Origin of the sequence: Methylobacterium currus (assembly GCF_003058325.1) — a bacterium.
In the GTDB taxonomy this organism is placed as follows: Bacteria; Pseudomonadota; Alphaproteobacteria; order Rhizobiales; family Beijerinckiaceae; genus Methylobacterium; species Methylobacterium currus.
The window spans coordinates 6,252,360-6,309,489 of sequence record NZ_CP028843.1 but is presented as its reverse complement, the minus strand read 5'-3'; the positions used below and the strand labels follow the sequence as shown (position 1 = coordinate 6,309,489).

The 57,130-nt window shown below is 70.6% G+C and carries 46 protein-coding genes and 1 other RNA gene (1 of these 47 running past the window's edge); 23 read left to right on the top strand and 24 right to left on the bottom strand.

All coding sequences use genetic code 11. The features are described 5' to 3' along the window. Together DA075_RS28965 and DA075_RS28960 are read right to left on the bottom strand one after the other, a co-directional pair. Positions 1-1,932: the 5' portion of a YgiQ family radical SAM protein gene (locus tag DA075_RS28965; protein ID WP_099956142.1), read on the bottom strand. The gene continues 111 nt to the left of window position 1, outside the view; 1,932 of the gene's 2,043 nt are visible here — the first part of the coding sequence; the start codon lies at positions 1,930-1,932; its stop codon lies off the left edge, out of view. Positions 1,933-2,330: 398 nt separating this feature from the next. Continuing rightward, positions 2,331-3,104: an alpha/beta hydrolase gene (locus DA075_RS28960; RefSeq protein WP_164712508.1), complete on the bottom strand. Its 774-nt coding sequence runs from the start codon at positions 3,102-3,104 to the stop codon at positions 2,331-2,333. 269 nt (positions 3,105-3,373) lie between these two features. Here DA075_RS28960 and DA075_RS28955 point away from each other — a divergent pair, with 269 nt between their 5' ends. Together DA075_RS28955 and infC are read left to right on the top strand one after the other, a co-directional pair. After that, entirely contained in the window at positions 3,374-4,606 is a 1,233-nt protein-coding gene (locus DA075_RS28955; RefSeq protein WP_099956141.1) for a glycosyltransferase family 4 protein, read from the top strand. 238 nt (positions 4,607-4,844) lie between these two features. Further along, a complete protein-coding gene (infC, locus tag DA075_RS28950; protein WP_063928361.1) occupies positions 4,845-5,366 on the top strand; it encodes a translation initiation factor IF-3 in 522 nt (173 codons plus the stop codon). Positions 5,367-5,536: 170 nt separating this feature from the next. Here the strand turns inward: infC and DA075_RS28945 are convergent, their stop codons facing one another. After that, positions 5,537-7,801 carry an amylo-alpha-1,6-glucosidase gene (locus tag DA075_RS28945; RefSeq protein ID WP_099956140.1) on the bottom strand — a complete coding sequence of 755 codons (2,265 nt, stop codon included), beginning with the start codon at positions 7,799-7,801 and terminating at the stop codon, positions 5,537-5,539. A gap of 299 nt (positions 7,802-8,100) precedes the next feature. Continuing rightward, positions 8,101-9,234, bottom strand: a complete 1,134-nt coding sequence (locus DA075_RS28940; RefSeq protein WP_099956139.1) for a glycosyltransferase family 4 protein — start codon at positions 9,232-9,234, stop codon at positions 8,101-8,103. A gap of 350 nt (positions 9,235-9,584) precedes the next feature. Between DA075_RS28940 and rpmI the strand changes: the two genes are divergently transcribed. The 8 genes from rpmI to DA075_RS28900 all read left to right on the top strand — a co-directional run bounded on the left by rpmI (position 9,585) and on the right by DA075_RS28900 (position 18,161). Next, entirely contained in the window at positions 9,585-9,788 is a 204-nt protein-coding gene (rpmI, locus tag DA075_RS28935; RefSeq protein WP_007561407.1) for a 50S ribosomal protein L35, read from the top strand. 66 nt (positions 9,789-9,854) lie between these two features. Then, on the top strand, positions 9,855-10,232 hold the full coding sequence (gene rplT / locus DA075_RS28930) for a 50S ribosomal protein L20 (protein WP_048428158.1): 378 nt from the start codon (positions 9,855-9,857) through the stop codon (positions 10,230-10,232). A gap of 167 nt (positions 10,233-10,399) precedes the next feature. Further along, complete coding sequence (gene pheS / locus DA075_RS28925; protein ID WP_099956138.1) at positions 10,400-11,482, top strand: phenylalanine--tRNA ligase subunit alpha; 1,083 nt, start codon at positions 10,400-10,402, stop codon at positions 11,480-11,482. A gap of 23 nt (positions 11,483-11,505) precedes the next feature. After that, positions 11,506-11,862, top strand: a complete 357-nt coding sequence (locus DA075_RS28920; protein WP_099956137.1) for a hypothetical protein — start codon at positions 11,506-11,508, stop codon at positions 11,860-11,862. Beyond that, positions 11,846-12,331, top strand: coding sequence for a hypothetical protein (locus DA075_RS28915; RefSeq protein ID WP_099956136.1), 486 nt, complete (start codon positions 11,846-11,848; stop codon positions 12,329-12,331). Before DA075_RS28920 ends, DA075_RS28915 begins: the two co-directional genes overlap by 17 nt. Positions 12,332-12,349: 18 nt before the next feature. Then, positions 12,350-14,773 (top strand): phenylalanine--tRNA ligase subunit beta, encoded by a 2,424-nt coding sequence (gene pheT, locus DA075_RS28910; protein WP_099956135.1) that lies wholly within the window; start codon positions 12,350-12,352, stop codon positions 14,771-14,773. A 61-nt stretch (positions 14,774-14,834) separates the two neighbouring features. Then, positions 14,835-15,758, top strand: a complete 924-nt coding sequence (locus tag DA075_RS28905) for a YecA family protein (protein ID WP_099956134.1) — start codon at positions 14,835-14,837, stop codon at positions 15,756-15,758. Between the two features lie 417 nt (positions 15,759-16,175). Then, a complete protein-coding gene (locus DA075_RS28900) occupies positions 16,176-18,161 on the top strand; it encodes a methyl-accepting chemotaxis protein (protein ID WP_232386981.1) in 1,986 nt (661 codons plus the stop codon). Between the two features lie 19 nt (positions 18,162-18,180). Here the strand turns inward: DA075_RS28900 and DA075_RS28895 are convergent, their stop codons facing one another. Continuing rightward, entirely contained in the window at positions 18,181-18,960 is a 780-nt protein-coding gene (locus DA075_RS28895; RefSeq protein WP_099956133.1) for a HesA/MoeB/ThiF family protein, read from the bottom strand. Positions 18,961-19,133: 173 nt separating this feature from the next. On the opposite strand from DA075_RS28895, the gene dapE reads away from it, so the two are divergent. Both dapE and DA075_RS28885 read left to right on the top strand, forming a co-directional pair. Further along, positions 19,134-20,321: a succinyl-diaminopimelate desuccinylase gene (gene dapE, locus DA075_RS28890; RefSeq protein WP_099956132.1), complete on the top strand. Its 1,188-nt coding sequence runs from the start codon at positions 19,134-19,136 to the stop codon at positions 20,319-20,321. Positions 20,322-20,372: 51 nt separating this feature from the next. Next, on the top strand, positions 20,373-20,942 hold the full coding sequence (locus DA075_RS28885) for a hypothetical protein (RefSeq protein ID WP_099956131.1): 570 nt from the start codon (positions 20,373-20,375) through the stop codon (positions 20,940-20,942). Positions 20,943-21,092: 150 nt separating this feature from the next. Here DA075_RS28885 and DA075_RS28880 read toward each other — a convergent pair whose 3' ends face one another. From DA075_RS28880 to DA075_RS28840, 9 genes are all read right to left on the bottom strand, one after another. Further along, complete coding sequence (locus tag DA075_RS28880; RefSeq protein WP_123834478.1) at positions 21,093-21,509, bottom strand: CCDC90 family protein; 417 nt, start codon at positions 21,507-21,509, stop codon at positions 21,093-21,095. 19 nt (positions 21,510-21,528) lie between these two features. Then, positions 21,529-22,281, bottom strand: a complete 753-nt coding sequence (truA, locus tag DA075_RS28875; protein WP_099956129.1) for a tRNA pseudouridine(38-40) synthase TruA — start codon at positions 22,279-22,281, stop codon at positions 21,529-21,531. Then, a complete protein-coding gene (gene fmt, locus DA075_RS28870; protein ID WP_099956128.1) occupies positions 22,281-23,213 on the bottom strand; it encodes a methionyl-tRNA formyltransferase in 933 nt (310 codons plus the stop codon). Before fmt ends, truA begins: the two co-directional genes overlap by 1 nt. A 5-nt stretch (positions 23,214-23,218) precedes the next feature. Beyond that, positions 23,219-23,734 (bottom strand): peptide deformylase, encoded by a 516-nt coding sequence (gene def, locus DA075_RS28865; protein ID WP_099956127.1) that lies wholly within the window; start codon positions 23,732-23,734, stop codon positions 23,219-23,221. Between the two features lie 102 nt (positions 23,735-23,836). Next, positions 23,837-24,442, bottom strand: coding sequence for a recombination mediator RecR (recR, locus tag DA075_RS28860; RefSeq protein WP_099956126.1), 606 nt, complete (start codon positions 24,440-24,442; stop codon positions 23,837-23,839). 115 nt (positions 24,443-24,557) lie between these two features. Further along, on the bottom strand, positions 24,558-24,878 hold the full coding sequence (locus DA075_RS28855) for a YbaB/EbfC family nucleoid-associated protein (protein WP_099956125.1): 321 nt from the start codon (positions 24,876-24,878) through the stop codon (positions 24,558-24,560). 78 nt (positions 24,879-24,956) lie between these two features. After that, a complete protein-coding gene (locus DA075_RS28850) occupies positions 24,957-26,897 on the bottom strand; it encodes a DNA polymerase III subunit gamma/tau (protein ID WP_099956124.1) in 1,941 nt (646 codons plus the stop codon). A 64-nt stretch (positions 26,898-26,961) separates the two neighbouring features. Continuing rightward, positions 26,962-27,058, bottom strand: an RNA gene (gene ffs, locus DA075_RS28845) — signal recognition particle sRNA small type. A 100-nt stretch (positions 27,059-27,158) separates the two neighbouring features. After that, positions 27,159-28,526: an RtcB family protein gene (locus DA075_RS28840; RefSeq protein WP_244936424.1), complete on the bottom strand. Its 1,368-nt coding sequence runs from the start codon at positions 28,524-28,526 to the stop codon at positions 27,159-27,161. Between the two features lie 329 nt (positions 28,527-28,855). On the opposite strand from DA075_RS28840, the gene DA075_RS28835 reads away from it, so the two are divergent. Further along, complete coding sequence (locus DA075_RS28835; protein ID WP_099956867.1) at positions 28,856-29,848, top strand: alpha/beta fold hydrolase; 993 nt, start codon at positions 28,856-28,858, stop codon at positions 29,846-29,848. Between the two features lie 15 nt (positions 29,849-29,863). Here the strand turns inward: DA075_RS28835 and DA075_RS28830 are convergent, their stop codons facing one another. The 3 genes from DA075_RS28830 to zapE all read right to left on the bottom strand — a co-directional run bounded on the left by DA075_RS28830 (position 29,864) and on the right by zapE (position 32,986). Continuing rightward, positions 29,864-30,451 carry an NUDIX domain-containing protein gene (locus tag DA075_RS28830; protein WP_099956123.1) on the bottom strand — a complete coding sequence of 196 codons (588 nt, stop codon included), beginning with the start codon at positions 30,449-30,451 and terminating at the stop codon, positions 29,864-29,866. Positions 30,452-30,567: 116 nt separating this feature from the next. After that, complete coding sequence (locus DA075_RS28825) at positions 30,568-31,704, bottom strand: M20 family metallopeptidase (protein WP_099956122.1); 1,137 nt, start codon at positions 31,702-31,704, stop codon at positions 30,568-30,570. An 82-nt stretch (positions 31,705-31,786) separates the two neighbouring features. Continuing rightward, a complete protein-coding gene (gene zapE / locus DA075_RS28820) occupies positions 31,787-32,986 on the bottom strand; it encodes a cell division protein ZapE (RefSeq protein WP_099956121.1) in 1,200 nt (399 codons plus the stop codon). Between the two features lie 215 nt (positions 32,987-33,201). Here zapE and DA075_RS28815 point away from each other — a divergent pair, with 215 nt between their 5' ends. Both DA075_RS28815 and DA075_RS28810 read left to right on the top strand, forming a co-directional pair. Further along, entirely contained in the window at positions 33,202-33,807 is a 606-nt protein-coding gene (locus DA075_RS28815; RefSeq protein WP_099956120.1) for a GNAT family N-acetyltransferase, read from the top strand. A gap of 140 nt (positions 33,808-33,947) precedes the next feature. Next, positions 33,948-34,169, top strand: coding sequence for a hypothetical protein (locus tag DA075_RS28810; protein ID WP_099956119.1), 222 nt, complete (start codon positions 33,948-33,950; stop codon positions 34,167-34,169). On the opposite strand, the gene DA075_RS28805 is transcribed toward DA075_RS28810, so the two are convergent. Further along, complete coding sequence (locus DA075_RS28805) at positions 34,166-35,218, bottom strand: phosphotransferase (RefSeq protein WP_099956118.1); 1,053 nt, start codon at positions 35,216-35,218, stop codon at positions 34,166-34,168. The two genes, DA075_RS28810 and DA075_RS28805, sit on opposite strands and share 4 nt — an antisense overlap. Before the next feature lie 174 nt (positions 35,219-35,392). Here DA075_RS28805 and DA075_RS28800 point away from each other — a divergent pair, with 174 nt between their 5' ends. The 4 genes from DA075_RS28800 (at position 35,393) to DA075_RS28785 (ending at position 39,697) form a co-directional block, all read left to right on the top strand. Next, positions 35,393-35,995, top strand: a complete 603-nt coding sequence (locus tag DA075_RS28800) for an invasion associated locus B family protein (RefSeq protein ID WP_099956117.1) — start codon at positions 35,393-35,395, stop codon at positions 35,993-35,995. 167 nt (positions 35,996-36,162) lie between these two features. After that, positions 36,163-37,470 (top strand): dual-specificity RNA methyltransferase RlmN, encoded by a 1,308-nt coding sequence (gene rlmN / locus DA075_RS28795; protein WP_099956116.1) that lies wholly within the window; start codon positions 36,163-36,165, stop codon positions 37,468-37,470. Positions 37,471-37,478: 8 nt separating this feature from the next. After that, complete coding sequence (locus DA075_RS28790) at positions 37,479-37,976, top strand: hypothetical protein (RefSeq protein WP_099956115.1); 498 nt, start codon at positions 37,479-37,481, stop codon at positions 37,974-37,976. Positions 37,977-38,164: 188 nt separating this feature from the next. Continuing rightward, positions 38,165-39,697 carry a sensor domain-containing diguanylate cyclase gene (locus DA075_RS28785; protein ID WP_099956114.1) on the top strand — a complete coding sequence of 511 codons (1,533 nt, stop codon included), beginning with the start codon at positions 38,165-38,167 and terminating at the stop codon, positions 39,695-39,697. A gap of 132 nt (positions 39,698-39,829) precedes the next feature. Here the strand turns inward: DA075_RS28785 and DA075_RS28780 are convergent, their stop codons facing one another. Together DA075_RS28780 and DA075_RS28775 are read right to left on the bottom strand one after the other, a co-directional pair. Further along, the gene (locus DA075_RS28780) at positions 39,830-40,465 is read right to left on the bottom strand and encodes a LysE family translocator (RefSeq protein WP_099956113.1); all 636 of its coding nucleotides are present in this window, start codon (positions 40,463-40,465) and stop codon (positions 39,830-39,832) included. A gap of 149 nt (positions 40,466-40,614) precedes the next feature. After that, positions 40,615-41,913, bottom strand: coding sequence for a glycosyltransferase family 4 protein (locus DA075_RS28775; protein ID WP_210207003.1), 1,299 nt, complete (start codon positions 41,911-41,913; stop codon positions 40,615-40,617). Between the two features lie 253 nt (positions 41,914-42,166). Here DA075_RS28775 and DA075_RS28770 point away from each other — a divergent pair, with 253 nt between their 5' ends. The 3 genes from DA075_RS28770 to DA075_RS28760 all read left to right on the top strand — a co-directional run bounded on the left by DA075_RS28770 (position 42,167) and on the right by DA075_RS28760 (position 45,291). Then, on the top strand, positions 42,167-42,829 hold the full coding sequence (locus DA075_RS28770) for a NeuD/PglB/VioB family sugar acetyltransferase (RefSeq protein WP_099956112.1): 663 nt from the start codon (positions 42,167-42,169) through the stop codon (positions 42,827-42,829). A 5-nt stretch (positions 42,830-42,834) separates the two neighbouring features. Beyond that, entirely contained in the window at positions 42,835-43,725 is an 891-nt protein-coding gene (locus tag DA075_RS28765) for a glycosyltransferase family 2 protein (protein WP_099956111.1), read from the top strand. A 96-nt stretch (positions 43,726-43,821) separates the two neighbouring features. Beyond that, a complete protein-coding gene (locus DA075_RS28760) occupies positions 43,822-45,291 on the top strand; it encodes an oligosaccharide flippase family protein (RefSeq protein WP_099956110.1) in 1,470 nt (489 codons plus the stop codon). A gap of 221 nt (positions 45,292-45,512) precedes the next feature. Here DA075_RS28760 and DA075_RS28755 read toward each other — a convergent pair whose 3' ends face one another. Genes DA075_RS28755 through DA075_RS28740 form a run of 4 tightly spaced genes read right to left on the bottom strand, consistent with a single transcriptional unit; the run spans position 45,513 to position 54,717 of the window. Continuing rightward, on the bottom strand, positions 45,513-47,039 hold the full coding sequence (locus tag DA075_RS28755; protein ID WP_099956109.1) for an HlyD family type I secretion periplasmic adaptor subunit: 1,527 nt from the start codon (positions 47,037-47,039) through the stop codon (positions 45,513-45,515). Continuing rightward, positions 47,036-49,186, bottom strand: coding sequence for a peptidase domain-containing ABC transporter (locus tag DA075_RS28750; RefSeq protein ID WP_099956108.1), 2,151 nt, complete (start codon positions 49,184-49,186; stop codon positions 47,036-47,038). Before DA075_RS28750 ends, DA075_RS28755 begins: the two co-directional genes overlap by 4 nt. Positions 49,187-49,201: 15 nt before the next feature. Next, complete coding sequence (locus DA075_RS28745; RefSeq protein WP_099956107.1) at positions 49,202-49,501, bottom strand: hypothetical protein; 300 nt, start codon at positions 49,499-49,501, stop codon at positions 49,202-49,204. A 23-nt stretch (positions 49,502-49,524) separates the two neighbouring features. After that, entirely contained in the window at positions 49,525-54,717 is a 5,193-nt protein-coding gene (locus tag DA075_RS28740; RefSeq protein WP_244936423.1) for a DUF4082 domain-containing protein, read from the bottom strand. Between the two features lie 953 nt (positions 54,718-55,670). On the opposite strand from DA075_RS28740, the gene DA075_RS37220 reads away from it, so the two are divergent. Further along, positions 55,671-56,933 (top strand): carbohydrate-binding domain-containing protein, encoded by a 1,263-nt coding sequence (locus DA075_RS37220; RefSeq protein ID WP_244936421.1) that lies wholly within the window; start codon positions 55,671-55,673, stop codon positions 56,931-56,933. Positions 56,934-57,130: the final 197 nt, after the last annotated feature.

Genomic DNA, 57,130 nt, shown 5'->3' with positions numbered 1-57,130 from the left:
CTGCGAGAACGGCACGAGCTGGTCCGGCCGCGGCCCGATGAGATCGGCACGGCCCATCTCCCGCAGCGCCTCGCGCAGCAGGGGCCAGTTCTCCGGGTCGTGGTAGCGCAGGAATGCCTTGTGCAGCCGCCGCTGCCGCATCCCCTTGATCGCCTCGACCGGCTCGCTCGCCCCGCGCCGCACGCCTCGCAACGGGTTGATCTCGGTATGGTACATCGCCGTGGCGGTCGCCATCGGCGAGGGCAGGAAGGTCTGCACCTGGTCGGCGCGATAGTTGTTCTTCTTGAGCCAGAGCGCGAGGTGCATCATGTCCTCGTCGGTCGTGCCCGGATGCGCCGCGATGAAGTACGGGATCAGGTAGTATTTCTTGCCCGCTTCCTTGGCGGCGGCGTCGAACATCTCCTTGAAGCGGTCGTAGGTGCCGATGCCCGGCTTCATCATCTTGTCGAGGGGGCCGCGCTCGGTGTGCTCGGGCGCGATCTTCAGCCGGCCGCCGACGTGATGGGTCACCAGCTCCTTGACGTATTCGGGGCTCCTGACCGCGAGGTCGTAGCGCACGCCGGAGGCGACCATCACCTTCTTGACGCCCTTCACCTCGCGGACCTTGCGGTAGAGCCGGATCAGGTCGTCGTGCGAGGTGTTCAGGTTCGGGCAGATGTCCGGGAAGACGCAGGACGGCAGCCGGCACGCCGCCTCGATCTTCGGATCCTTGCAGGCCATCCGGTACATGTTCGCGGTCGGCCCGCCGACATCCGAGATCACCCCCGTGAAGCCCGGCGTCTTGTCGCGGATCCGCTCGATCTCGCGCAGGATCGAGCCCTCCGACCGGTTCTGGATGACCCGGCCCTCGTGCTCGGTGATCGAGCAGAAGGTGCAGCCGCCGAAGCAGCCGCGCATGATCGTCACCGAGAACTTGATCATGTCCCAGGCAGGGATCTTCGCGTCGCCGTAGGACGGATGGGGGGCGCGGGCGTAGGGCAGGTCGTAGACCGCGTCCATCTCGTCGCTGGTGAGCGGGATCGGCGGCGGGTTCAGCCACAGGTCGCGGTCGCCGTGGCGCTGGACCAGCGGGCGCGCATTGCCGGGATTGGCCTCCCGGTGCAGCACGCGCGAGGCACGGGCATAGGCCTCCTTGTCGTCCTTGACCTCGTCGTAGGCGGGGAGCCGGATCACGGTCTCGCCGGGCTTGCGCGCGGCGGCCTCGTCGGCGGACTCAAGGTCGTCGGCGGGCAATTCGGTGTAATGCTCGGGCACGCGGCGGAACAGGGCGACGCCCCGGACCGAGTCGATCTCGTGCGGCGCCTCGCCGGACGCGAGGCGGTTCGCCACCTCGACCACGGCGCGCTCGGCATTGCCGTAGATCAGCAGGTCCGCCTTCGCGTCGGCCAGGATCGAGCGGCGCACCTTGTCGGACCAGTAATCGTAATGCGCGATGCGGCGTAAGGAGGCCTCGATGCCGCCGAGAATGACCGGCACGTCCTTGTAGGCCTCGCGGCAGCGCTGCGTGTAGACGATGGTGCAGCGGTCCGGGCGCTTTCCGCCTTCCCCGCCGGCCGTGTAGGCGTCGTCGTGGCGCAGGCGGCGGTCCGCCGTGTAGCGGTTGACCATCGAATCGAGGTTGCCGCCGGTGACGCCGAAGAACAGCCGCGGCTTGCCCAGGGCCCGGAACGGCTCCGCCGATTGCCAGTCGGGCTGCGCGATGATGCCGACCCGGAACCCCTGAGCCTCGAGCAGCCGGCCGATGATGGCCATGCCGAAGCTCGGATGATCGACATAGGCGTCGCCCGTCACCAGCACGACGTCGCAGGCGTCCCAGCCGAGCGCCGCCATCTCGGCGCGGTTCATCGGCAGGAACGGCGCCGCCTTTCCGTTGGGCGGCGACGGGCAGGCGAGGGGAGCCACGGATCGTTCGGCGAGAGCTTGGAGTTCCATGGGGCGGAGGCATAGTCCGCCGGGGGCGCGAGATCAACGAACCGCGGGATCAACGAATCGTAAGAGGGGGCGGCCCTTCGCCCCTGTATCGAAACGGCCGAGCTTGTCTTCCGGCCTGCGCCGGAGGCGAAGATCGGACAGGAGCCGGGACGCGGATAGTCCGTCGTGCGGCCATCCTGGCCGTTCGGGCGGTCCGATCTCCTGCTCCGACGCAGACATTCCCTTGCGACGGGCGGCGGCCGCGAGAGGGCAGCCGGCGCTCCTCGTCGAGCACCCTCCGACGGACCCGGGTGATCGGGTCCGGGCCCTGAGCATCGTCCATCGACGCGGTCACCGGTCCGGCGGGAGAAATGATGCAGGAACAAGAAGCCAACCGGAGTTGCGCTCCGCAACTCCGCTCAGCCCCCGCGCGGGGCGATCCCCTCGACCGCCGCGACCAGGCGGTCGAGGTCGGCGGGGCCGGAGAGGCGGTGGTCGCCCTCCTTGATCAGGGTGAGGACCACGCCGGTCTCCGGCAGCCGCTCGACGAGCCGCATGGCGTGGCGCCACGGCACGTCCGGGTCGGCCATGCCCTGGAGGATGTGCACCGGGCAGCCCGGATCGATCGGTCCGCCGAGCATCAGGTGGCGCCGCCCGTCCTCGATGAGCGCCCGGGTCACCGGCGTCGGCTCGGGCGAGTACTGGGAGCCGCGCTGCCACACCCCGTCGCGCATCACCTGGGCGCGGATCTCGTCCGGGAACTGCTCCCACATCAGCGCTTCGGTGAAATCCGTCGCGGGCGCGATCAGCACCAGGCCGGCGGGCCGGACGTCTGCCGCGGCAAGCAGCGCGATCCAGCCGCCCATCGAGGAGCCGACCAGGATCGGGCGCGCTGGCGCCAGGGCGGCGATCACGGCTTGCGCATCGGCGAGCCAGTCCGAGATCGTGCAATCGGCGAAGCTGCCCTCGGACTCGCCGTGGCCCGTATAGTCGAAGCGCACGAAGGCACGGCCTTCCCGGGCCGCCCACTCGTCCAGGGCCTCGGCCTTGGTGGCGCGCATGTCCGACCGGAAGCCGCCGAGCCAGACCACCGGCGGTCCGGCCCCGGGCCGCACCAGGGTGGCGAGGCGGCGGCCCCGCACGGGCAGCATGCGGGCGGGGTGGCGCGACGTCTCCGCCTTGTGCTCTTGCATGACGTTATCCCCGTTATTCCGTGTGCGACCCTGGTCGCGGGCGGCGTGCGCCCAAGGTTTACCGATCCGCAACACGACCGGGCGACCTTGATGCATCGTCCGTGAGCGGACCGCGACGGCCGGCTTCTACACCGGCGGCGGCCGGCGACCATATGCCAGATCCGGCCGGCCTTCCGCCGGCCCTTCGTCGATTCCTGCTGTCGATTCCTGCGCGGAGCGGGCACCGTCATGCCGCGAGTGCTGCGATCAGAACCCTGACCCGGAGTCCCATGCCGTCGAGCCAGGCCACGCCGTTCCCGGCCGCGCGCCACCCGCTGGCGGGCCGAACCGTGCTCCAGATCATCCCGGAGCTCGATGCCGGCGGCGCCGAGCGCACCGCCGTCGACGTGGCGGCGGCGCTTGCCGCCGCGGGCGCGCGGGCGCTCGTCGCCACGGAGGGCGGGCGCCTCGTCGGCGAGTTGCAGGCCAAGGGCGGCGCCTGGGTGCCGTTCCCGGCCCGAAGCAAGAACCCCTTCGCCATGGCGCTCAATGTCGGGCGGCTGATGCGGATCTGCCGGTCGGAGCGGGTCGACCTGATCCATGCCCGCTCCCGCGCCCCGGCCTGGGTCGCGCTCGGAGCGGCGCGGCGGCTGCGCATCCCCTTCGTCACCACCTATCACGGCAGCTATGCCGGCCGCTCGCCGACGAAGCTCCTCTACAATTCGGTGATGGCCCGCGGCGACGTGGTGATCGCCAACTCGCATTTCACCGCCGACGCGATCCGGCGCCTCTTCCCGCACGTCGCCGGGGACCGGGTGCGGGTGATCCACCGCGGCACCGATCTCGCCGCCTTTGCGCCCGCGCAGGTCGCGCCGCAGCGGGTCGAAGCCTTGCGGCGGGCCTGGGGCGTCGCCCCGCACGAGCGGGTGGTGCTGCTCGCCGCCCGCCTCACCCCCTGGAAGGGGCACCGCGTGCTGATCGAGGCGGCCGCCGCGCTCCGCGCCCAGGGGCTCGCCGAGTTCACGGTGGTGCTGGCGGGCGATCCCCAGGGGCGCCAGGCCTACCTGCGCGAGATCGACGCGATGATTGCCGCCCACGGCCTCTCGGCCCAGGTCAAGCGGGTCGGGCATTGCAGCGACATGCCGGCGGCCTACCGCGCGGCCTCGGTGGTGGTGGTGCCCTCGACCGCGCCCGAGGCGTTCGGCCGCTCCGCGGTCGAGGCCCAGGCCCTCGGCACGCCGGTCGTGGTCTCGGATCTCGGCGCCGTGCCGGAGACGGTGCTCGCCCCGCCGGAGGTGCCGGCGCACGAGCGCACCGGCTGGCGCGTCCCGGCCGGCGACCCGCAGGCGCTGGCCGGGGCCGTCGCGGAGGCGTTGCAGCTCGGCGCCAGCGCCCGCGACGCCCTGGTGCGCCGCGCCCGCCGCCACGTCGAGACGCATTTCTCCCTCGAGCTGATGCTGGCCGACACCCTGGCGATCTATGCCGAGCTGCTCGGCGCCGGTCCCGCAGGGGAGGGCCCGTGAGCGGGCGCCCGGCTCCAGGATGGACGCGCGGGGTTGGACTTGCGGCCTGCTTCAGCCCTCGGCAACCAAGTCCCGCATCCGTGAGTTGACAAATCGGGCGATCTCGCCAAGGTGCTAGTGTACACCCGAGTATGCCCGCGCGGTGGTTCGGGGCCGGTCCGGACAGGACACGGTCGGCGGGCCGCCGCCGGACGACGTGATTGAGGAGAATGAAGCCATTCGCAGACCTATGAGAGCCATGCCGGCCCCGCAGAAAGACGGGCCGCGCGCCAACCGGGACATCCGCGGCGTCCGCGAGGTGCAGCTCATCGACGATACCGGTCAGAACCGCGGTGTCATGGGCTTCTTCGAGGCGTTGCAGGTCGCCGAAGAGGCGGGCCTCGACCTCGTCGAGATCGCGCCGAACTCCGTGCCTCCGGTCTGCAAGCTTCTCGACTACGGCCGCTTCCGCTTCAACGAGCAGAAGAAGCAGGCCGAGGCGCGCAAGCGGCAGAAGACCGTCGAGGTCAAGGAGATCAAGCTCCGGCCCGGCATCGACAAGCACGACTACGAAGTCAAGATGAAGGCCGTGCAGCGGTTCTTCGAGGAAGGCGACAAGGTCAAGGTGACGCTCCGGTTCCGCGGCCGCGAGATGGCGCACCAGGACCTGGGTCTGCGCCTGCTCGAGCGCGTGAAGGCCGAGACGCAAGAGGTCGCCAAGGTGGAGAGCGAGCCGCAGCTCGAAGGCCGCCAGATGATCATGATCCTGGCGCCGCGCTAAGCGCACGGCGCGTTGCCGCGCTGAAGGCACGGCGACCCTCCGCGTTCTTCAGCGCTGGACGGATCACGGAGCGCTCCGGGCGCGGGCTTCTTCCAGAAAAACCCGCGCGGGGAGCATCGAAGGGCCGGGCATGTCCCGGCCCATCGCTTGTCTGCTTCAGCAGCACGACCTCACTTCAGCAGGACCACCTGCGCGTGGCCGGTCCGGCGCACCACGTTGACGGTCACGTCGCTGCCGTGGCGATGGATCAGCAGGTCGACGCGGCTGTCGCCGAGCTTCAGGTTGCGGATCAGCACGTCGTCGAGGAAGGCCGGCAGGATCGGATCGCGGAAGCGGATCCGGTTGCGGTCGTGGCGCAGCTCCAGCCCGAGGCAGGCGGCCAGGAACGCGAAGGGCGCCGCCGCCGCCCAGGCCTGCGGGCTGCACGCCACCGGATAGTTGGTCGGCCCGCGCTGCTTGCGCTGGATGAAGCCGCAGAACAACTCCGGCAGCCGCCGCCCCTCCTGGTAGAGCGAGGCGCCGTGCTGGCCCTCGAACACCCGGGCGGCCTCCGCCTTCAGGCCGTAGCGGGCGAGTCCGAGGGCGATCATCGCGTTGTCGTGCGGCCAGATCGAGCCGTTGTGGTACGACATCGGGTTGTAGCGCGCCTCGCCGACCGCGATGGTCCGCACGCCCCAGCCGTTGAACCCGTCCTTCGACATCAGCACCGCGGCGACGCTCGACGCCCGCTCCGGATAGGCGATGCCGGTGAACAGGGCATGCCCCGCATTCGACGAGCGCACGGCGCAAGGGCGCTTCTCGCCGTCGAGCGCGAGGGCGTAGGTGCCGAGCTCGGGAAGGTAGAAGGCCTCGTCGAAGGCCTTGCGCAGCCGCTCGGCCTCGCCCTTCAGGCGCTCGGAGAGGATATCGTCGCCCATGAGGGCGGCGAGCTTCGCGGCGCCCTTCTTGGCGGCGTAGACATATCCCTGGACCTCGCAGAGCGCGATCGGCCCCTGCGCCATGCGGCCGTCGGCGTGGAAGATCGAGTCGTGGCTGTCCTTCCAGCCCTGGTTGGCCAGGCCCTTCTCGGTCTCGCGGGCGTATTCGACGAAGCCGTCCTTGTCCCGGTCGCCGTACTCGTCGATCCAGGTGAGCGCCGCCAGGATGTTGGGCCAGATCGCCGCGATGGTCGCGAGATCGCCGGTCTGCTCGTAATACTGCCCGGCCAGCATCACGAAGAGCGGCGTGGCGTCGATCGTGCCGTAATAGAGGCGGAACGGCACCTCGCCGAGGATCGCCATCTCGCCGTTGCGGGTCTCGTGCAGGACCTTGCCGGGCTGGGCGTCGGCAGCGGGATCGACCGTGGTCGCCTGCGTCGCCGCGAGGTGGCGCAGCACGCCCTTGGCGATCTCCGGATCGATCCACAGCGTCATCATGGCGGTGATGATGCCGTCGCGGCCGAACACCGTGCTGTACCAGGGGATGCCCGCATAGGGGTAGACGCCGTTCGGCGTGCGGCTGAGCAGCATGTAGAGGTCGGCCGTCGCCCGGCAGGCGGCCTCGTTGAACTGGTCGTTCGAGCTCTCGATGGTGGTGATGTTGGCGGTGGCCTTGCGCAGGTCGCGGCGTGCGTCGCGATAGGCGAGCGCGAAGGTCATGCCCTCGCCCTTCGGGTGGCCGTCCTCCCGGCGCGGGCTCGGATAGGCTGCGTGCGTGAAGGGCAGGGCGCTGCCGACCACCGCCGCACCGTCGCGGCCGTGATCGACCGTGTCGCAGATCGCCCGCACGAAGATCGAGGCGCGGTCGCCGGGCTTGAGACGGACCTCGAACTCGGCCCGGTGCGCCTCGAGCCGCACGGGCTTGGGGCCGAAGCGCAGGCGGGTGGTGCGCAGGCGCCCGTCGAGCCCGTCATAGCGGTAGGTCACCTCGTTCTCGGCCGTCACCTCGACGCGGCGCTTGCCCCGATGGGCCCGGTCGCTGCCGCGCACCTCGAACAGGTCGCGGAAATCGGCATCGAAGGACAGCGCGACGCGCAGGTGGCGCGGCTTGGTGTCGTAGTTGCGCAGGCCGATGCGGTCGTAGCAGGTGCCGCGGAAGAGAAACTTGGTCCGCTCCAGGGCGATGATCTCGCGCGGGATGCTGGTCTCGTCGCCGGCGTCGAGCCGGATGTCCGGCGTCGTCAGGTCGACCGAGAGGGCGCCATTGTCGTCCTGCACCACCGAGCCGAGCAGCATCGGCCGCTGGCCCTCGACGGTCAGCTCGAGGCGCGACAGGAAGCGCGTGTCCTGGAAATACAGGCCTTCGGGCCCCGGGAAGACGCCGATATCGCCGTAGCTGTCGAGCACCGCGAAGGCGTCGCCGTGCTTGAGCGAGCGCAGCTGGCGCTCGACCAGCGAGGTCTGCGCCTCGATGTGGTATTGCGGCAGCGTCTCGTCGTCGGGGGCGGTCGCAACCATCGGCACGGCTTCACTCCTTGGGGCTTCGCTCCGCGAGGCGTCGCGGGGCGAGGTGTCACGGGGATCGGGGCGAGATCTCGGGGTTCCGGACGGGCGCCGGGGCAGCAGCGGGAGGGGAGACCCGCGGCGATTCGCGGGTTCGACCCCACGCTAGAGCGAATGTGGGCCATCGTGCGGCGGGCGCCAGGGGGATGGGACACTCGCCCGGCCGGATATCGATCCGCCTCGTGCCCAAGCAAAAGGCCCGGCCCCCCTCGCGGGGACCGGGCCTCATTGCCAATCAATGCCTGTGCGACGGATCAGATCGCCCGGAGCGTCGGACGCACGGAGGCGCCGTTGGCGACCCCGTTGAGGGCGGAGGGGGCGCCGATGGTAAGGCCCGGGATCTTGATCGCGTCGAGGTCGCCGGCGAGCAGCGACTCGTAGGCGGCGACGTAGGAGCGGGCCATGACGCTCGCGGTGAAGCGGGTCTCGAAGTAGCGGCGCACGCCCTCGCGGCTCATCGCCTTGCAGGTCTCGACCGCGGCGATCGCCTCGTCCATCGAGTCGACCACCACGCCCGACACGCCGTCCTTGATGACCTCCGGCACGGAGCCGTTGCGCCACGCGATCACCGGGGTGCCGGCCGACATCGCCTCGATCATCACCAGGCCGAAGGGCTCCGGCCAGTCGATCGGGAAGGCCAGCGCCAGGGCGTTGCCGAGGAATTCGTGCTTCTGGTCCTCGTTGATCTCGCCGATATACTCGACCAGCGGATGATGGGTCATCGGCTCGATGACCTCGTCCCAGTATTCCTGGTCCGCCTTGTCGACCTTGGCGGCGATCTTCAGCTTCACGCCGGAGGCCTTGGCGATCTCGATCGCGCGGTCGGGGCGCTTCTCGGGCGAGATGCGGCCGAGGAAGGCGAGATAGCCGCCGTCCTTCGGCTTGGCCGAGAAGCGGCAATTCTCCGCCGGCAGGCCGTGGTGGATGGTCTGGAGCCAGTTGGCATTCTCGGGCATCGGCCCGCGCTGGTGGTCGGAGATCGACACCAGGGGCATGCCCGTGAAGGTGCGGTAGACCGGCATGAAGTCAGGCACGTCGAGCCGCCCGTGCAGGGTGGTGACGCATTTGTGGTTCAGATCCTCGAACAGCGGGTACTGCAGGAGGTCGATGTGGAAGTGGATGACGTCGAACTCGTCCGCCCGCCGACGCAGGTGATACAGCATGGCAAGGTGACTGGCGACGTGATCGCGGATGCCGGCGAGCCGCAGGCCCTCGGGGCAGCAGGCGACCAGCTTGGCGCTCGTCTCCGAGTCGCCGCTCGCGAACAGCGTCACGTCATGGCCCTGCCGGACCAGCTCCTCGGTGAGCCAGGAGACGACACGCTCGGTGCCGCCGTAGAACTTCGGCGGAACGGCTTCCGCGAGAGGGGCTACCTGGGCAATGCGCACGACGGATTCTCCTGAGACGCCAAGCGGGGGCGGTTCACGTTGGCGGGACTTAAGCAGGATGGGGCCTGAGCGGGACATGAACGAAACCGCGCACCCGCTCTTATGGTTCCGGTGCGGCGCACAACGCCACAGCGCGGGCCCGGTCGTTCCCGTCTCACACAGGGCTCGATGCGCCCAACGATGCGACGATTGCATGAGACCTCGGTCCCTGCTATATCGCGCGCCTCGCCGAACCGCCCGGCCGTGAGGGCTGCCGTGGCGGTTCGTGTCGCTCCACACCTTCGATCGAGCGCGATCGTCGGGGCCCGCCCGTGGCGGATCCCCGGTGGAGTTCGCGTCAGGAGAGCAAAATGCCCAAGCTGAAGACCAAGTCGGGCGCCAAGAAGCGCTTCAAGATCACCGGGACCGGCAAGGTCATGTACGCCCAGGCCGGCAAGCGCCACGGCATGATCAAGCGGACCACGAAGCAGATCCGCAACCTGCGCGGCACGACCACCCTGTTCGAGGGCGATGCCGCCAACGTGAAGAAGTACTTCCTGCCGAACGCCCGGTAAGAACCGGCTTCGCGCAAGACAACGCTTCGTCCCGAATCTGTTTCGTAGAATTTCCAGGAGATCACCATGGCCCGCGTCAAACGCGGCGTGACCAGCCACGCCAAGCACAAGAAGGTTTTCAAGGCCGCCAAGGGCTATTACGGCCGGCGCAAGAACACGATCCGGATCGCCAAGCAGGCGGTCGAAAAGGGCATGCAATATGCCTACCGCGATCGTAAGAACAAGAAGCGCAACTTCCGCGCCCTGTGGATCCAGCGCATCAACGCTGCGGTCCGCCCGCACGGCCTGACCTATTCGCGCTTCATCGACGGCCTGGCCAAGGCCGGCGTCCAGGTCGACCGCAAGGCCCTGTCGGAGCTCGCCATCCACGAGCCGGCGGCCTTCGTCGCCGTGGTCGAGAAGGCCAAGTCGGCCCTGCCGGCCGAGCTCGTCAAGGCGGCGTAAGCCAACGTCCGGGCTCTCCCCCTCAGGCGGGCCCGATCTGCCGAGACTGCACCATCACGGCCCGCAAGCGCGGGCCGTTTTGCGTTGTGCGGGTCGTTTCCCGCCTCCGGGTTGACGGGGCGGGGCGGCGCGTTGCAGGGCATCCGCGAGCCCCGATTGAGCAGACCATGACCGATCTCACCAGCCTCGAAACCGATCTCCTCGCCAAGGTCGCCGACGCCGCCGACGAGGCGGCGCTCGACGGCGTGCGCGTCGCGGCCCTCGGCAAGAAGGGCGCCGTCTCCGAGCTGCTGAAGACCTTAGGCGGCATGAGCCCTGAGGCGCGCAAGGAGCAGGGCCCGCTGATCAACGGCCTGCGCGACCGGGTCCAGGGCGCGATCCAGTCGCGGCGCGACACCCTCGCCGAGGCCGCGCTGACGGCGCGTCTCGCCGCCGAGCGCATCGACGTGACCCTGCCGGTGCGCGAGGGCCCCGAGACCCGCGGCCGCATCCATCCGATCACCCAGGTGATGGACGAGATCACGGCGATCTTCGGCGATATGGGCTTCTCGATCGCCGAAGGCCCGGACGTCGAGACCGACGAGCTGAACTTCACCGCGCTCAACTTCCCCGAGGGCCATCCGGCCCGGGAGATGCACGACACCTTCTTCCTGCGGCCCGACCGGGACGGGAAGCGCAAGCTCCTGCGCACCCACACCTCGCCGGTGCAGGTCCGCACCATGCGCAGCGTGCAGCCGCCGATCCGGGTGATCTGCCCCGGCCGCACCTACCGGCACGATTCCGACCAGACCCACACCCCGATGTTCCACCAGGTCGAGGGCCTGGTGATCGACCGCCAGGCGAACATCAGCCACCTGAAGTGGATCCTGGAGGAATTCTGCAAGGCATTCTTCGAGGTCGACAGCGTCAAGATGCGCTTCCGGCCGTCGTTCTTCCCCTTCACCGAGCCCTCGGCCGAGGTCGACATCCAGTGCTCGCGCAAAGGGGGCGAGATCCGCTTCGGCGAGGGCGACGACTGGCTCGAGATCCTCGGCTGCGGCATGGTCCATCCGAACGTGCTGCGGAACTGCGGTCTCGACCCTGACAGTGTGCAGGGCTTCGCCTGGGGGATGGGCATCGACCGGATCGCGATGCTCAAATACGGCATGCCGGACCTGCGCCCGTTCTTCGAGGCCGACGTGCGCTGGCTCGAGCATTACGGCTTCCGGCCCCTCGACATCCCGAGCCTGGTCGGCGGCCTGACTGGCTGAGAGACGCTTCCGCGAGGCGCACCATGACCGTGGACGAGATCACGACGATCGCCGACGAGATCCTGACCCGGCATCTCGCCGAGTCCGGCTGCGAGCGGGTCGAGGTGCGCCCGGGCTACAACCAGCCCGACGAGCCGTCGCTGTTCGTCGTCGCCCCCATGAAGGCGGGTTCGGGCGTGACCGGGGGCAAGGAGTCCAACGTCGCCAACGCGGCGCTCTGGCTGCCTCTGCGCGAGAAGGGGGAGGAGCGCTTTCCCTATCTCGATCTCGATGACCCCGACGACGAGAGCTTGGGCGACAGGAGCTTGGGCGACAAGAGCTTGGGCGACGACGAGGACGATAGGGACGTGGAAGAGGATGCTTATGCCACGCCTCGGTAATGCCCTCGTCCACGACCTCCTGGTGGTTGCCGACATGCTCGCCGAACAGGGCGGGCGCCGCAACCTGCGGAAGGCGGCGATGCGGCGCGCCGTCAGCCGTGCCTGCGACGCCGTGTTCCACGGGCTCTGCTTCGTCTGTACCCGGGCACTCGGTCTCTGGCGGCGCGACGCAGCGCTGACGGAGCCGGTCTACCGGCTCCTCGACCACGGCCAGATCCGCAAGCGCCTGGCCGGGCGCGAAGCGGCCGAACTCGGCCCGATCGTCGTCGAGATCGGTGCGGCCTTCGCCTGCCTGCAGGACCGCCGGCATCAGGCGGATTACAGCCCCCCTAGCCTGAACATCCACCGCGACGCGACCCGCAACGTCGTCGCCCGCGCGAAGCAGGCCGTCTGCGACCTCGAATCCCTCGACGACGACCAGTGCCGACGCCTGGACGTCCTCCTCATCACGAAGACCCGGCTCGCCTGAGCCGAGAGGTTTAGCCCCATGAAATTCACCCTCGCCTGGCTCAAGGACCATCTCGACACCGACGCTTCCCTCGACCTGATCGTCGAGACCCTGACCCGCATCGGGCTGGAGGTGGAGCGCGTCGAGGACAAGGCCGCGGATCTCTCGGCCTACCGCATCGCCGCCGTGCTCACCGCCGAGCAGCACCCCAACGCCGACCGCCTGCGGGTCTGCACCGTCGAGACCGGCGAGGGCGCGCCCGTGCAGGTGGTCTGCGGCGCGCCGAACGCGCGGGCCGGCATGAGAACTGTGTTCGCGCCTCCCGGCACCTACGTGCCGGGCAAGAACATCACCCTGTCGGTCGGGGTGATCCGCGGGGTCGAGAGCCGCGGCATGCTGTGCTCGGGCGCCGAGCTCGGCCTGTCCGACGACCATGACGGCATCCTCGACTTGCCCCAGGACGCCCCGGTCGGCCAGCCCTTTGCGGCCTTCGCCGGCCTCGACGACCCGGTGATCGAGATCAACCTGACGCCGAACCGGCCCGATTGCACCGGCATCCACGGCATCGCCCGCGACCTCGCGGCCGCCGGCATCGGCACCCTGCGGCGCGAGCATCTCGCGCCGGTGCGGGGGGAGGGGCCCTGCCCGGTCACCGTCACGCGCGACTTCGGCGCGGACGACGCGCATCTCTGCCCGCTCTTCGGCTTGCGGCTGGTGCGCGGCGTCAAGAACGGGCCCTCGCCCGAGTGGATGCGCCGACGCCTCACCGCCATCGGCCTGCGGCCGATCAATGCGCTGGTCGACATCACCAACTACGTCACCTTCGACCGCGGCCGGCCGCTCCACGTCTTCGACGCCGCCAAGGTGAAGGGCGACCTCACGGTCCGCCGCGCCCGCGACGGGGAGGAGATCGTCGCCCTCGATGGGCGCACCTACCGGCTCGACGACGGCGCGATCGTCATCGCCGACGAGGCCGGAATCGAGTCGATCGCCGGCATCATGGGTGGGGAGCATTCCGGCTGCGACGAGGGCACGACCGACGTGCTGATCGAATCGGCCCTGTGGGACCCGCTCGCCATCGCCCGCACCGGCCGGCGCCTCGGCATCGTGACGGATGCCCGCTACCGCTTCGAGCGCGGGGTCGATCCGGCCTTCGCCCTGCCGGGCCTGGATCTCGCGACCAAGCTGGTGCTCGACCTCTGCGGCGGCAGCCCGAGCGAGGCGACCGTGTCGGGCGAGGTGCCGGACACCGACCGCATCATCGACTTCCCCTGGACCGAGGTGCGCCGGCTGTCGGGCCTCGACCTGCCGCGGCCGGAGATGAAGGTGATGCTGGAATCTCTCGGCTTCCACGTCGCCGGATCGGGCGACCGGGCCAAAGTGCTGTCCCCGTCCTGGCGCCCCGACGTCGAGGGCAAGGCCGACCTCGTTGAGGAGATCGTCCGCATCGCCGGCCTCGACCGGATCGAGCCGAAGCCCCTGCCGCGGATCGAAGCGACCGTCATCCGCCCGGTCCTGACCGTGATGCAGAAGCGCACCCGGCAGGCCAAGCGCGAATTCGCCGCCCGCGGCCTCGTCGAGGCGGTGACCTGGTCGTTCATCGCCCATGGCGATGCGACCCTGTTCGGCGGCGGCAAGCCGGAGCTGGCGCTCGCCAACCCGATCGCCGCCGACCTCTCGGACATGCGCCCGAGCCTGGTGCCGGGCCTCGCCCGCGCCGCGCAGCGCAACGCCGACCGCGGCTACGGCGACGTCGCGCTGTTCGAGGTCGGGCAGTGTTTCGCCTCCGACCAGCCCGAGGGCCAGACCACCAAGGCGACGGCGCTCCGCCGCGGCACCGCCCGCCATGGCGGCGCCGGCCGGCACTGGGACGGCCCGGCCCGGCCCGTCGACGCCTTCGAGGCCAAGGCCGACGCGCTGGCGCTCCTGACCTCCCTCGGGGTGCCGACCGGCGGCCTCCAGGTCGTGGCCGGCGGGCCGGACTGGCTGCATCCCGGCCGCTCCGGCACGCTCCAGTTCGGGCCGCGCAACCAGGTCGGATTCTTCGGCGAGCTGCACCCGCGGGTGCTGAAGGCCCTCGACATCAAGGGCCCGGTGGTGGTCTGCGAGATCACCCTCGACGCCCTGCCGCTCCCGAAGCACCGGCCGACCAAGATGAAGCCGGCGGCGAGCCTGCCCGACTTCCAGCCGCTCACCCGCGATTTCGCCTTCGTGGTCTCCCGCAGCGTGGCGGCGGGCGACATCCTGAAGGCGGCTCAAGGCGCCGAGCGCACCCTCGTCGCCGGCATCGAGGTGTTCGACGTCTACGAGGGCGCCGGCATCGGCGAGGACCAGAAGTCCGTCGCCGTGGCCTTGCGGCTCCAGCCGACCGACCGCACCCTCACCGATGCCGAGATCGAGGCGGTGAGCCAGAAGATCGTCGCCGAGGTGACGCGCAAGACCGGCGCGACCCTGCGGGGCTGATCCCGGACGGGCCGGCGGCGCGGTGGGCGCCGCCGGCGGAAACGGCGAGGGGAAGGCGGACATGGCGGAGACCGATCTGGTCCGGGAGCTGTCGGGGGCGACCTATCTGCCGGAGGCGGCCCTGGAGCGGGCGCGGGCGGCGCCGGAGACGATCGCCGAGCCGGTCCTCGCCGTCCTCGACCGTGCCGCCGACGGTGATCCCGAGGCGCTGACCGAGCCCGAGCGGAGCCTGCTCTTCTGGGGCATCCACGTCCTGGCCTCTTCCCGCGACACCCGGATCCACGCGGCCCTGATGCGCCTCCTGCGCCGCGACGAGGGGGCGGTCTCGGCCGCGCTCGGGGAAGATTACCCGAACACCCTCGCGGCCCTCGTCGCCGGCAGCTTCGACGGCGATGCCGACCGGCTGCTCGCCGCCATCGCCGGCGAGGTCCCGGCCGGCCTCGCGCGGATGCAGCTCTTCCACGCCCTCGCGCTGCTGACCGCCGACGGGCGCATCGACCGCGAGGCGGTGAAGGCGTTCCTGGTCCGGTTCGACGACGAGCGCCTGTGCGCCTCCGACGCGGAGGAGGTCTGGCAGGGCTGGGAGGACGCGATCTCGCTTCTCGGCTTCGACGACCTCGTTCCCCGCCTCAAGGCGGCGCGCAAGGACGGCCGCAATGCCGGCAGCGTCGTCGACTGGGGCACGGTGCAGGACACCCTCAAGGAGGCGCGCCTGCGGCCGAAGAGCCGCGACCGTTTCGACGACCTGCTGATCGATTACCTCGACGACCTGGTCGGGGCGCTCGACCACACCCGCGAGGGCGCCTACGACCACCTGCCCGACCTCGACGAGGACGGCTTCCCGATCCCCGAGCGCAACCCCTACCGCGACGTGGGTCGCAACGATCCGTGCCCGTGCGGCAGCGGCAAGAAATTCAAGAAGTGCTGCCTCGACAAGGTCGAGCAAGGCTTCGCGGCCCTGCCGCCGCTGCCGCCGGCACGCTGAGGGCAGAGCGCTGGACCGAGCCTGAGGGCGCGATGTCCCGGCAGGTCCGGCGCCCTGACTTACGTGGATGTACTTCCCGTGGACATTCCCCATCCGGACCGTCGAGCCGACGCGGCTGCAGGGGCCGAATCCTCGCGGCTGTGCGGGCAAAGCTTGACGCAGAAAGCGACAAATAAAGACAGGGGCGATTGCCGGAATTCAAAATGAATGCCATGTGATTCATTCGTTCATTTTGGCGCGACGGCAGCTCGTTTTGATATTGCTGACAAAATTCCAGCCTTGTCTTGTAAGGGCATCAATGGAAGAAAAAACTTTCATGGGCAAAAAAATCGAAAAATTTTACGGAATTTTCTGAAATCTGCCGCAGCGTTAACGCCATCTCTTTTCTGGCGGGTGAACGATCCGATGCGCATCCAAATGCGTGCACGCTTGTACGGCGGCTTCACGCTTCTGGCGATCCTCGCGGCCGTGATGGGCGGTTTCGCCTATCGGCAGACCGGCAGCCTCGACGGGATGTTCGACACCAAGGCGCAGCTCGAGCGGGCGGCCCGCGAGCTCTACACGCTGAACGGCCTGACCGACCACTTCCTGGCGCAGAGCCTGACGTACCGGATGACGCCGAACGCGGACGGGGCCGCCGGGATGCAGTCCAGCCTGTCCGAGATGACGCAGCTCGCCGACGGGCTCGCCGCGCGGGCCCTGTCGGACGAGCGGCGCGCGCTCTATGCCGGCCTGCGCGACCAGTCGAACGGCTTGGAAGCGGAACTCCCCAAGCTGGTCGCGCTGGGCACGCAGATCCGTGAGAACAAGGCCGGCGTCTACACTGCGGGCGACGACCTGACCAAGGCCTCGGGCGTGCTCGTCGCCCAGCTCCGGTCCGGCGGCGACGACGCGATCCTCGACCAGGCGGTGGAGATCGAGCGGACCCTGCTGCTGTTTCGCGTCATGAACTGGCGCTTCCTGGCGACCACCGACCCGAAGACCCGCGCGCTCTCGGCCGCGACCTTCACCACCGCCGAGGCCTCGGTCGGAAAGCTGAAGGCGTTGAACCTGACGCCGGCGCAGCGACGGGATCTCGCCACCGTCGAGGAGGCGCTGCATCGCCTCAACCGGCACATCACGGCGGCGGCCTCCGCGATGCTCGAGAGCGAAGCCCTGTACGAGCAGGGCCTGAAGCCCAAGGCGGAGGCGCTCGCCGCTGCCGGTACGCAGGCCCGCACCAAACTGGATGCCGTGCTCCAGGACATCGCCACCCGCAGCAGCGACACGATGGCCTCGACGAAGCAGGTGCAGGTGGCGCTGCTGGCGCTGATCCTGGCGATCAGCGCCGCGTCGGCGGTGCTGATCGGGCGCAGCATCACCCGGCCGATCTCCGGCATGACCCGGGCGATGAGCCGCCTGGCCGCGGGTGAGACCGCCATCGAGGTCCCCTCGCAGGATGCGACCGACGAGATGGGCGAGATGGCCCGTGCCGTGGAGGTGTTTCGCCAGAACGCGGTGGCGCGCCTCGCGCTGGAGGCCGACCAGGCCGCACAAGCCTCCGCCCGCCAGCGCCGTGCCGACCGGGTCGACGCGCTGATCAGCGCCTTCCAGCAGCGGGTCGCCGGCTCGCTCGAGATCGTCACCTCGGCCGCCTCCGAGCTCGACGCCACCGCCCGGTCGATGACCCAGGTCGCCGACGGCACCAACGCCCAGGCGGTCGCCTCCAGCGCCGCCGCCGAGGAGACCTCGGCCAACGTCCAGACCGTCGCGGCGGCGGCCGAGGAGATGGTCGCCTCGCTGCGGGAGATCGAGCGCCAGGTCGTGCATTCCCGGGAGGTGGCCGGCCACGCCGCGCACGAGGCCGACGCCACCAACGCCGCGATGGCGAGCCTCGGCACCGCCGCGACGCAGATCGGGGCCGCCGTCACCACCATCTCGGCCATCGCCAGCCAGACCAACCTCTTGGCGCTCAATGCCACCATCGAGGCGGCCCGGGCGGGCGAGGCCGGCCGCGGCTTCGCGGTCGTCGCGGCGGAGGTGAAGGAACTGGCCGGACAGACCGCGCGGGCCACCGAGGAGATCGGCGGGCAGATCACCGCGATCCAGGCCGCCACCGATCAGGCGGGCGACGCCATCCGGCAGATCAGCGGCACGATCGCGGCGCTGAACGAGATCAGCAGCGCCATCGCGGCGACGGTGGTGGAGCAGACCGCGGCCACGACGGAAATCTCCCGCAACGCGAACGAGGCGGCGCGCGGCACCCGGGATGTCTCGTCCAGCGTCGCCCGCGTGCTGTCGCTGGCGGACGAGACCGGTGGCGCGGCCGCGCAGGTGCTCGCCGCCGCCGCCGACCTGGCGACGCAGTCCCTGACCGTCAAGCAGGAGGTCGACGGGTTCCTGGGCGAGATCCGGGCGGCCTGACGTAGCGCCGGGGCGGGCCTCAATGGTCCGTCCCGCTCAACGGGTTGCCCGGGTCCCAGGCATAGGACAGCGTCTCGAAGCGCAGGGACCGGGCATCGACCATCAGCAGGCGGCCGACCAGGGGCTCGCCGAAGCCCGCTACGGCGCGGATGACTTCCAGCGCCATCAGCGAGCCCATCAGGCCGGCCAGCGCGCCGAGCACCCCGGCCTCGGCGCAGGTGGGCACCGAGCCGGCCGGCGGCGGGCTCGGGAAGAGGCAGCGATAGGTCGGGTTGGGCCGGCCGTCCGGCCCGGTCTCGTGGGCCCGGATCGTGGTGAGCGATCCGTCGAACTGACCCAGCGCCGCGGTCACCAGCGGCCGGCGGGCGCGGTAGCACGCATCCGAGACGGCGTAGCGGGTCGAAAAGTTGTCCGAGCCGTCGGCGACGAGGTCGTATGCGGCGATCAGCGCCTCGGCATTCTCGGGGGTGAGCCGGATGGCGTGGGTCTCGACCCGGACATTCGGGTTGAGCCGGGCGACGGCCTCCGTCGCGCTCTCGACCTTCGGCCGGCCGATATCCGGTGTGCCGTGGATCACCTGGCGCTGCAGGTTCGAGAGCGAGACCGTATCGTCGTCGACGATGCCGATCGTGCCGATCCCGGCCGCCGCCAGGTACTGGATCAGCGGCGCGCCGAGGCCGCCGGCGCCGATCACCAGCACCCGCGCCGCCTTGAGGCGGACCTGGCCGGGGCCGCCGACCTCCCGCAGCACGATGTGGCGGGCGTAGCGTTCGATCTCGTCGGGGCTGAGCGCGGTCATGCCGCCTAGTTAGGCGAGACGCCGGTCGCGGGGAAGGCCCCGGCGGGCAAGGGCCTCGGGGAGGGCGAGGGCCTCCGCGAAGGAGAAGGGCGTCGATCGCGGCGGTTCTCATCGGCGCCGTTCGGCGCTACGGCTCGCGGCTACCGAGGCTTTGCATCTTGCGGATACGCGCCGTGACCGACTCGCATTCCCCCCTCGCCCTGGCTCAGGGGCTGATCCGCTGCCCCTCGGTGACGCCGCACGAGGGCGGGGCGCTCGCCTACCTCGCGGGGATCCTCGCCGCGGCCGGCTTCGCGGTCGAGCGCCCGGTCTTCTCGGAAGCAGGCACGCCGGACATCGAGAATCTCTATGCCCGCATCGGCGAGGGGCCGTGCCTGCTGTTGGCCGGCCACACCGACGTGGTGCCGCCGGGCGATCCGTCAGCCTGGCGCCACGACCCCTTCGCCGGCACGGTCGAGGGCGGGGCGCTGTTCGGGCGCGGCGCCGTCGACATGAAGGGCGGCATCGCCTGCATGCTGGCGGCGGTCCTGGCCTTCCTCAGGCAGCGCGGGCCGGATTTCGGCGGCGCGATCGCGTTCCTGATCACCGGCGACGAGGAGGGGCCGGCGGTGAACGGCACCGTCAAGCTCCTCGACTGGGCCCAGGCGCGGGGCGAGCGCTTCAGCCACTGCCTGCTCGGCGAGCCGACCAATCCCGACGCCTTGGGCGAGATGATCAAGATCGGCCGGCGCGGCTCGCTCACCGCGACCCTGACCGTGCACGGCGTGCAGGGCCACGTCGCCTATCCGCACCGGGCCGAGAACCCGATCCCCGGCCTCCTGCGCCTCGCGCAGGGGCTGCTCGCGAGCCCGCTCGATGCCGGCACGGCGCATTTCGACGCCTCGAACCTCGAATTCACCACGATGGATGTCGGCAATCCGGCGACCAACGTGATCCCGGCCGAGGCGCGGGCGACGTTCAACGTCCGCTTTAACGACCTCTGGACGCCCGAGACCCTGGCCGCCGAGCTGGAACGGCGCCTGGAGGCGGCGGCCGGCAACGCGGTGCGCTACACGCTCGACGTCCGCCCGACCAACTCCGTCGCCTTCCTGACCGTGCCCGACGCCTTCGTGGAGCAGGTGGCCGACGCCATCGAGGCCGAGACCGGCCGCCGGCCCGCCCTCTCGACCACCGGCGGCACCTCGGATGCCCGCTTCATCAAGGATGCTTGCCCGGTCATCGAGTTCGGCCTCGTCGGGCAGACGATGCACCAGGTCGACGAGCGGGTGGCGGTCTCGGATCTCGACCGGCTGACGGCGATCTACCGGCGGGTGCTGGAGGCTTATTTTCCTGATGCTGCCGCGTCGCCGCGTCAGGCTTGACCGGCATTAGACGAAAGTTGAATCTGGCAGCCTCGATCCTGGAGGCCGCCGATGTTCGTGAGCGCTGACGAGGTGACCCGCTCCTTGCGCGGCACGGCCGGCCTGATCGGCCGCCGGCCGGATGCCCTGCGCCATTTCGATGTGAGCGAGCGCGGCTTCTGGCGCTCCTTCGGGGCGATCTGGCTCACCGCGCCGGCGGTCACGGTGGCGCTCGCCCTGGAGCGCGGGGCCGGCGCCGCGCCGTTCCAACTCGACCATGTCACCGTGTCGGTCGTCACCGGGCTGGTGGCGGGCTTCCTCGCCGTGCCCCTGGCGATGATCGCGATCCTGCGCCGCCTCGACCGCAGGCGAGCCTACGTGCCCTTCGTGGTCGTGACCAACTGGTGCCTGGCGGCGGGCCTCGCCGTCCTGGCGCTGCCGGGCAGCCTGCTCCTCCTCGATCTGGCCACGCCGGGCCTCGCGGCGCTCGATGCCGCCGCCTTCCTGGTGGTGCTGCTGTGGCTGCACGCCCGCGCCGCCCGGGCGATCCTCGGCCTGCCGGCGCCCGTCGCGGCGCTGGTCACGCTCGCCTGCTTCGGCCTCGTCGCCGGCATGGCCGGTGGGGCGCATGCCTTGGTGTGACCGGTCGCTGAACGTCACCGAAAGCTTGTCGGGACGAGCGACGACAAGACCACCCTCAGCGTCATCCCGGGTTCTTGCCTGCGGCGAGCCCCGGGATGACACCGAGCTGCGTCGACGCAGGCCAGCCGGCATCGTCCGTCGCGCGGATGGTCAATGTCCTGCCGGCGGCAGGTAGCGGATGGCGGCGATCAGGATCCCGATCCCCGCTGCGGCCAGCGTGCCGAGCGTCACGATCATTCGCTGTTCGAGGAGCTTCAAGTCGGCTCGGCCCGCCGCCAAGCCGAGATCCGTTCGGTGGGAGAGCGCAGCGACCTTCTGGGAAAGGTCCGTTGGTTTCGCTTCCAGGCGAATTTCGGTCTTCCGCAGGTCGGCCTTGGTCGCCAGTGACGCCAGTTCCGATTCGCGCCCGTCCCTCGGTGCGCCCGTGATCGCTTCGGCCTGATCCTCCGAGAAGCCGGACGCCTTGGGCCGACGGACGAGGGCGTAAGTCTCGAAGGCGATGGCAGTCAGGGTCGGCGGCTCGACTCCGGCGATTCTCACGATGCCAGAAGCGCCGGATCCGCCCAAGCACCGCAATGACGCAAGGTCACCCGAACTCGGCCGGATAATCCACCCCGATCAGCGTCAGCCCGCCGGAGGGGGCCAGCGGCCCGCAGCGGGTGCGGTCGCGGGAATCGAGCACGTCGCGCACGCCCTGCGGGGTGAGCCGGCCGCCGCCGGCGAGCATCAGGGTGCCGACCATGCCACGGACCTGGTGATGCAGGAACGAGCGCGCGGCGGTGATCGCCACGATCTCCTCGCCCTCCCGTCTCACGTCGAGCCGGTCGAGGGTGCGCACAGGGCTGTTGGCCTGGCACTCCGCCGCCCGGAAGGCGGAGAAATCGTGCCGGCCGAGCATCAGCTGCGCCGCCTCGTGCATCAGCCCGGCATCGAGCGCCCAGGGCACGTGCCAGACGAAGCCGCGGGTCAGCGCCGGCGGGCTGCGGCGGTTGAGGATACGGTAGCGGTAGTGGCGCTTGATCGCCGAGTGGCGGGCGTCGAAATCCGGCCCGACCTCGGCGGCCGAGATCACCGCCACCGGCTCGGGCCGCAGATGGGCGTTGGCGGCGTCGCGCACCGTGTCGGTGCGCCACGGCTTGTCGAGGTCGAGATGGACGACCTGGTGCGTGGCGTGCACGCCGGCATCGGTGCGTCCGGCGCAATGGACCCGCACCGGGCCGCCGACGAAGCGGGCGATCGCCTCCTCCAGCGCCTGCTGCACCGAGCGGTCGGCGGCCTGCCGCTGCCAGCCGGCGAAGGCGGTGCCGTCATACTCGACGACGAGCTTGTAGCGCGGCATCAGGCGAGGCGGGCGCCGGGCTCGAGCCGCCGGCCGCGGGCGAAATCCTCGAACGCCATCGCGCCCTTGCCGGCGGGCTGCACGGTGACGAGGCGCAACGCGCCCTCGCCGGCCGCGACCGTGCCGGCGGCGTCCAGCAGCGTGCCGGGCTCTCCCGACCCGGAGGCGAGGCGCGCCCGCAGCACCTTCACCCGCTCCGGCCCGCGGCCGAGATCGGCCGTGACATAGGCGCCCGGGAAGGGCGACAGGCCGCGCACCCGGTCGTGGAGGGTCTTGGCGGCTTGCGACCAGTCGAGCCGCGCCTCCTCGTTGGTGATCTTGTGGGCGTAGACGACGCCCTCCGGGCTCTGCGTCCGGAATTGCAGGTTGCCGCGCTCGAGCGCGCCCAGCGCCCGCGCCATCAGGTCGGCGCCGAGCGGCATCAGCCGGTCGTGCAATTCGCCGGCCGTCATGTCGGGGGTGATCGCCACCCGCTCGACCATGCCGAGCGGGCCGGTATCGAGCCCGGGCTCCATCCGCATCACCGCGACGCCGGTCTCCTCGTCGCCCGCCATCACGGCGCGCTGGATCGGCGCCGCGCCGCGCCAGCGCGGCAGCAGCGAGGCGTGCAGGTTGAGGCACCCGAGAGCCGGCGCGTCGAGGATCGCCGGGGGCAGGATCATGCCGTAGGCCACCACCACGGCGACGTCGGCGCCGTGACCCCGAAAGGTCTCGGCCGCTTCCTCGGTGCGCAGGGTCTTGGGCGTCAGGACGGGCAGCCCGAACTTCTCCGCCAGGGCCTGGACCGGCGAGGGGCGTAAGGACATGCCGCGGCCGGCCGGGGCCGGCGCGCGGGTATAGACCGCCACCACCTCGTGGCCGCCGCCGACGATCTCGGCGAGGGTCGGCACCGCAAAATCTGGGGTGCCCATGAACACGACCTTGAGGGGCATGGTCGCTACGCGGCTTCGCGCTTGGCCGCCTTGGCGAACTTCTTCATCACCCGGTCGCGCTTGAGCTTGGACAGATGGTCGATGAAGAGCACGCCGTTGAGGTGGTCGATCTCGTGCTGGAGGCAGGTGGCCAGGAGCCCGTCGGCCTCCTGTTCCACGGTCTCGCCGTCGAGGGTGCGGAACCGCACCCGCACCCGGTCGGGGCGGATCACCTCGGCGTAGTAATCGGGGATCGACAGGCAGCCCTCCTCGTAGGGCCGGGTCTCGTCCGAGGTCCAGACGATCTCCGGATCGAGGAGCACGAGGGGCTTGCGCTCGTCCTTCTCCTTGGACGTGTCGATGGTCACGATGCGCACTGGCTCGCCGATCTGGATGCCGGCGAGGCCGACGCCGGGAGCGTCGTACATCGTCTCCAGCATGTCGGCCGCGAGCTTCCGCACCTCGCCGGTGATCGTGCCGACCGGCGCCGAGATCTCGCGCAAGCGCGCGTCCGGCAGGATGACGAGGGGACGGATGCTCATTGGATGCCAGGCAATCGGGAGACCGGGCGCCGAAGGGCGCCCGCAAGTGTCCGGGAAATAAGGATTCGTGTCCGCCGGGTCAAACCCGATGTCGCAGCGCCCCTAGAACGCGGTGCGCTGGCGGATCGCCGCCGACAGCGTGCCCTCGTCGAGGTAGTCGAGCTCGCCGCCGACCGGCACGCCGTGGGCGAGCCGCGTCACCTTGATCGGCAGGTGGGTCAGGAGCTCGGTGACGTAATGGGCGGTGGTCTGGCCGTCGACCGTGGCGTTGAGTGCCAGGATCACCTCGCGCATCTCGGGCGCGCTCACCCGCTCGACCAGGCGGCTGAGGTTCAGGTTCTCCGGCCGCACCCCGTCGAGGGCCGAGAGCACGCCGCCGAGCACGTGGTAGCGCGCCGTCACGGCGCCCGAGCGCTCCAGCGCCCAGAGGTCCGAGACGTCCTCGACCACCACCAGCATCGAGGGGTCTCGGCTCTGGTCGCGGCAGATCGTGCAGGGATCCTGCGTGTCGACGTTGCCGCATTCGTGGCAGACCACGATCCGGTCGGCGGCGACCCGCATGGCGTCGGCGAGCGGCGCCAGCAGCGTCTCGCGCTTCTTGATGAGCTGGAGCGCGGCCCGGCGGGCCGAGCGCGGCCCGAGGCCGGGCATGCGGGCCAGGAGCTGGATCAGCCGCTCGATCTCCGGACCCGCGACGGCCTGGGGCATGGATGACTCGACTTTCGTGGTGACGATGCGCCTGAATCCCCCTCTCCCCGCGGGCGGGGAGAGGAGGATGCGCACAATCCGGGTTGAGAAAGTCCCGACCTGAGCGACGGAAACGCTAGAACGGCAACTTCATGCCCGGGGGTAGCGGCAGGCCCTTGGTCAGCTCCTGCATCCGCTCCTCCGCGGCCCGCTCGGCCTTGGCCTTGGCGTCATTGAGCGCCGCGACGATCAGGTCCTCCAGGATCTCCTTCTCGTCCGGCACCAGCAGCGAGGCATCCAGGGTGAGGCCCTTCACGTTGCCCTTCGCGGTCATCGTCACCGTGACGGAGCCGCCGCCGGACGCGCCCGAGACCTGGACGGCGTCGAGCTCGGACTGAAGGTCGGCCATCTTCTTCTGCATGGCCTGGGCCTGCTTCATCAGTCCCATGATGTCCATGGCGGCGTCCTCGCAATGTGAGACAGGATTCGAAACGGATGTGGGGTGCCGGCGGGCCGTCGGCTACGGGTCTGCCGGTTACAGATCCGGATCGTCGGAATCCGGCGGCGCCTCGTCGAGGGCCGGGGGCTCCAGCGTCTTGTCGCGCACGTCGACGATCTGGGCGCCCGGGAAGTTCTTCAGCACCGCCTGGACCAGCGGATGACTCGCCGCGCCCTGGTGGCGGCTTTCGACCGCGGCCCTGGCCCGGGCGTCGAGCGTCTGCTCGCCGGTCTCCTGCGACAGGGCCACTACCCAGCGCCGGCCGGTCCAGGCCTCCAGGGCGCGGGCAAGGTCGGTACCGAGCGTCGCGCGTCCGCCCTCGGCGAGACGGAACTCGATCCGGCCGTCCTCGAAGCGGACGAGGTGCACGTCCCGCTCCAGCGCCATCTTCAGGCCGATGTCGCGGCGCTCGTCAGCGAGCGCCACCACGTCCTCGAACCGGCGCAGCCGCGGGCCGGATTCCGCCTTGGCGGCGAGTTTGGGAGCCGGGGCGGGCTGGACCAGCGTCGGGCGCGGCGTCGCTGCGGGAGGCGGCGCGGGGCGGGGCGCCGCCTCGGCCGGGGGCACCTCCGGCAGGCTGCGCGCCAGGGCCGGCGCCGCCGCGGCGGCCGCCGGCCCGCGCAGGGCGACGGGCGCGGAAGCCGGGATCTCGCGTAATGTCGGCGCCGCCTGCGCCACCGGCGCAACGGGTTGAACGGCCGCCGGCGCCCGAGCCGGGAGGCCGACGCTGCCGCCCTCCCGGATCTGGCGCAGGGCCTCGTCCGGCGTCGGCAGGTCGGCGGCGTAGATCAGGCGCACCAGCGCCATCTCGGCCGCCGCCAGCGGCCGGGTCGCCGCCTGCACCTCGGGGATCGCCTTGAGCAGGATCTGCCAGGCGCGGGAGAGGGCCCGCACCGAGAGCCGGTCGGCGAAATCGCCGCCGCGCACCCGCTCGACCTCGCTCAGCGAGGTGTCGGAGCGGGCCGAATCGGGGGCGAGCTTGAGGCGGGTGACGAGGTGAGTGAACTCGGCGAGGTCGGAGAGCACCACGGCCGGGTCGGCCCCGGATTCGTGCTGCGCCCGCAATTCCGCGAAGGTGGCGGGCACGTCGCCGCGCATCGCCGCCTCGAACAGGTCGACGACCCGGGCCCGGTCGGCCAGCCCGAGCATGTCGCGCACCGTCTCGGCGGTGACGTGGCCGGCGCCGTGGGCGATCGCCTGGTCGAGGAGCGAGAGCGAGTCGCGCACCGAGCCCTCGGCGGCGCGGGCGATCGCGGCGAGCGCCTCGGCCTCGGCCGCGACACCCTCGGCGTCGCAGATCTTCTGGAGATGCGCGATCAGCGCGCCCGCCTCGACGCGGCGCAGGTCGAAGCGCTGGCAGCGCGACAGGATGGTGACCGGAACCTTGCGGATCTCGGTGGTGGCGAAGACGAACTTCGCGTGCGGCGGCGGCTCCTCCAGCGTCTTCAGGAAGGCGTTGAACGCCTTCTCGGACAGCATGTGGACCTCGTCGACGATGTAGACCTTGTAGCGCGCCGAGACCGGCGAGTACCGGATGCCGTCGATGATCTGGCGGACGTCGTCGATGCCGGTATGCGAGGCGGCGTCCATCTCCAGCACGTCGATGTGCCGGGATTCCATGATGGCGGCGCAGTGCAGGCCGAGCCGGGGCAGCCGGATCGTCGGCCCGGCATTCGGGTCCTCGGGCAGGGCGTAGTTCAGGCCGCGGGCGAGGATGCGGGCGGTGGTGGTCTTGCCGACGCCGCGCACGCCGGTGAGCATCCAGGCCTGCGGGATGCGGCCGGCCTCGAAGGCGTTCGCCAGGGTGCGCACCATGGCGCCCTGGCCGATCAGGTCGTCGAAATCCTTGGGACGGTACTTGCGCGCCAGGACCCGGTAGGCGGGGGCCGGCTGCCGGGCAGGTTGCGGGCTCTCGGCCGCGCTGAACCCGGGGAGACCCGGCTCGTCGATCGAGGGCGTGCCGGAGGTCTCGTCCATGCGCTCGCAGGGTCGTGAGGGCGGCCCCCGGGATGGGGGCGCACGCGCTCCTGAAAGGGAGTAGGGTGGGAGGCTGGACGAAAACCCGCTCGGTCTCGTTAGGGCTGCTTCCTTCCGGACCTGACCCGGTTGGCGAGTGAAACGTCCCTCGCCAACCTCCCGAGGCCTATATGGCGGGACGAAGCCCGAAACGCAAGCGGGGGTCTGGCCGAGCCTCGAACTCCCGATGGCCGCGAACGCCGTCTGCTCACGGGCCCTTGCTCACCGGCCCTTCCGCCACGGCGCATCGCGCTCCCAGTCGCCGGCCATGATCGACCCGCACGGCTCGATCTCGTCCACGACCTGCGCCAGGTCGTACTTCGCGATCTGGGCCCGCACCGAGGCGGCGTCCTTGTAGGCCGAGGGCAGCTCAGAGTGGTCGGGGATGCCGCAATAGGACCGGATGTCGAGGCCGCTTGCCTGCAACGCCGCGAGTTCAGCGGCGAGCGCGTCGCCGTTCTCCCGCAGGTGCCGGCTGCGCGAAGCGTTGCGGCCGGCGCCGTGCGGGGCGAAGCCGAGCGATCCCTCACGGTCGCGATGCGCGACGATGAGGATCGGCTCGCTCATGTTGAGCGGGATCAGGGTCCGGCCGTCGTCGTCCGCCGCATAGCCCGACCACGACGGCGTCGCGCCCTTGCCGTGGTAGAACAGCCCGTCGTCGCGCTGGAACACGAAGTTGTGCTCGTTCCAGAACGCGTCATCGACAGGATTGCCGATCTCCTCGCGCACCATCGCGTGGATGATCGCGTGGTTGGCCTTGGTCCAGCTCCGCACGACCTGCAGCGCCCGCCAGTAATCCCGGCCCTCCCGGCCATCGGCCTCGATCCAGGCATTGTGCGCCGGCACCTCCGGCGCCACGATCGCGGTATGGCGCCTCGCCGCCGTCATGCCGCGCTTGTAGAGCTGCGCGCCGAGGCCGCGCGAGCCGTGATGCGTGACGAGGGCGATCTGTCCCGTCGACTTGAGCCGCCCGACATAGGCGAAGTGGTTGCCGTCGCCCTGGCTGCCGAAATGCTTGAGCGCGACGGTCTCGAGGTCCTTCAGGAATGGGTTGTCCGAGAAAGCCTCCGTACCCTCGAAGACGGGGCGGATCGCGTCGGCGCGGCCGCCGGGCCCGAAATGCGTCACCCGCTGCACGGCGTCGAGCACCCGCGACGGATCGTCGTCGCGCTTGAAGATCGTGACGGCGACCGAGCAGCAGATGTCCGACGAGTGGAAGCCGGGATGGATGGCGTTTTCGCACGCCACCGCGCCGCCGACCGGGATCGTGCCGATCTGCGATCCCGACGGGCAGGCATCCGGCATCACGGCCCCGGCCTTGATCGTCGGCACCCGCATCAGCGCGTCCATATGCGCCGCGACGGCGTCGGCATTCGCCCGCTCGGCCGGCGTCCCGGCATCGAGGAACAGGCCGTAGGGCAGGCCGGTCGCCCGCATCGGGATCTCGACCGGCGCGAGATTCCGCAGGCGGGCGAGGATCGCGTCGTCGCTCTCGCCTGCGGCACGCATGGCGTTGGCGGTCGCGATGCCCTGCTTGAACCAGCGCCCGGGCTGGAAGCCCCACGCGATCAGGGTCGCTCCATCGATCACGGTGTCCTCTCCTGTCGTGACGATCCGCAGTGGTCGCCCGTGCCCCTCCGGGACGGTCGCGGAGCCGGTGCTTTCTCCCCGGGCTCCGAACCTGCGCGACAGGCGCCAGGCTAACCCAGCGGCAGGCGGCGTTCCAGCCGGCCTTCGTGCCGTGCGGCGAGAGTCAGGCGGGGCCGGGCTGGCAGCCCGTCGCGGCCGTGCCCCGCCCGGCCGTCATCCGCCCGAGCGGACATCGCCATCGACCCGATCGAGACTCTGCGACGAGGCGACCGAGTTGTAAGAGCTTCGCATCCCCTCTGGAGACCTGCCTGATGTTGAAGACCTGCCCGATGCGCCTCCCGCTCTTCGCCGCCGTCCTCGTCCTCTCTGCCAAGGCGGTGTCCGCCGCCCCCTCCTACGGGCCCGAGCTCGAGGGCTTCGACTATCCCTACCCGGTCAAGCGCCACGCCTTCGCGTCGCAGGGTCAGGACCTGTCGATGGCCTTCATGGACGTGACCCCCGAGCGCCCGAACGGCCGTACGGTGGTGCTGCTCCACGGCAAGAACTTCTGCGCCGCGACCTGGGGCGACACCGCCGGCGTGCTGGCGCGGGCGGGCTACCGGGTGCTCGCCCTCGACCAGGTCGGGTTCTGCAAGTCGACGAAGCCCGTCGGCTACCAGTTCAGCTTCCAGCAACTCGCCACCAACACCCACGGCCTTCTCGCCGCCCTCGGAATCGGACAGGCCACCATCGTCGGGCACTCGATGGGCGGCATGCTGGCGGCCCGCTACGCCCTGATGTTCCCCGGTTCCGTCGAGCGGCTGGTGATGGTCGATCCTCTCGGGCTCGAGGATTGGCAAGCCAAGGGCGTGCCCTACCAGACCATCGACGCGGCCTATGCCGCCGAGCGCAAGACGAGCGCGGCCAGCATCAAGGCCTACCAGCTCAAGTTCTACTATGATGGCCAGTGGAAGCCCGAGTATGATCGATGGGTCGACATGCAGGCCGGGCTCTGTGCCGGTCCCGGCGCCGAGCGCGTGGCCTGGAACCAGGCCCAGACCTCGGACATGGTGTTCACCCAGCCGGTGGTGCACGAACTCGACCGCCTGCGCGTGCCGACCGTGCTGATGGTCGGCGACAAGGACCGCACGGCTCCGGGCGCCAACCGCGCCGCGCCGGACCTCGCCGCGACGCTCGGGCGCTACGACAAGCTCGGGCCCGAGGTGGCGGCGCGGATCGAGGGGGCGCGGCTGGTGACGTTCGAGGGATTGGGCCACTCGCCGCAGGTCGAGGCGCCGGACCGGTTTCATGAAGCGCTGCTGAGGGAGCTGGCGGTGCGGTGACGCAAGGTCGATCCGCTACCCCTTCAGCAACTCCAGCAAATCCTCCGGCAGGTCCCCCCGCCGGGCCCGCTCGGCCAGGCACAGGAGCAGAGCCACGCTCGGCCCGTCGGTGATCGCACCCGACAGGGCCTCGCTCACCGCCTCGGCGAAGGGCAGGCGGCGTATGCGCAGGCTCTCCTGCGGGTCCGGATGGGCCGGGCCGCGGCGCAGGTTCCAGGCGACGAAGCCCGGCACCCGCTCGCTCGAAATGCCCGGCGAGGCGTCGAGGCGCAGCAATTCGAGCCAGGATTCCGCCTCGTCGCCGGTCTCCTCCGCCAGTTCGCGCCGGGCGGTGGCGAGCGCGTCGTCGGCGACCGGGCCGGAGCCGCGGGGCAGCTCCCAGGTGAAGCGGTCGAGCACGTAGCGGTACTGGCCGATCAAGCCGACCCGGCCGGCGGAATCGACCGGCAGCACCGCGACGCCGAACACCTTGAAGCGCAGGGCGACGTGGGGATGCTCGCGGCCGGATTCGTGCCGCAACTGGTCGAGGTCGAGGCCAAGGTAGCGGTCCTCGTAGCGGCGCTCGCGGGAGAGCGTCACCCAGGGATTGGTGCGGTCGGTCATGCGCCTGCTATCCGTCGCGGTCCCGCATCCGTGCAGGATGCGGGCCGGCAACGCGGGGCGGGCGCGAAAGATCGCGCCCGCCCCGGATCGTCAGCGTCGTCGTCACAGCGTCGTCGTCACAGCGTCTCCAGGAGCCGCTGCATCAGCCGCATCCGGGGCGCGATCGAGGAGATCAGGCCGTATTCCTGCAGGGTATGCGCCCCGTCGCCGTCGATGCCGAGGCCGTCGAGGGTCGGGATGCCCAGAGCCGCGGTGAAGTTGCCGTCCGAGCCGCCGCCGGTGAGCGGCACCTCGCCGAGGTCGATCCCGAGCTCGTCCCGCGCCAGCGCCCGGGCATGGGCATAGAGCGTCGCCCCCGCCTCGGAATCGTAGGGCGGCCGGTTCATGCCGCCGGTCACCGTCACGCGAAAATCCTGCGCGGCGGAGAGCCCGAGGATCCGGCGCGCGTAATCCTGCCCGTCCGCCGCGGTCACGACCCGCAGGTCGACCGCGAAGCGGCAATGCTGCGGCACCACGTTCTCGGCGGTGCCGCCGGCGATGACCCCGACCGTCGTGGTGACGCCGCGGGAGTAATCGGTCAGCCCCTCGATCTCCAGGATCAGCCGGGCCGCCTCCCGGATGGCGTTGCGGCCGTCGGCGTGGCGGGTTCCGGCATGGGAGGGGCGGCCCTCGACATGGACGTCGAAGCGGCCGACGCCCTTGCGCCCGGTCACCACCTTGCCGCCGTCGCGGCCGGGCTCGGTCACCAGAACGGCGGCGCTTTCCCGCCCCAGATCCTCGATCAGCCCGCGGGTCGATTGCGATCCGGTCTCCTCGTCGCTGGTGAACAGGAAGGTGAGGGGGCGCCGCGCGAGGCCGGAGCGGGACGCCGCCGCGAAGCCCTGGAGCGCCAGCCAGGCGCCGCCCTTCATGTCGTAGACGCCCGGGCCGTAGAGCCGGTCGCCCTCGACCCGCACGGCCAAGTCGCCTGCGAGCGTGCCGATCGGGTGCACGGTGTCGAGGTGGGAGAGGACCAGGATGCCGGGCTCCGCCGTCCGGGGACCGGCCCGCAGGATCAGGTTGTCGCCGAACCCGTCGCGGCCCGGCACCCGCTCGGCGGCGAGGCCTAAGGTGGCGGCCTCGTCAGTGACGAGGTCCATCATCCGGTTCACGCCCTCGGCCGAATCCGTCGGGCTCTCCACCGCCAGCCAGCGCGAGATGGCCGCGATGGCGCGCTCCGGCGAGAGGTCGGTCGGGAGAGAGGAGGAAGTCATCGGGAGCCTCGGGGAATGGTCTAACAACGAGAATGCGCCACCGCTTCGGCGCGCGAATTGCGGCGCGAACAAGAAGAGCGCGTTACGTCTCCACCAGCCCGGTCGAGCTGCCCGAAGCCTCGGAATCCGGCCTCCCATGCGGCAGGGCGAGGTATTCCTCCGAGCGCATCTCGATCAGGCGCGAGACCGTCCGCTCGAACTCGAACGCCTCGCGGCTGGAATCGGCGAGGTAGAGCCCGGTCGGCTCGGCGGCGGCGGAAGCCAAGAGCTTGGTGCGGGTGTCGTAGAGCGCGTCGACCAGAATGATGAAGCGCTTGGCCTCGTTGCGCTGGGGCATGTCCATCACCGGGATCTCCTCCACGATCACCGTGTGGAAGCGCTCGGCGAGCGTCAGGTAATCGGCGGCGCCGAGCGGCCGGGCGCAGAGATCCGCGAAGGTGAAGCGGGCGACGCCGCCGGCGGCCTCGGGGATCGCCACCTCGTGGCCCTTGACCTGGATCGTCGTCGGCCTGCCTTTCGGCTCGCCGGACAGGGCCCGGAACGCGTGCGTGAGTGCGGCTTCCGCCGCCTCGTCCGCCGGCACGTGGTAGACCGGGCTGCCGCCGAGTTTCTCGAGACGGAAATCGGTGCGCGAATCGAGCCGCACCACCGCGACCCGCTCCTTCAGCTGCTCGATGAAGGGCAGGAACAGGGCGCGGTTCAAGCCGCCCTCGTAGAGCCGGTCGGGCTCGACGTTCGAGGTCGCCACCATCACCACGCCGCGGGCGAACAGGGCGGTGAACAGGCGCCCGAGGATCATCGCGTCGGCGATGTCGGTGACGGTGAACTCGTCGAAGCAGAGCAGGCGCGCCTCGGCCGCGAGCGCCTCGGCCACCGGCGCGATCGGGTCGTCGCCCCTGGCGGTACCCTGCTTCAGCGCCTGGCGGTGGCGGTGGATGCGCTCGTGCACGTCGCCCATGAAGGCGTGGAAATGGACCCGGCGCTTCGGGCTGGGCGCCGCCTCGTGGAAGAGGTCCATCAGCATGGTCTTGCCGCGGCCGACCAGGCCCCAGACGTAGAGGCCGGGCGGGCCGGCGACCGGTTCCGGCTTGCGGCCGAACAGCCGGCCGAGGACGCCGGGGCTCGACGGCGGCGGCACCTCCGCGAGGTCGCGGATCAGGCCGTCGAGGCGGGCGACGAGATCGGTCTGGGCGGAATCGCGCTCGATCGCACCCGAATCGACCAGGGCGTCGTAGCGGGCGGCGACCGGGCCGCGGGCGGTGGAAGCGGGGCTGTGGGTCACCGGCGGGGCTTATCGCGCGGGCGCGGTGCGCGCAATGCGGGGGATCTCGGCAATGCGGTGGGATCATGGCGGACGCATGCGCCGGCAGCACGGCCGTCGTGCCATGCGGCCCCGGAACGGCGCCCCCATCTGCTGCATTGCACAATCCCGGTCGAAGGCCGGGATGAGGAAACGCTCGAGATCGTGCTGTCCCCTGTCCGGAGTGCACCTCGAGAATGCCAGATACCCCCCTGCCCGCCGACACCCAGATTCGGCGTCCTGCCGGGATCCAAGTCCGGCGCCTCTGGTCGAGCGACCGCAACGCGGTCGTGTCGCTGTTTCAAAGCCTCGACCCGGATTCGCGCTTCGACCGCTTCATGGGCACGGTGAGCGAGGCCCGGGCCGCGGCCTACGCGTCGCACGCCGTCGCTGCCGAGGGTCAGATCTTCGGCGCCTTCACGGACGGCGTCTTGCGGGGCGTCGGCGAGCTGCGTCCCGCCGGCACGACGGCCGAGGCCGAGATCGCCTTCGCGGTGGCGCCCGGCCATCGCGGCCGCGGGCTCGGCGCCGCCCTCGGCGCGCGCCTCGCCGAGGCCGCCCGCAACGGCGGCACGCGCCGGCTGCACCTGCGCTGCCTGCCCGGCAACCGGCGGATGCGGGCGCTGGCCCAGCGCCTCGGCGCCGAACTCCGCCTCGGCGGCCAGGAGGTGCACGCTGTCCTGGCCCTCAGCCCGCCGACGATGTTCTCGCTCTGGCGCGAAGGCGTGGACGGGTTGTTCGACGTCGCGGCGGCCGCCTCGGCGGCGTGCTCGGCCGCGTGGCCGGTCATGACGGTGGTCTGACGCCCTCCGGCGGCGTGGCAATCCGCTGTGGAGGAATGAACAAAGTCTTAATCGGGGCCTGGACTCGCCACCATCCGGCCCCGTCCGCGCCGGATTGTTCGGCTCAAACCGGAGGCAAGACGAGAGCAGGGGACGTCCCGATGCAACCCGTTCGTACCCCACGCGGCGACGACAAGGCCGCCCAGATCCAGTCGAGCCAGATCCAGTCGCAGCTGGAGCGCTCCGTCGCGGCGGCGCTCCGCACCATCGCGGCGGTCCAGGCGGAGCGCAGCGCCCCGCCGGTCCGCTCCGCGCGCCTCCGGCTCGCGACGGTCTACGGCGTCACCCGCCTGCAGCGCCGCCGCGAGCGCGAAGCCCTCTAGCTCCGCGCCAGCTCCCAGCCCCGTTCGGCCAGCGCGATGCCGAGCGCGCCCTTCTGGCTCGCCTCGTCGCTCGAGGCGTTGCCGGCCTTCGCGCGGGCGAGCACGCCCTCGAGGATCACCGCCAGGCGGAACAGCGCGAAGGCGACGTGGAACGGCGTGATGCCGTCGCTCCGTCCGGTGCGTTCGCAGTAGCGGCGCACATACTCGTCCTGGGTGGGAATGCCCAAGGCCGGGAGGTCGCGCCCGAGCATGCCCCGATAGGCGGTGGGAGCGGTGTTGTAGGCGATGCAATTGTAGCCGAGATCGGCGAGCGGATGGCCGAGCGTGGCCAGCTCCCAGTCGATGATGCCGATCACCCGCGGCTCGGTCTTGTGGAAGATCATGTTGTCGAGGCGGAAGTCGCCGTGGACGATGCGGGTCTCGTCGCTGTCGGCCGGGATATGGGCCGGCAGCCACTCGGCGAGGCGGTCGATCGCGGCGTTCTCGCGGGTCTTCGAGGCGACCCACTGCTTCGACCAGCGCTCGATCTGGCGCTGGAAGTAGTTGCCGGCGCGGCCGAAATCGGAAAGGCCGATCGCCGCCGGATCGACCAGGTGGAGGCGCGCCAGGGCCTCGTTCATGCCGTAATAGATCCCCGCCCGTTCCTCGCGCGGCAGCTCCGGCAGCGTCGGGTCCCAGAACACGCGGCCCTGCAGCCGCTCCATCAGGTAGAACGGCGTGCCGATCACCGTCGGATCGGCGCAATACGCCACCGCTTGCGGCACCGGCACGTCGGTGCGCGAGAGCGCTTGCAGCACCCGGAACTCCCGGTCGACCGCATGGGCGGAGGGCAGGAGCTTGCCCGGGGGCTGCTTCCTCAGCACGTACTCGCCGGCCTCGGCCAGGACCAGGAAGGTCGGGTTCGACTGCCCGCCGCGCATCTGGCGCAGCTCGTTCAGCCGCCCCAGCCCCTGCTGGGCGAGGAACGCATCCAGCGCCTCGGTCGGGAAGCGGTGCGCCTCGCGCACCGGGATGGTCTCGGGCAGGTCCGACGGGGATGGGGCGTTCATGCGACCTTCGCGGCCTTTCAGTCGACGTTTCCTCACCGGACCATGCCCCACCGGTGGCCGCGGGTCATTCGTGCACCGCAGCAATTCGTCGGGACCTGTGTGTACCCCACTGATTTCGCCGCATTTTCCGGCGATCGGGTGGGCAAGCGCACCCCCCGCGACTAGAGTGCCCGCATGATTCGCGCATCCCTCCTCGCCGCTCTCGGCCTGTTTGCCATCGCCCTGCCCGCCGCCGCCAAGCCGAAGCCCAAGGCGGAGGCGGCGCCTCCGAGCCTCCAGGCCAGCCCCATCGGCACTTTCGGCGACTGGAACGTCTTCGCCGCCGGCGAGGGCAAGTCGCGCCTCTGCTACGCCATCAGCCAGCCGCAGGTGCGCCTGCCCAAGAGCCTCAAGCGCGATCCGGCCTATCTCTTCGTCACCGTGCGCAAGGGCGAGAAGGTCAACAACGAGGTCGCGGTGATGCTGGGCTTCGCGCCCAAGCCCGGCAGCGGCCAGTCGACCACCACCGCCGCGGCGAACGGCCCGGTGCCGACCCCGGCCTCCTCGGCCTCCGATCCCAGCCTGTCGATCGGCTCGGCCCGCTACGCCCTGGTGGTGAAGGGCGCCAATGCCTGGGTGCAGAACCCGGCCGACGAGAGCAAGGTCGTGGCCGAGATGGGCCGCGGCAAGAAGGTGGTCATCAAGGCCGTGTCGCAGCGCGGCAACGTCTCGACCGACGAATACGCCCTCGACGGCTTCGGCGAGGCGATGAAGCGCACCCGCGAGGAGTGCAAGTAGCGCCGGGTTCGATCGCGCAAGGTACAGCTTCGCGGGTCTTGCGCTTTTCGCGGGTCTTACGCTTGCACAGGACTGTTTTTGCGGGATTCGGCGCCGGCCCATCGCGTTCCGGCCCGGATACCCCTATATGCGGCCGTAATCCGCTTCCTTCGAAGGTTCACGATATCATGGCGACGGCGTCGTTCGACACCGCCCGGCGCGGGAATGGCGCCGTACCAGCAGCAGAGGCTCCGGCGATCGAGAAGACGCCCGAGATCCGTCCCGAGGCACTGGAGACGACCGGCCCGACCTCGCTCGTCGGCCTCACCCGAGAGGCCCTCAAGGGCAGGCTCGCCGCGATCGGCGTGCCCGAGCGCGAGCAGCGCATGCGCGCCGGCCAGCTCTGGCACTGGATCAACGTGCGCGGCGCCGCGTCCTTCGACGAGATGACCAATGTCAGCAAGGTGCTGAAGGGTCAGCTCGCCGGCATCCACACCCTCGACCGGCCCGAGGTGGTCAGCGAGCAGGTGTCGCGCGACGGCACCCGCAAGTGGCTGATCCGCATGCCGCCGACCGGCCGGCACGACCACAACCGCGGCGCCGAGATCGAGTGCGTCTACATCCCGGCCAACGACCGCGGCACGCTCTGCGTCTCGTCCCAGGTCGGCTGCACCCTGACCTGCTCGTTCTGCCACACCGGCACGCAGCGCCTGGTGCGCAACCTGTCGTGCCAGGAGATCGTCTCGCAGCTGGTCGTGGCCCGCGACCGCCTCGGCGACTGGCCGGGCCGGACCCCGCCGAAGGGCGCCTTCGTGCCGGTCGAGGGCTCGCGCTTCGTCTCGAACATCGTGTTCATGGGCATGGGCGAGCCGCTCTACAACGTCGACAACGTCATCGACGCGGTCGGGGTGATGAGCGATCATGAAGGCCTCGGCCTGTCGCGCCGGCGCATCACCGTCTCGACCTCCGGCGTGGTGCCGCAATTCGAGCGCCTCGGCCTCGAGGCCAACGCCATGCTGGCGATCTCGCTGCACGCCGTGCGCGACGACCTGCGCAACGAGTTGGTGCCGCTCAACCGCAAATACCCGATCCGCGACCTGCTCCAGGCCTGCCGCGACTATCCGGGCGTGTCGAACGCCCGCCGCATCACCTTCGAATACGTGATGCTGAAGGGCGTCAACGATTCCGACGCCGAGGCGAAGGAACTGGTGCGCCTGCTCAAGGGCATCCCGGCCAAGATCAACCTGATCCCGTTCAATCCCTGGCCCGGCTCCAAGTACGAGTGCTCGGACTGGGAGCGGATCGAGCGCTTCTCCGAGATCGTGTTCAATGCCGGCTACGCCTCGCCGGTGCGCACGCCGCGGGGCCGGGACATCCTGGCGGCCTGCGGCCAGCTCAAGAGCGAGACCGAGAAGCTGCGCGCCCGCGCCCGGCTGATGCTGGAGGAGGGGATCGGGGCCGAGGGCGTCTACGCCGCGGGCCACGACGACGACTGAGCGGTCGCATGTCCCTCGGCCGTCTCCTCGCCGTCGCGACCGCGCTCCTGCTGGCGGTCGCCTGCGGCGGCCTCGCCCTCGGGATCGGCGTCGTGATGGACCCGGTCCTGCGCGACCTTCTCGGCACCCTCGGCCTGTCGGGGCTCGAGGCCGTGCTGTCGGACCTCGCCGAGGGCTACGCCCCGGATCCCGCGATGATCGAGGGGGGCATGAGCCTCGGGCGCGCCATCCTGCTCCTCGTCGCGGTGCCGCCCGCCCTCAACGCGGTCGTCGGCGAGGTGCTGGGCTGGCGCTCGCTCGCCTGGTACGGCGGCGCGACCGGCCTCCTGACCGCGCTCCTGCCCTGGCTGATGCGCGGCGGCGCCGGGCCCGCCGGGACCGGGGAGGGGCGGGTCACGGCGATCCTGTTCTGCGCCGGCGGCGTCGCCGGCCTGATCTACTGGCTCGCCGCCGGGCGCTTCGCCGGGCGCGGACCGGCGACGATGTGGGCCGCACCGCGGCGCTGACCCACGGTCGCGCGGCGCATAGGCGCCCCGCCGGGGAGTTCCTGTCAATCATCTCACATGTTACCGCAGTCGCAATCGTGTCGCGGCTGTGGAAGACATCCAGGCTTTCCTGGTTCGTGAAAGTCTTGTTCAGAATCGCGGGCGCACGCTAGGGTTCTTCACGGGACCTTCCGGAGAGATGCCTGCCGATGCCGCCGCCGCGCCGCTTTCTCGCCGCGCTCAAGACCGTCCGGGTCTGGATCGTGCTCGGCGTGATGGCCCCCCTCGGTATGCTGCTCGTCTCGAGCTTCATGCTGTACGAGCTGCGACAGGAGATGTGGGCCCGGGCGGAGGAGACCTCTCAGAACCTGCTGCGGGTGACCGAGACCGACATCGCGCGCAACGTCGAGATCATGGACCTGGCCTTGCGGGGCATGCTCGCCAAGATCGAGAACCCGCAGGTCGCCGCCGCGCCGGAGAGCCTGCGGCAATTGCTGCTGTTCGACCGCGTCGTGACCGCCGACGGCATGGGCATCCTGGTGCTGTTCGACGAGCACGGCAACGGCGTCCTGAACTCGCGCTTTCCCCCGAATGCCGGCGGCACGTTCCTCGACCGTGACTATTTCGACGTCCATCGGCGGAACCCGGATCTCGGGCTCTACATCAGCAAGCCGTACGAGTCGCGGATGTCGGGCGCCTACACGGTCGCCTTCAGCCGGCGCGTCAACAAGCCGGACGGGTCGTTCGGCGGCGTGGTGGTGGCGACGCTGAAGCTGTCGCATTTCACCCAGATGCTCGCCAAGATCGGCCTCGGGCCGGCCGGCACCCTCAACCTCGTCCGTCAGGACGGCATCCAAATCGTCCGCTTCCCCTACGACGTGCGCGACGTCGGCACCGACGTCTCCGGGGCACCGGTCTTCCAGAGGATCGTAAAGGAGCGGAACGGCCGCTTCGTCGAGCGGGCCAGGCGCGACGGCGTGCGCCGGCTCTTCACCTTCACGCAGGTTGGCGACTGGCCGCTCATCCTGTCGATCGGGATGAGCACGGAGGAGATCGAAGCCGGCTGGCGCGCGAAGGCGCTGATGATCGGCCTCACGCTCCTCGCCCTGTTCGGTTTCGCGGTGCTGCTCGCCCTGCTGTGCGGGCGGGAGTTGCGGCGGCGCGAGGCGGTCGAGGCCGAGCTCGCCCGGCTCTCGCTGACCGACGGGCTGACCGGGCTGCCGAACCGGCGCCGCTTCGACGAGGCCCTGCACCAGGCCCTGCGGGCGGCGGCCCGCAGCGAGCGGCCCCTCGCGCTGCTGATCGTCGATGCCGACCATTTCAAGCGCTTCAACGACCGCTACGGCCACGCGGTCGGCGACGAGATCCTGCACGGGCTGGCGCGCTGCCTGTCGGCCTGCCTCCTTCGGCCGCACGACCTCGTCTGCCGGATCGGCGGCGAGGAATTCGGCGTGATCCTGCCGGACACCGACGTGGAGGGAGCGGCCCGGGTCGCCGAGCGCCTGCACCACGAGGTGACGACCCTGGCTTTGCCCGCGGCCGGCCTGCCGGCCGGCTCGGTCACGGTGAGCATCGGGCTCGCGGAGGCCGCGGGCACCTCCCCGGACGAGCTCTACCGGGCGGCGGACGCGGCGCTCTACGCCGCCAAGAGCGCGGGCCGCAACCGCACCTGCCGGGCCGAGACGCGCCCGGCCGCCGCCCATCTGCAGCTGGTCGCGGGATCGGACGTCGCCTTCTCCTGAGGGATCAGCCGTCTGATACCATCGCGCTTTCGCATCGACGCGTCGATGCGAGGGCGTCCGGCGCATCGGCGCCCATTCGGGCTTAGCCAGCGCCTTCGAACGAGTCCGTTCGAAGGCGAGGGGTATAACCTGTCAGCGCACCGTCAGCAGGATGCGGGCCGCGAAGGTGCCGAACAGCCCGGCGAACAGCCAGTCGATCCCCCGCATCAGCCGCGGCCGGGACTGGAGCGCGCCGGTGACCCGGGCGGCGCCGAGCACCATCAGGATTCCGAGCGGCAGCGACAGGCCCACGAAGGCGAGGCCCAGAAAGGCGAGCTGGCCGGTCGGGTCGGGGGCGTCGGCGCGCACGAATTGCGGCAGGAAGGTCAGGAAGAACAGGACCACCTTGGGGTTGGTCAGGTTGACGCCGAGCCCCAGCCAGAAGGTGCGCCACAGGCCGCCCCGCACCGTCTCGACCCGGACGTGGAGGGCCGAGCCGCGGCGCAGGGCGTCGATCGCCAGCCAGGCGAGGTAGAGGGCGCCCACGACCTTCAGCACCGTGAAGGCGGTGGCCGAGGCGGCGATCAGCGCCGAGATGCCGAGCACGGCGGCCAGCGTGTGGATCAGGGTGCCGAGGCTCGTGCCCAGGACCGTCACGATCCCGGCCCGCCGCCCCGACCCGATGGTGCGGGCGAGCGTCAGGCTCATGTCGGGCCCGGGCGTGACGAACAGCACCAGGCAGGCGGCCAGATAGGCGAGGAGCGTCGGGGTGTCGGGCAGGAAGCTCATCGGGCGGCTCCGGGAGGCTGCCCCGGTCTGTACCCGCCCGCAGGCCCGGTGCAAGCCGGAACGGTGCGTCCGATATCCGGCGCAGGCGGAGGGCGGCCTCGCTTCGTGCCGTTCCTGAGCAGACCGGCGCCCTTTCCGGCCCGGCCCCCTCAGGGCTCGACCTCCGCCGCCTCCCGCCGCGGCGCCGTCCGCTCCACCCGCGCTTCCGCGCCCTGCTCCCGGGCGATCGCCGCCGCGAACAGACCCCGCAGGGTGGTGGCCAGCGCCGTGAGGTCGTGGTGGCGGGCGACGCGGGCGCGCCCGACCCGGCCCATCGCCGCGAGCGCCGCGTCGTCGGCCCGCAGGATGTCGCGTAATGCGCTGGTCAGGGCGGCTGCATCGCCCGGGGGCACGATGCGGCCGCATCGTTCGTCGACCAGTTCCGGGATGCCCGCCACGGTGGTGGTCACCACCGGCCGCTCCAGCGCCAGCGCCTCGAGGAGCACGATCGGCAGGCCTTCGGCGAAGCTCGGCAGAACCAGGGCGCGGGACTCGGCGATGGCCGTGCGCACTTCGGCGCTGCTCCGCCAGCCGCGCAAGTCGATCAGGTCGCCGACGCCGTGGCGGGCGATCTCGGCCTCGATTGCCGGGCGGCTCTCGCCGTCGCCGATCATCACCAGGCGGAACGGCGCCTCCGTCGCACGCAACGCCGCCACGGCCGCCGGCAGGTAGACCTGCCCCTTCTGCGGGCAGAGCCGGCCGACGCAGACCAGCGTCCGGCTCTCCCCGGCCGGCCGCTCCGAGGGCACGAAATCCTTGAGGTCGAGGCCGCAGCGCGCCACCGCGATGCGGTCGCGGTACCGTGGCCCGCCGAATCGCAGGAGCTGCCCGCGGCAGAAATCCGAGATCGCCACCGCGAAGGCGGCGCCGGAGAGTTTCAGCGCAAGGCCGTCCTCGGCGGCGGTCAGGAACTCGTCGGGACCGTGGGCGGTGAAGCTGTAGCTAGGGCCGCCCATGGTGCGGGCGATCAGCGCCACCGCGGCGGCGTTCGACGAGAAGTGCACGTGGGTATGGGCGATCCCCTCCCGGCGCTGGCAGCGCAGGAAGTACACCGCTTCGAGAAAATAGGCCGCGTGCCGCACCGCCCCGCCGGCCGACCGGGCGAGCTGCGCGGCGAGCCACGCCCCCCGGACGAAGGCTGACGGCCCGGTGACGGCCTGGCGCAGGGCGGCGAGGGCGAGGCCGGGCAGGTTGCCGCTGAGGATGTAATGGGTGCGCGCCTGGTCGGCGACGTCGTCGGGATCGACGAGGGGCTGGTGCCAGCGCCGCAGCGCGAAGCGCCGCACCGTGACGCCCTGGGCCTCCAGCGCCGCCATCTCGCGCCGGATGAAGGTCGAGCTCGTCACCGGGGCGGTGTTGACGAGGTAGGCGATCGTCATCGAGCCGGAATGGATGGGGCCGGTTGTCATGGTCGGCGACGCTCCCGAAGTACCGTCGCGCGCGAGGGCGGCGTCCCCGCGTCGCGCGATCGTCGGGGAACAGCCTAGGGGCTGTATCCTCGCGCGGGAGCGACGGAATTCGGCGGCGTCCGTGCCCAGAAGGGCGGGCGGGTTTACGCCTTTCGGAGGTCCCGGCGCCGACGATTGCGACGCTTATCCTGCGGGCAGGGCCGGCTAGCCTCACGTGAGCCGCGGCACGACCCGGCCCAGCTCCGGCACAGCCATGCAGCGCCCCCTGATCATCCTCGGCACCGGCGGCAACGCCCTCGACATCCTGGATCTCGTCGAGAGCCGGTCCGGACTCGGGCCGGCTCCCTGGCGGGTGGCCGGCTTCCTCGACGACGCTCGCCCCGAGGGCGATTCCGTCGCCGGGTTGCCGGTGCTCGGCCGCCTCGGCGAGGCGCGGCGTTTCGCGGAGGATCCCGGGACGGGCTTCGTCAACGCCATCGGCAGCGAGGCCAGCCACCGCGAGCGGCTGGCGATCATCGCCGGGACCGGACTCGACTTGGGCCGCTTCGCCACCCTGGTCCATGCCGGCGCGGCGGTCTCGTCGCGGGCGACCCTGGGCCCGGGCACCTGCATCCATGCCGGCGCCTGCGTCGCCGGCCGCGTCGTGGTGGGGGCCCATGTCGCCATCGGGCCCGGGGCGATCGTCGGCCACGATACGGTGATCGAGGACGGGGCGGTGCTGGCCCCGGGCTGCATCGTCAGCGGCTTCGTGCGGCTCGGGCGATCCTGCTACGTCGGGGCGGGCAGCGCGCTGCGCCAGCGCGTGGCGATCGGCGAGCGGGCGCTGGTCGGCCTCGGGGCGGTGGTGCTGCGCGACGTTCCGGCGGGCGCCACCGTGGTGGGCAATCCGGCCCGCACCCTGCGGACAGGAGCGTGAGCACCATGCCCGGCCCCCGCGTCTCGGTCGTGCTCCTGCTCCGGGCGGGTGTCTCCGCTGAAGCCGCGCTGGCCTCGCTCCGCGCCCAGACCTTCGGCGATTACGAGGTCCTGGCGATCGGGGAGGGGGCGGTCGGGGTCGCAGGCGCCGATCCGCGGATGCGGGCCCTGCGCGTGGGGGAGGCCGGACGCGGCGCCGCCCGCAACCGCGGCGTGACCGCCGCCCGGGCCGAATGGGTGGCGTTCCTCGACCCGGGCGATTCCTGGCGGGAGGACCACCTTGCCGAGCTCGTCGCCGCGACCCGCTTCGGCGATGCCGTTGCGGTGTTCGGCAATCCGGTCCTGGGCGAGGGCGGCCGCCCGCTCCTGCCGATGAGCGTGCCCTCGGGCCGCGTCTCCGACCCGTTCGACTTCGCGCTCCGGATCGGCGCCGCCCCGTTGCGGGCGAGCGCAGCGCTGATCGAGCGGGCGGCGGCGATCGATGCCGGGCTGTTTCCGACCCGCTGCGGCGGCGGGCCGGAGCTCGACCTGTGGGGCCGCCTCGCCCTGCAGGGGCCGTTCCGCTACGTCGCCCGGCCGACGGCGGTGCTGGGTCCCGCGGTCGCGTCCCGGCGCGTGCCGGCGCCGCCGCTGCTCGCCGCCACCTTGAAGGCGCTCCTCGACGAGGGTGCGGTGCCGGCCGAGCTCGCTCCGTCCGCCCGGCGCTGCCGCAACCGGCTGATGCTCGGCCATGCCCGGAAGCTCGCCGAACTCGGCCGCCCGGCCGAGGCGCGGGCCGTGCTGGCGCGGGACTGCGTCCCCGGCCTCGATCCGGCCCGCTACCTCGCGGCCCTCGCCCGGATCTGGCGGGCCGGCCGGGCCTGGCCGACGCCCGGGGCGCTCGCCGGATCGCCCTGATCCACCCGCGACCAGCCCCTCGCGACGCGAGGTTTCACCGCCCAAGTTTCACCGCCCAAGTTTCACTGCCCAAGTTTCATCACCAAGGAATCGTTGATGAGCCTCGTCAAGCGCGCCGTCCTGCTCGTCTCGGGCGAACGCTACCTCGTCCTCACGATCACCCTGTGCCAGACCGCCCTGGTCTCGCGCCTGCTCACCCCCGAGGAGGTCGGGCTGTCGATGCTCGGGGTGGCACTGGTGCAGGTCATCGACGGCCTGCGCGATTTCGGCACTACCAACTACATCATCCACGAGCCGACCACTTCGCAACAGAGCGCCCGCACCGCTTTCACGGTGCTCTTCGCCCTGTCGCTGCTCTTCGCAGGTCTGCTGTTCGCCTCGGCCGGATTGTGGGCCAGGGCCTACGGCCAGCCCCTCCTCGAACCCTACCTGCGGGTGCTCGCCGCGAGCTTCCTGCTGGTGCCGTTCTCCGGGCCCCTGATGGCGCTGATGCGCCGCGACTTCCAGTTCGCCGCCCTGATGTGGGTCAATGTCGGCACCTGCCTGACCTACGCCCTGGTGCTGATCGTCCTGGCGCTCCTCGGCTTCGGGGCGATGAGCTTCGCCTGGGCCACGGTGGCGAGCGCCGCCGCGACGGTGGCCTTGAGCCTCGCCGGCCGGCCCGAGCTCGGGGTCTATCGTCCCTGCCTCCGAGGCTGGCGCACGGCTTTGGCGATCGGGGGGGTCTCCAGCGTGACGACGCTCCTCAACCGTGCCTACGACCTCCTGCCGATCTTCCTCCTCGGCCGCGTCGGCGGGCCCGACCTCGTCGGCCTCTACGGCCGGGCGCAGGTGGTGAGCCAGCTCCCCGACAAGATGATCCTCGGCAGCCTCGGCGCGGTGATCCTGCCGATGTTCGCCGCCGACCGCCGCGATGGGCGGGCCCTGGCGCCGACCTACCTCGCCTCGATCGGCAACATCACGGCGGTGCTCTGGCCGGTGGCCCTGCTCATGGCGCTCATCGCCCAGCCGGTGGTCCTGGTGCTGCTCGGCGCGCAATGGCTCGCCAGCGTGCCGATCGTCCAGGTCCTGTCGCTCGCCTCGATGCTGACCTTCCCGGCGATGCTGACCTATCCGGTGCTGCTGGCGAGCGGGGGCCTGCGCGACACCCTGACGGCGAGCCTGATCGGCCTGCCGCCGAGCGCCGCCATCATCGCCGCGTCGGCCTCCGGCGGCCCGCTCGCGGTGGCGGCGACCCAGTTCGTCACCGTCCCGCTTCAGGTCGGGATCGCCCTCTGGTTCATCCGCCGCCGGGTGCCGTTCACCCTCGCCGAGATGGCCGGCGCGCTGCGGATCAGCGCCTTCGTCACGGTCGCGACGGCCCTGCCGCCCCTCGCCGTCATCGCGCTCTCTGGCCGGGGCTTCGCCCTGACCATCCCGCAGGGCGTGCTCGCCGGATTCGGGGGTGCCGGCGCCTGGCTCGTCGCCATGCTGCTCCTCGACCACCCGGTCGCCGGCCATGTGCGGGAGACGATCCGGCCGGTGGTGATGATGCTGCGGGCGCGGGTGGTGCGCGTGGAGCGGTGAGAGGCACACGACTGCAAACCGAGCCGCTCAACATCCGGTCCCGGTGTCTCGCGTCGTGAGGCGAGCCCCGGAATGGAGGGTCGAGGGGTGCCGGATCAAGGTTCTGTGCGGTTTGTCTCGACGGAATTGAAGGACTTCGTGTCATCCCGGGTCCGCGCGGCGGAACCCGCGACGACGATGGAGGATAATGAATTTATCCTGCCGGTCCGGCACGGGAGCGATTACGGCTCCCGGATCCCCTCATCCGCCACCTGCATCAGCGGGTACAGGAAATACGCGATCACCCGCTTCTGGCCGACCCGGACCTCGCCCTGCACCGCCATGCCGGGAATCAGGCCAGCCCCCTCGGGCAGGGCGCGCAAGGCCGTGTCGTCGAGGCTGATCCGGGCGCGGTAGAACAGGGCGGGGGGCTGGCCCGGTCCGGGATTGCCGCGGCCTTCCGCGTCGGACGGGAAGGCATCGCGGCTCACCGTGCGGACATGGCCCGAGACCGTGCCGTGCTTCTGGAACGGGAAGGCGTCGAGCTTGATGCGCGCCGTCTGGCCCGCCGCGACGTGGCCGATGTCGCGGGGATGGATCATCACCTCGGCCTCGAGCGGGCTGCCCGCCGGCACCAGGGTGAAGAGCGGCTCGGCCTGCTTGGCCACCGAGCCGGCGCCGCGCTGGGCGATGTCGAGCACGGTGCCGTCGGCAGGGGCGGTGAGCGTCACGAGCTGGCGGCGCAGGGTCGCCTTGCGCAGCTCTTCTGCCGCGACCGTGCGCTTCTCGCGCGCCTCCGCCAGGGCCTCGAGGACGGTGCGGCCGGTCTCGTCGAGGAAGGCCTGGCGCTGGGCCGTGGCCTTGGCGAGGTCGTGGCGCGCCTCCGTTTGCGCGCCGCGGGTGCGCACCAGCGAGGCCTCGACGTCGAGGCGGGCGTCGCGGGTCTGGAGCAGGTTGAGCTTCGAGCCGATCTGCTGTTCCAGGAGCGTGGTGCGCATCCCCTCGATCTCCCGCAGGCCGTCGAGGCGGGCGAGCAGCACCGTCTCCTCGCGGCGGTTGCGGTCGAGGCTCGACTGGGCCCGGGCCAGCTCCTCGTCGAGGCCGCGCAGGCGGCTGTCGCGCAAGGCCCGGCGCTGCTTGGCGAGGCGGGCTTCGAGGGCCTGTTCGGGGCGCTTCAGGTCGAAGGCGGCGTCCCGGTCCGCGTCCTCGGCCTCGAGCCGCCGCACCAGGGCCTCCGCCGCGGCGAACCGGGCCGTGAGCTGCTGCACGTCGGCCTCGCTGAAGGTCGGGTCGAGCACGGCGAGCGTCTCGCCGGCCTTGACCGACTGGCCGACCGTGACGGCGATCGAGCGGATCGCCGCCGTCTCCAGGGGCTGGACGACGATGTTCGGCACCGTGGTGACGAGCCGGCCGCGGGTGCTGGCGATCTCGTCGATCTCCGACAGGCACGACCAGGCGACGCCGGTCGCGAGCAGGGCGGCGACCGTATAGAGCGTCGCCCGGGCGATCCGGGGCGGCGCCCGCTCCTCCACCGCCAGGGCGTCGGGCTGGAAATCCGAGACGACGGCCGGCCGGCGCCGGGACGGCAGGACCACGACCTCGCCGCGGGGGGGAGCCGCCGTCTTGCCGGCCGGAATCTTGCCGGCCGGAATCTTGCCGGCCGGAGTCTTGCCGGCGGGAGTCCTGGCGGCGGGATCCGAGGCGGGCACGGAGGCGAGCGGCGGCCGGGCCGTCTCGCCGGGAGTCTCCTGGGGCTTGGGGGCGCTCATGCGGCCTGCCTCGTCTGCTGGTTCCACAGGTGGCGGTAGGTCGTGCAGGAGGTGAGCAACTGGTCGTGGCGCCCGGTCGCGACGAGGCGGCCGCCGTCGATCACCAGGATCGCATTGGCGTCGACCAGGGTGGCGAGACGGTGCGAGACGATCAGCACCGTGCGGCCCCGGGCGATCCGGCGCAGGTTGCGCCGGATGATCGCCTCGCTGTCGGGATCGAGCGCGCTCGTCGCCTCGTCGAGGATCAGCAGCCGCGGATCGGTGACGAGGGCCCGGGCGATGGCCAGCCGCTGGCGCTGGCCGCCCGAGAGGTTCGAGGCGTTCTCCTCCAGCATCGTCTCGAAGCCCCGCGGCAGGCGCTCGATGAACTCGTCGGCGCCGGCGGCGCGGGCGGCCTCGGCGATCTCCTCGAAGCTCGCCGAGGGCTTGGCCGCCGCGATGTTCTCCCGCACCGTGCCGCGGAACAGGAAGCTGTCCTGCAGCACGACGCCGACCTGGCGGCGCAGATGGGCGAGGTCGATCTCGCGGATGTCGTGCCCGTCGAGGCGCACCAGACCCTGCTGCACCGGATAGAGGCGCTGGATCAGCCGGGTGATGGTGGTCTTGCCTGAGCCGCTGCGCCCCACCACCCCGACGATGCTGCCGGCCTCGAGCGTGAAGGACACCGAGTCGAGGGCGGGCGGCCGGTCCGGCCCGTAGGCGAAGCGCACGTCCTCGAAGGTGATCTCGCCGCGCACCGGCGGGCACAGGCCCCGGCTCGGCCCCTCGGCCTCCGGCGCCCGGTTCATCACCTCGCCGAGCATCCGCACCGAGAGCGCGACCTCCTGGTACTCGTGCGCCATGGTGAGCATCTGCACGAGCGGGCCCGAGACGCGGCCAGCCAGCATGTTGAAGGCGACGAGCGCGCCGACCGTCATCGTGCGGTCGAACACGTCGAGGGCCCCGAGGGCGATGATCGCGACGCTGGTGAGCTTTTCGAGGAGCCCCGTCGCGGCCTGCGCGATGGCCGAGATCCGCTCGACGCCGTAGCGCATCTGCACGGCTTGCGCCGAGGAATCCTCCCACTGGCGGCCCTGCAACGGCTCCATCGCCAGGGACTTGATGGTGCGCATGCCCTGGACCGATTCGACCAGCAGCGCCTGGCGCTCGCCCTCCGCGTCGTAGAGCGCCTGGAGCCGGCGCCGGAACGGCCCGATCAGGGCCGCGATGGTGAGCGCGACGAGGCCCGTGAAGACGAGCACCACCAGGGTCAGCTTCGGGCTGTAGAGCAGCAGCACCGGCACGAAGACGAGGAGCGAGCAGGCGTCGAGCGCCGTGGTGAGAAGACGTCCGGTCAAAAACTCCCGCACCCGGGAGGCCTGCTGCATGTGCTTGACCAGGATGCCCGCCGGCACCTGCTCGAAATGGGCGAGCGGCAGGCCGAGAAGATGGGCGAAGGTCTTGACCGCAACCCGGATGTCGATGCGGTTCGAGGCGTAGAGCAGCAGGTAGCGCCTGAGAAACGTGAAGCAGGCCTCGAAGACCAGCGCCAGCACCACGCCGCCGGCCAGCACCGTGAGGGTGGCATAGGATTCGTGGGTCAGCACCCGGTCGATGACGAGCTGCGAGAACAGCGGCACCGCGAGGCCGACGGCGTAGAGCGCCAGCGCCGCCACGATGACGTCGGAGAAGAGCCGGCGCTGGCGCAGGATCTCGGGGATGAACCACAGGAGCCCGAACGGCCGGCGCCCGTCGGGCGTGCGCCGCCGGACCTTGGGGCGCATCAGCAGCACCTCGCCGCCCCAGGCGGCGCAGAAGGCGGGTTCGTCGAGGAGGAACGGCTCGAGCCGGGCGGCCTTCGGATCGAACACGATCAGGCGCGGCGTCTCGGCGTTCCGGTCGGTGCCGGTGACGACGACCCAGTTGCCGTTCTTCAGGTGGGCGAGCGCCGGGAAGGCGCCGCCGAGATCGGTGAGGCTCCGGAAGGACAGGCGGGTGCGGCCGGCCCGAAGGCCCACCTCCCGCGCCATCCGGGTCAGGCGCGGGGTCGAGACCGCCTCGTCCCCCACCGCGTAGGCATGGGCGAGGCGCTCAGGGTCGAGGTCGACGCCGTGGTGGCGCGCGACGGCGACGAGGCAGTGCAGTCCGGTATCCACGGCGGCGCCCAAGCTTTTCTGGGAGGATCAGGAGAAGTTCGGCGAGGTGTTGCGGCCCGGGCGGGCGCCGGCGAAGGGCACGGCGTCCCTCGGCTGCTGTCCCGGATGGATGACGCCGGATTCGATCAGGCTGTTCTTGACCTGCTGCATCAGGTCGGCGGCGTTGGCGAAGGCGTCGGCCGGCAGGATCAGGCGCTGGCGCAGAACCGGCACCGGGTTGCCGTTGGCGTCGCGCTCGGACGGCGACAGGCTCATCAGGTCGACCCGGACGATCGAGCCGGTCACGGTGATCTCGCTGATGCCGTCCGTGTAGGTTTCAGTGATCATGGATGATCTCCTTGGGGCAAGATTTACGCGGCCGCCGACGGGTTGAAGACGACGTCGACCCAGTAATTCGTCTTGTTGAAGGTGTTGGTCGGGAGCAGGCTGGTGCTCCCGTAGGCATAGACGCCATTGCCGGCGGACGGCGCGGTGAGCGGACCGCTCGTCACCGCGCTGGCAAAGCCGTTGGCGGTCTGCGAGTAGCGGCCGGTATTGGTGTGGTAGGACGCCGTGTAGGTGGCGCCCGGGGTGAGCGCGACCGGGTTCGAGAAGGTGGCGGTCTGCCAGCCGCTCGCGGTCTCGTTGGTGAAGGTCGCGGTGGCGAGCTTCTGCCCGGTGCTCGACCACAGCGTGCCGGTATGGGTCCCGGTATCCTGGGTGCCCTTGTAGAACTTGACCGCGCTGACCGTGCCGGCGCTGGAGGCCTGGAACTGCACCCCGAGCTCGACCGGGTTGAGGTCGTTGGTATTGGTCGCCGCCGGGGTCGCCGAGGACGAGAACAGGCTGACCGAGCCGGTGCTGGGCGCGAGCACCGTCAGGGCCACGCTCGCCGACGAGGTGCCGCCGCGCCCGTCCGAGATCGCGTAGCTGAAGCCGGCCGAGCCCGTGTAGTTGGCGGTCGGCGTGAAGGTGATGGTGGAATTGGTCGTGTTGAGCGCGACGGTGCCGTTGGTGGGAGTACTGACGCTCGTCACCGTCAGGGGATCGCCGTTCGGGTCGGTGTCGTTGGCGAGAAGCGTCGAGGTCGAGAAGGTGACGGGGGTGTTCCTCGTCACCGCCGGGCCGGTGTCGTTGACCGCGGTCGGGGCCTGGTTGGTGGCGCTGCTATTCGGGTTGAAGACGACGTCGACCCAGTAGTTGGTGTTCTGGAAGGTGTTGGTCGGGAACAGGCTGGAGCCGCCATAGGCGTAGACGCCGTTGCCGGCGGACGGCGCGGTGAGCGGTCCGTTGGTCACCGCGCTCGAGAAGCCGTTGGCGGTGGTCGAGTAGCGGCCGGCATTGGTGTGGTAGGAGGCGGTGTAGGTCGCGCCGGGCGTCAGCGTCACCGGGCTCGAGAAGGTGGCGGTCTGCCAGCCGCTCGCGCTCTCGCCGGTGAAGGTCGCGGTGGCGAGCGCCTGGCCCGTGCTCGACCACAGCGTGCCGGTATGGGTCCCGGTATCCTGGGTGCCCTTGTAGAACTTGATCGCGCTGACCGTGCCGGCACTGGAACTCTGGAACTTCACCCCGAGCTCGACCGGGCTGGTGTCGTTGGTGTTGGTCGCCGCCGGGGTCGCCGAGGACGAGAACAGGCTGACCGGGGCGGTGCCCGGCGCCGATACCGTCAGGGCCACGCTCGCCGATGAGGTGCCGCCGCGCCCGTCCGAGATCGCGTAGGTGAAGCCGGCGGCGCCCGTGTAGCCGGTCGTCGGCGTGAAGGTGACGGTGGCGTTGGTGGTGTTGAGCGCGACGGTGCCGTTGGTGGCGCCGCTGACGCTCGTCACCGTCAGCGTGTCGCCGTTCGGGTCGGTGTCGTTGGCGAGCAAGGTCGAGGTCGAGAAGGTGACGGCAGTGTTCTGCGTCACCGCCGGCCCGGTGTCGTTGACGGCGGTCGGCGGCTGGTTGGCGGCGGTGCCGCCCGGGTTGAAGACGACGTCGACCCAGTAATTGGTGTTCTGGAAGGTGTTGGTCGGGAACAGGCTGGAGCCGCCATAGGCGTAGACGCCGTTGCCGGCGGACGGCGCCGTGAGCGGCCCGTTCGTCACCGCGCTCGAGAAGCCGTTGGTCGTCGTCGAGTAATGCCCGGTATTGGTGTGGTAGGAGGCGGTGTAGGTGGCGCCCGCCGTCAGCGCGACCGGGCTCGAGAAGGTGGCGGTCTGCCAGCCGCTCGCCGTCTCGCCGGTGAAGGTCGCGGTGGCGAGCACCTGGCCGGTGCTCGACCACAGCGTGCCGGTATGGGTGCCGGTGTTCTGGCTGCCCTTGTAGAACTTGATCGCGCTGACCGTGCCGGAGCTGGAGGACTGGAACTTCACGCCGAGCTCGACCGAACTGGCGTCGCTCTCGTTGGCGACCGCCGGGGTCGCCGAGGACGAGAACAGGCTGACCGGGGCGGTGCCCGGCGCCGACACCGTCAGCGCGACGTTCGCCGACGAGGTGCCGCCGCGCCCGTCCGAGATCGTGTAGGTGAAGCCGGCCGGACCGGTGTAGCCCGTGGTCGGCGTGAACGTGATGGTGGCGGCCTGGCTGTTGAGCGAGACGGTGCCGTTGGTGGGAGCACTGACGCCCGTCACCGTCAGCGGATCGCCGTTCGGGTCGGTGTCGTTGGCGAGCAGGGCCGAGGTCGCGATGGTCGTGGCGGTGCTCTGCGTCACCGACAGGCCGCTGTCGTTGACGGCGGTCGGGGCCTGGTTCGTCGTGGTGCCGCCGGAATTGAACAGCACGTCGACCCAGAAATTGGTGTTGTTGAAGCTCTGGGTCGGAAACTGGCTCGTGCTGCTATAGGCGTAGACGCCGTTGCTGCCGGTGAGCGGGCCGCTGGTGACGGTATTGTTGAAGTAGTTCACGTCGCTCGAGTAATGCCCGAGCGTCGAGTAGTACGAGGCGGTGTAGGTCGTGCCCGCGGTGATGGGGACCGGGTTGGAGAAGGTGGCGGTCTGCCAGCCATCCGTGGTCTCGTTGGTGAAGGTCACGGTGGCGAGCTTCTGCCCGGTGCTCGACCACAGCGTTCCGACATGGACGCCGCGATCCTGGGTGCTCTTGTAGAAGCGGATGCCGCTGATCGTGCCGGCGGTGGAACTCTGGAACTTCAGCCCGAGCTCGACCGGGGTGCTGTCGACGGTGTTGGTGACCGTGGGCTTCGCCGAGCCGGGAAACAGGGTGAGGGACGGTGAGGCCGTCACCGTCAGGCTGCGCCCGGCCGACGGCGTCTCCAGGTTGACGCTGTCGTCGGTGGCCCGGGTGCGGATCTGGTAGGTCCCGGCGACCTGCGGCGCGAAGGTGTAGCTCCAGTTCTCGTCGCCCTTTGCCGCACGCCAGGTGACGCCGTTGTCGGTCGAGACCTCGACGCCCGCGACCACGCCGCCGCCGGCATCCGTCGCGGTGCCGGTGATCGTGACCGGGGTGAAGGCCGTCACGCTGGACCCGGTGGTCGGCGTGGTGACGGTCGAGGTCGGCGCGGTGTGGTCGGTCGAGGCGCTGGCGGCTTTGAGGTTCGGGTCGAGGGTGCCCGGCTGCACGCCCATGTCGGCGAGCAGGTTGACCATCGCCTGCTGGATCCGCGGATCGGTCGGCGTCGCCTCGTTGTCGTGGTTGGCCGACAGGCCCCAGGACCAGTAGACGGTGCCGGCCCCGAACACGAGGGCGCCGCTCGGGGCGCGGTAGAGCGTCAGGCTGTGGGTCGCCGTGCCCTTGCCGGTGGTATTGCCGTAATCCTGGAGATAGGTCGTCTCGTCGAGCGTGGTCGAGGACAGGCGCACCAGCCCGGCCGGCGCGCTGGCGTTGTCGGGCGCCTCGTCCCACTCGTAGCCGAGATAGTTCTTGTTCAGCGAGGCGGTCTGGCCCGGCTGCAGGTTGGCGATGCTGGTGTTGCGCCAGAAGCGCTGGTTGGCGTCGTCGTACGGCACCGTGATGGTGTCGAGGACGTAGGCGTCAACCTGGAAGATCGTGCCCGTGAGGGCATTCTCGGGGTCATTGTTGCCGATCGTGCCGGCCGGCCCACGGGGATCGCGCCAGGTGCCGGTCCACTGGTTGGTCGGGTCGAGGTTCTGGTTGCTGCCCCAGGTCTCCTTGTAGGAGACCAGCGTGCGGTACGGCGTAGCGTCGCTGCTGATGCTGTTGGCAAACCGCGTGCGCCAATAGACCTCGTTGCCGCTCCAGAACGCGAGGTTGACGCCGGCGTCACGCGCCGCCTCGACGTTGTCGCGCTGCGGGCCAGACCAGTATTCGTCGTGACCGACATCGAGATACATCTTGTGATTCTTGAGCAACGCGCCGTTGCGGTCGGCATCGACGCCCGCCATGTACGAGACGTCGTAGCCGTTCTGCTCCAGCCACATGATCGCCGGGAACTCGGCGCCGTAGATGTAGTCCTGCGGACCGGCCGCGAGGGTGCCGCCGCGGGTGGTGATCGGCCGGTTGTAGCTCACCGCGTAGGCGCGGCCCGCGCCCTGGCCGGTCGCCGGGCCGTTGCCGCCGTAGAAGTTGGCGCCGCCCCAGGGGTTGTAGGCCTGCCAGGTCTGGTCCGAGGTCTGGAAGATGACGTCGCTGTGGCTCGCATCGTCCCGGACGATGAACGGGATCTCGTTCTCGCCGGCCACACCGTCCTGGCGTGTCAGCTTGGCGATGTAGACGCCCGAGACTGCGTCCGTCGGCACGGTCCACGAGGCCGAGATCGACCAGTTGCCGGCATCGACCAGGCCGGTCGCCGCGTCGCGCAGCGGCGTCGGCTGGTTCTGCACCCCGGTATGCTGGAGCGTGTCGATCTTGCGCGCACCGAGACCGCCGTAATAGCCGAGCCGATAGATGTCGATCCGGTAGTTGTTCGAATTGGTGTTGATCTTGAAGTTGACTGTCTTGCCGACATTCGTGCTGATGTCGGTGGCGAAACCCTCGATGTTGTCGCTGCCCGACCCGTCGATGCCCCACTCGCTGACCGGATTGCCGACCTTCTGGTTCTCCAGGACGATCTTGTTGGTGGTCGAGGCGGTGGCGGTGCCGGTGAGCGAGCTGGCCGTCAGGGTGTTGGTGGTGGACTTCGCCGGGGCCACCGCCGTCGTGATCGGTCCGCTCAGCTTAGCGATCTGGGACTTGGACGGGCCGGTCGTAGCGGTCTCGGCCCCGCCGGGCAGGGTGGTGACGGCGCCCATCGGGGCGCTGCTGCCGTAGCCGGGCAATTGCCCGCTCGCCGACAGGATGGTGCTGGACGGCAGATCGAGGATCCGCGTCGGGCAATTCACGTAGCCGCACGTGCCGCAGCAGAAGATCGCGTTCGATGCCGCCGACGGGCCCGACTTTACTGTAAGGTCCTGAATGGTCTGTGCAGAGGCCGCCGCATCGGGCGTGCCGCTCGATCCGACGGGCGTCGCACCGAGAAGCGTCGCGACCCGGCTGGCAGAGGCCGGATCCTCCTCCGCCGCCTTGCTCGCGGCCGGCGGTTCGATCGCTTCCGGCATCGAGGACGATGCATTGCCGCCGGTTTGGACGGGATTGAGCGCCGGATCGACGGTCGTCTCGTCGGAATAGAGCATGGCGTCTGCTTTCGACAAGAAAGATTCGCGGTGAACGGCACTGTCACATTCGGATCTGGATTGTGGAAGGAGCCATAGGCCGGCTGCGGACACACCCTTTCGGGGCGGACGACAACTTTCGCCTACGCCTTCTGAGGGTACTTCACGATTGGTCCGCGAGGTGCTTGTGTCGCCGGCAGGCCGCGACGGGGCAGACCTGCGTGGCGCGAAGGATAGGGCAGTTTTCGAAAGTCGTGCCAGGTATCGATCCTGGCTTGGTCTTTGCCCGCCAAGTCGTCGAGGCCGGGCCGTCTGCAGCCGCGGCCGGGATGGTCTGCCGAGAGCCGCGGCTCCGCACAATCGATGTGCGACTTCGCGGTCCTCAACACCGGCTCTCATCGCCGGTCGCCAAGGCATGTCTCATATCGGGACGATCATTCATCTTATGTACGGCGCCAGTCGCGGATTATCCGATAGCTGTGCCGACCAATCCCCGCTCTCACAATACGGCCGAGTTGCTGCACCGCATCATGGTGGCGAGAGTTGCCGGGACCAATCTCTTGCCGCGGCGACATCCGGATGCCGGCCGGGTTGCCATTCACTGCGCAAATTTTTCGATCGATAATCGGCGAATCACCGGCTGCAATCTGGCTTGTTGCAGGATTATTTGACAAAGTATCGGCAAGACTTCATTGATTAACACAGGCTTGACAGCCAAACATTGCTACTTATTGTCCGCCTCGCACATCGGATCAGCTTCCGAACGGGCGCTGATCTTCTCACGATGACGCATCCATGCCGCCGCGTCCTGCGGCCCGGCATCCTATCCACAGATCTGGAAGTGATACATGGCTTATGAAACGGTCGCGCAGCCTTTTGCGCCGAGCAGCATTTGGAACACCCCGATTGGGTCGAACGCCCAGTTCCAGGCTGCATCCGGAGCGCAGACCGCCTCCATCCAGCACCAGGCCGGCGTGAACACCTGGATCGGCCAGGACGCGATCCCGATCTATCAGGCCAAGTCGACCGACCCGATGGCGACCTGGAACTATGACAGCCGCGGCACCAACGCCGACTGGACCTTCGGCAACACCCCGTCGATGGGTGGCACGTTCCAGATGCGGACGCCGACCGACGTGCAGTTCAAGACCGGCGACGGCTGGGCGATCATCGTCTCGGAGGACGGCCAGCACTACATCGAGACCTGGCTCGGTTCGAAGACCGGCACCAACAACTACCACGCCAACCTCGTCGTCGAGAACACGGTGACGAGTGACGGCATCGCCAACGTGCCGGGCGCGCACGAGGGCATCCGCGCCGCCGGCATGTCGCTGATGGGCGGCGTGGTCCAGAAGGCGGACCTCGATGCGGGCCACATCGACCACGCCGTGGCGATGGCGATCTCGACCACCCAGGCCGGCTCCAGCAGCACGCCCTATGTCTGGCCGGCGACCACCGCCGACAGCTTCAGCGGCAGCTATTCGGGCAGCATCCCGCTCGGCTCGCTGTTCGCGATCCCGAAGGACGTCGACCTGACCAAGATCGGCATCACCACGGCCGAGGGCATGGCGCTGGCCAAGGCCTACCAGAACTACGGCGGCTACGTCACCGACACGGCCGGCCCGAACACGATGCAGCTCGCCTATCTCGAGCAGGGCGTGAGCCAGACCCAGGCCGACAACCTGTTCAAGGACATGGGCGCGATCCGTTCGCACCTCGAGATGGTGACGAACAACACCGCCGCGACCCCGGCCGGCGGCGGCGACCACAGCGTGCCGAGCACGCCCGCCACGACGACCCCGGTCGTCACCGCGCCGGTCACGACCCCGGCCCCGACCCCCGTGGCCACCCCGTCGACCGGCAGCACCGCGCAGCCGAGCGTCAGCGTCGGCAGCGGCTCCGACCAGCTGCTGCTCAAGATCAGCCAGGACGCCTATAACGGCAACGCGCAGTACACCATCTCGGTGGACGGCAAGCAGATCGGCGGGATCCAGACCGCGAAGTCCCTGCACAGCGCCGGCCAGTCCGATCTGATCTCGGTGCGCGGCGACTGGGGCCAGGGCAACCACGACGTGGCGGTCAAGTTCCTCAACGATGCGTGGGGCGGGACCGACGCGAAGGATCGCAACCTCTACGTCGACAGCGCGACCTATCACGACCAGAACGTCCCGAGCGCGCACCTGACCTTGGCCGATAACGGCGCCAAGCACTTCACCTTCCACGACTACCTCGTCTGAGGGTCGTGACGCCCCGCCCGCCTACCGGCGGGCGGGGTCCCTCCCGCATCCGCTGCGCTGCCTGCCCCGATTCGGGCCCGTTGCCGCGCGCCGCCGAACGGAGCCCAGCCACCCCGTGACATCCTCCCATCCTCGCCTCCCGATGACCGGCGCCGTCCGGCGCGCCCGCGACGCCGCCCACAGGCTGGCCGCGCCGG

Bases quoted from the DNA above. Each gene is read 5' to 3' on its own strand.
- DA075_RS28780 (WP_099956113.1), bottom strand. From the start codon at position 40,465: ATGAGCTTCCTGCCCGACACCCCGACGCTCCTCGCCTATCTGGCCGCC.
- DA075_RS28905 (WP_099956134.1), top strand. From the start codon at position 14,835: ATGGCGGAGACCGATCTGGTCCGGGAGCTGTCGGGGGCGACCTATCTG.
- rplT (WP_048428158.1), top strand. From the start codon at position 9,855: ATGGCCCGCGTCAAACGCGGCGTGACCAGCCACGCCAAGCACAAGAAG.
- DA075_RS28835 (WP_099956867.1), top strand. From the start codon at position 28,856: ATGCGCCTCCCGCTCTTCGCCGCCGTCCTCGTCCTCTCTGCCAAGGCG.
- DA075_RS28790 (WP_099956115.1), top strand. From the start codon at position 37,479: ATGTCCCTCGGCCGTCTCCTCGCCGTCGCGACCGCGCTCCTGCTGGCG.
- DA075_RS28895 (WP_099956133.1), bottom strand. From the start codon at position 18,960: ATGACCGCGCTCAGCCCCGACGAGATCGAACGCTACGCCCGCCACATC.
- truA (WP_099956129.1), bottom strand. From the start codon at position 22,281: ATGCCGCGCTACAAGCTCGTCGTCGAGTATGACGGCACCGCCTTCGCC.
- pheT (WP_099956135.1), top strand. From the start codon at position 12,350: ATGAAATTCACCCTCGCCTGGCTCAAGGACCATCTCGACACCGACGCT.
- DA075_RS28785 (WP_099956114.1), top strand. From the start codon at position 38,165: ATGCCGCCGCCGCGCCGCTTTCTCGCCGCGCTCAAGACCGTCCGGGTC.
- DA075_RS28825 (WP_099956122.1), bottom strand. From the start codon at position 31,704: ATGACTTCCTCCTCTCTCCCGACCGACCTCTCGCCGGAGCGCGCCATC.
- DA075_RS28810 (WP_099956119.1), top strand. From the start codon at position 33,948: ATGCAACCCGTTCGTACCCCACGCGGCGACGACAAGGCCGCCCAGATC.
- def (WP_099956127.1), bottom strand. From the start codon at position 23,734: ATGAGCATCCGTCCCCTCGTCATCCTGCCGGACGCGCGCTTGCGCGAG.
- DA075_RS28900 (WP_232386981.1), top strand. From the start codon at position 16,176: ATGCGTGCACGCTTGTACGGCGGCTTCACGCTTCTGGCGATCCTCGCG.
- DA075_RS28915 (WP_099956136.1), top strand. From the start codon at position 11,846: ATGCCACGCCTCGGTAATGCCCTCGTCCACGACCTCCTGGTGGTTGCC.
- DA075_RS28770 (WP_099956112.1), top strand. From the start codon at position 42,167: ATGCAGCGCCCCCTGATCATCCTCGGCACCGGCGGCAACGCCCTCGAC.
- DA075_RS28775 (WP_210207003.1), bottom strand. From the start codon at position 41,913: ATGACAACCGGCCCCATCCATTCCGGCTCGATGACGATCGCCTACCTC.
- pheS (WP_099956138.1), top strand. From the start codon at position 10,400: ATGACCGATCTCACCAGCCTCGAAACCGATCTCCTCGCCAAGGTCGCC.
- DA075_RS28755 (WP_099956109.1), bottom strand. From the start codon at position 47,039: ATGAGCGCCCCCAAGCCCCAGGAGACTCCCGGCGAGACGGCCCGGCCG.
- recR (WP_099956126.1), bottom strand. From the start codon at position 24,442: ATGCCCCAGGCCGTCGCGGGTCCGGAGATCGAGCGGCTGATCCAGCTC.
- DA075_RS28805 (WP_099956118.1), bottom strand. From the start codon at position 35,218: ATGAACGCCCCATCCCCGTCGGACCTGCCCGAGACCATCCCGGTGCGC.
- DA075_RS28815 (WP_099956120.1), top strand. From the start codon at position 33,202: ATGCCAGATACCCCCCTGCCCGCCGACACCCAGATTCGGCGTCCTGCC.
- DA075_RS28740 (WP_244936423.1), bottom strand. From the start codon at position 54,717: ATGCTCTATTCCGACGAGACGACCGTCGATCCGGCGCTCAATCCCGTC.
- DA075_RS28850 (WP_099956124.1), bottom strand. From the start codon at position 26,897: ATGGACGAGACCTCCGGCACGCCCTCGATCGACGAGCCGGGTCTCCCC.
- DA075_RS28830 (WP_099956123.1), bottom strand. From the start codon at position 30,451: ATGACCGACCGCACCAATCCCTGGGTGACGCTCTCCCGCGAGCGCCGC.
- fmt (WP_099956128.1), bottom strand. From the start codon at position 23,213: ATGCCCCTCAAGGTCGTGTTCATGGGCACCCCAGATTTTGCGGTGCCG.
- DA075_RS28920 (WP_099956137.1), top strand. From the start codon at position 11,506: ATGACCGTGGACGAGATCACGACGATCGCCGACGAGATCCTGACCCGG.
- DA075_RS28955 (WP_099956141.1), top strand. From the start codon at position 3,374: ATGCCGTCGAGCCAGGCCACGCCGTTCCCGGCCGCGCGCCACCCGCTG.
- DA075_RS28960 (WP_164712508.1), bottom strand. From the start codon at position 3,104: ATGCAAGAGCACAAGGCGGAGACGTCGCGCCACCCCGCCCGCATGCTG.
- DA075_RS28760 (WP_099956110.1), top strand. From the start codon at position 43,822: ATGAGCCTCGTCAAGCGCGCCGTCCTGCTCGTCTCGGGCGAACGCTAC.
- DA075_RS28765 (WP_099956111.1), top strand. From the start codon at position 42,835: ATGCCCGGCCCCCGCGTCTCGGTCGTGCTCCTGCTCCGGGCGGGTGTC.
- DA075_RS28885 (WP_099956131.1), top strand. From the start codon at position 20,373: ATGTTCGTGAGCGCTGACGAGGTGACCCGCTCCTTGCGCGGCACGGCC.
- DA075_RS28855 (WP_099956125.1), bottom strand. From the start codon at position 24,878: ATGGACATCATGGGACTGATGAAGCAGGCCCAGGCCATGCAGAAGAAG.
- rlmN (WP_099956116.1), top strand. From the start codon at position 36,163: ATGGCGACGGCGTCGTTCGACACCGCCCGGCGCGGGAATGGCGCCGTA.
- infC (WP_063928361.1), top strand. From the start codon at position 4,845: ATGCCGGCCCCGCAGAAAGACGGGCCGCGCGCCAACCGGGACATCCGC.
- DA075_RS28945 (WP_099956140.1), bottom strand. From the start codon at position 7,801: ATGGTTGCGACCGCCCCCGACGACGAGACGCTGCCGCAATACCACATC.
- DA075_RS28745 (WP_099956107.1), bottom strand. From the start codon at position 49,501: ATGATCACTGAAACCTACACGGACGGCATCAGCGAGATCACCGTGACC.
- DA075_RS28800 (WP_099956117.1), top strand. From the start codon at position 35,393: ATGATTCGCGCATCCCTCCTCGCCGCTCTCGGCCTGTTTGCCATCGCC.
- rpmI (WP_007561407.1), top strand. From the start codon at position 9,585: ATGCCCAAGCTGAAGACCAAGTCGGGCGCCAAGAAGCGCTTCAAGATC.